This is a genomic window from Allorhodopirellula heiligendammensis (genome assembly GCF_007860105.1).
Classification (GTDB): Bacteria; Planctomycetota; Planctomycetia; order Pirellulales; family Pirellulaceae; genus Rhodopirellula; species Rhodopirellula heiligendammensis.
Genome location: NZ_SJPU01000002.1, coordinates 22,837 through 80,507, shown reverse-complemented (window position 1 = coordinate 80,507; position 57,671 = coordinate 22,837). Strand labels below are relative to the sequence as shown.

General features: G+C 56.8%; 37 protein-coding genes and 1 pseudogene (1 of these 38 running past the window's edge). 27 read left to right on the top strand and 11 right to left on the bottom strand.

Translation table 11 applies throughout. The annotated features are described in order from the left end of the window. From dnaB to Poly21_RS10660, 8 genes are all read left to right on the top strand, one after another. Positions 1–155, top strand: partial view of a replicative DNA helicase gene (dnaB, locus tag Poly21_RS10695; protein ID WP_146408595.1) — the final stretch only. Its footprint begins 1,297 nt before the window's first position; the window shows 155 of its 1,452 coding nt (coding positions 1,298–1,452); its start codon lies beyond the left edge, outside the window; its stop codon occupies positions 153–155. A gap of 304 nt (positions 156–459) precedes the next feature. Then, positions 460–1,305, top strand: coding sequence for a hypothetical protein (locus tag Poly21_RS10690; RefSeq protein ID WP_146407062.1), 846 nt, complete (start codon positions 460–462; stop codon positions 1,303–1,305). A 27-nt stretch (positions 1,306–1,332) separates the two neighbouring features. Then, positions 1,333–2,733, top strand: a complete 1,401-nt coding sequence (locus Poly21_RS10685) for an MBOAT family O-acyltransferase (protein WP_146407061.1) — start codon at positions 1,333–1,335, stop codon at positions 2,731–2,733. A gap of 9 nt (positions 2,734–2,742) precedes the next feature. After that, complete coding sequence (locus tag Poly21_RS10680; protein ID WP_146407060.1) at positions 2,743–4,338, top strand: sugar porter family MFS transporter; 1,596 nt, start codon at positions 2,743–2,745, stop codon at positions 4,336–4,338. A 1-nt stretch (position 4,339) separates the two neighbouring features. Continuing rightward, positions 4,340–5,953: a serine/threonine-protein kinase gene (locus Poly21_RS10675; RefSeq protein ID WP_146407059.1), complete on the top strand. Its 1,614-nt coding sequence runs from the start codon at positions 4,340–4,342 to the stop codon at positions 5,951–5,953. 220 nt (positions 5,954–6,173) lie between these two features. Continuing rightward, positions 6,174–8,210 (top strand): sulfatase-like hydrolase/transferase, encoded by a 2,037-nt coding sequence (locus tag Poly21_RS10670; RefSeq protein WP_146407058.1) that lies wholly within the window; start codon positions 6,174–6,176, stop codon positions 8,208–8,210. A gap of 174 nt (positions 8,211–8,384) precedes the next feature. Continuing rightward, complete coding sequence (locus tag Poly21_RS10665; protein WP_302118599.1) at positions 8,385–9,683, top strand: sulfatase family protein; 1,299 nt, start codon at positions 8,385–8,387, stop codon at positions 9,681–9,683. 151 nt (positions 9,684–9,834) lie between these two features. After that, positions 9,835–10,293, top strand: a complete 459-nt coding sequence (locus Poly21_RS10660) for a ferritin-like domain-containing protein (RefSeq protein ID WP_146407057.1) — start codon at positions 9,835–9,837, stop codon at positions 10,291–10,293. A 188-nt stretch (positions 10,294–10,481) separates the two neighbouring features. Here the strand turns inward: Poly21_RS10660 and Poly21_RS10655 are convergent, their stop codons facing one another. Continuing rightward, the gene (locus Poly21_RS10655; RefSeq protein WP_146407056.1) at positions 10,482–11,498 is read right to left on the bottom strand and encodes a dihydrodipicolinate synthase family protein; all 1,017 of its coding nucleotides are present in this window, start codon (positions 11,496–11,498) and stop codon (positions 10,482–10,484) included. A gap of 301 nt (positions 11,499–11,799) precedes the next feature. Further along, positions 11,800–12,822 (bottom strand): class II fructose-bisphosphate aldolase, encoded by a 1,023-nt coding sequence (gene fba / locus Poly21_RS10650; RefSeq protein WP_146407055.1) that lies wholly within the window; start codon positions 12,820–12,822, stop codon positions 11,800–11,802. A gap of 482 nt (positions 12,823–13,304) precedes the next feature. Between fba and Poly21_RS10645 the strand changes: the two genes are divergently transcribed. Then, the gene (locus tag Poly21_RS10645) at positions 13,305–14,438 is read left to right on the top strand and encodes a polysaccharide biosynthesis/export family protein (RefSeq protein ID WP_302118596.1); all 1,134 of its coding nucleotides are present in this window, start codon (positions 13,305–13,307) and stop codon (positions 14,436–14,438) included. A 98-nt stretch (positions 14,439–14,536) separates the two neighbouring features. Here Poly21_RS10645 and Poly21_RS10640 read toward each other — a convergent pair whose 3' ends face one another. The 3 genes from Poly21_RS10640 to Poly21_RS10630 all read right to left on the bottom strand — a co-directional run bounded on the left by Poly21_RS10640 (position 14,537) and on the right by Poly21_RS10630 (position 20,320). After that, positions 14,537–16,126 (bottom strand): class I SAM-dependent methyltransferase, encoded by a 1,590-nt coding sequence (locus tag Poly21_RS10640; RefSeq protein ID WP_146407054.1) that lies wholly within the window; start codon positions 16,124–16,126, stop codon positions 14,537–14,539. 142 nt (positions 16,127–16,268) lie between these two features. After that, a complete protein-coding gene (locus tag Poly21_RS10635; protein ID WP_146407053.1) occupies positions 16,269–18,860 on the bottom strand; it encodes an ATP-dependent Clp protease ATP-binding subunit in 2,592 nt (863 codons plus the stop codon). Between the two features lie 188 nt (positions 18,861–19,048). After that, positions 19,049–20,320, bottom strand: coding sequence for a hypothetical protein (locus tag Poly21_RS10630; RefSeq protein WP_146407052.1), 1,272 nt, complete (start codon positions 20,318–20,320; stop codon positions 19,049–19,051). A gap of 662 nt (positions 20,321–20,982) precedes the next feature. Here Poly21_RS10630 and Poly21_RS10625 point away from each other — a divergent pair. From Poly21_RS10625 to Poly21_RS10550, 16 genes are all read left to right on the top strand, one after another. Next, positions 20,983–21,780, top strand: a complete 798-nt coding sequence (locus Poly21_RS10625; RefSeq protein WP_146407051.1) for a methylamine utilization protein — start codon at positions 20,983–20,985, stop codon at positions 21,778–21,780. A 378-nt stretch (positions 21,781–22,158) separates the two neighbouring features. After that, on the top strand, positions 22,159–24,756 hold the full coding sequence (locus Poly21_RS10620) for a DUF1588 domain-containing protein (protein ID WP_302118593.1): 2,598 nt from the start codon (positions 22,159–22,161) through the stop codon (positions 24,754–24,756). Between the two features lie 14 nt (positions 24,757–24,770). Continuing rightward, on the top strand, positions 24,771–26,207 hold the full coding sequence (locus Poly21_RS10615) for a DUF1552 domain-containing protein (protein ID WP_436967507.1): 1,437 nt from the start codon (positions 24,771–24,773) through the stop codon (positions 26,205–26,207). Between the two features lie 164 nt (positions 26,208–26,371). Then, complete coding sequence (gene zwf / locus Poly21_RS10610) at positions 26,372–27,826, top strand: glucose-6-phosphate dehydrogenase (RefSeq protein WP_146407050.1); 1,455 nt, start codon at positions 26,372–26,374, stop codon at positions 27,824–27,826. Between the two features lie 9 nt (positions 27,827–27,835). Continuing rightward, positions 27,836–28,819, top strand: coding sequence for a putative 2-dehydropantoate 2-reductase (locus tag Poly21_RS10605; RefSeq protein ID WP_146407049.1), 984 nt, complete (start codon positions 27,836–27,838; stop codon positions 28,817–28,819). Between the two features lie 61 nt (positions 28,820–28,880). Continuing rightward, a complete protein-coding gene (locus Poly21_RS10600; RefSeq protein WP_146407048.1) occupies positions 28,881–30,968 on the top strand; it encodes a glucuronate isomerase in 2,088 nt (695 codons plus the stop codon). Positions 30,969–31,111: 143 nt separating this feature from the next. Next, entirely contained in the window at positions 31,112–31,945 is an 834-nt protein-coding gene (locus Poly21_RS10595; protein ID WP_146407047.1) for a hypothetical protein, read from the top strand. 49 nt (positions 31,946–31,994) lie between these two features. After that, a complete protein-coding gene (locus Poly21_RS10590) occupies positions 31,995–32,618 on the top strand; it encodes a DUF2238 domain-containing protein (RefSeq protein WP_146407046.1) in 624 nt (207 codons plus the stop codon). 367 nt (positions 32,619–32,985) lie between these two features. Then, positions 32,986–34,011: an aldo/keto reductase gene (locus tag Poly21_RS10585; RefSeq protein ID WP_146407045.1), complete on the top strand. Its 1,026-nt coding sequence runs from the start codon at positions 32,986–32,988 to the stop codon at positions 34,009–34,011. Positions 34,012–34,050: 39 nt separating this feature from the next. Beyond that, complete coding sequence (gene pyrG / locus Poly21_RS10580; RefSeq protein WP_146407044.1) at positions 34,051–35,700, top strand: CTP synthase; 1,650 nt, start codon at positions 34,051–34,053, stop codon at positions 35,698–35,700. Position 35,701: 1 nt separating this feature from the next. Beyond that, positions 35,702–36,223: a DUF1844 domain-containing protein gene (locus tag Poly21_RS10575; protein ID WP_146407043.1), complete on the top strand. Its 522-nt coding sequence runs from the start codon at positions 35,702–35,704 to the stop codon at positions 36,221–36,223. A gap of 280 nt (positions 36,224–36,503) precedes the next feature. Beyond that, positions 36,504–39,860: a tetratricopeptide repeat protein gene (locus tag Poly21_RS10570; RefSeq protein WP_146407042.1), complete on the top strand. Its 3,357-nt coding sequence runs from the start codon at positions 36,504–36,506 to the stop codon at positions 39,858–39,860. 77 nt (positions 39,861–39,937) lie between these two features. Continuing rightward, positions 39,938–40,963 carry a MotA/TolQ/ExbB proton channel family protein gene (locus Poly21_RS10565; protein WP_146407041.1) on the top strand — a complete coding sequence of 342 codons (1,026 nt, stop codon included), beginning with the start codon at positions 39,938–39,940 and terminating at the stop codon, positions 40,961–40,963. Positions 40,964–40,974: 11 nt separating this feature from the next. Then, positions 40,975–41,397 carry an ExbD/TolR family protein gene (locus tag Poly21_RS10560; RefSeq protein WP_146407040.1) on the top strand — a complete coding sequence of 141 codons (423 nt, stop codon included), beginning with the start codon at positions 40,975–40,977 and terminating at the stop codon, positions 41,395–41,397. 222 nt (positions 41,398–41,619) lie between these two features. Then, a complete protein-coding gene (locus Poly21_RS10555) occupies positions 41,620–44,313 on the top strand; it encodes a prenyltransferase/squalene oxidase repeat-containing protein (RefSeq protein WP_302119741.1) in 2,694 nt (897 codons plus the stop codon). Further along, positions 44,310–44,564: a hypothetical protein gene (locus tag Poly21_RS10550; protein ID WP_146407038.1), complete on the top strand. Its 255-nt coding sequence runs from the start codon at positions 44,310–44,312 to the stop codon at positions 44,562–44,564. Before Poly21_RS10555 ends, Poly21_RS10550 begins: the two co-directional genes overlap by 4 nt. Before the next feature lie 323 nt (positions 44,565–44,887). On the opposite strand, the gene nrfD is transcribed toward Poly21_RS10550, so the two are convergent. The 5 genes and pseudogenes from nrfD to Poly21_RS10525 all read right to left on the bottom strand — a co-directional run bounded on the left by nrfD (position 44,888) and on the right by Poly21_RS10525 (position 51,719). After that, a complete protein-coding gene (nrfD, locus tag Poly21_RS27405; RefSeq protein ID WP_302119738.1) occupies positions 44,888–45,568 on the bottom strand; it encodes an NrfD/PsrC family molybdoenzyme membrane anchor subunit in 681 nt (226 codons plus the stop codon). A gap of 76 nt (positions 45,569–45,644) precedes the next feature. Then, positions 45,645–45,755 (bottom strand): annotated as a pseudogene (locus tag Poly21_RS27400) (hypothetical protein); the annotation flags it as partial. 248 nt (positions 45,756–46,003) lie between these two features. Further along, complete coding sequence (locus Poly21_RS10540) at positions 46,004–46,582, bottom strand: 4Fe-4S dicluster domain-containing protein (protein ID WP_302118583.1); 579 nt, start codon at positions 46,580–46,582, stop codon at positions 46,004–46,006. Between the two features lie 473 nt (positions 46,583–47,055). Then, positions 47,056–48,534, bottom strand: coding sequence for a DUF389 domain-containing protein (locus Poly21_RS10530; RefSeq protein WP_146407037.1), 1,479 nt, complete (start codon positions 48,532–48,534; stop codon positions 47,056–47,058). Between the two features lie 17 nt (positions 48,535–48,551). After that, positions 48,552–51,719: a vitamin B12-dependent ribonucleotide reductase gene (locus Poly21_RS10525; RefSeq protein WP_146407036.1), complete on the bottom strand. Its 3,168-nt coding sequence runs from the start codon at positions 51,717–51,719 to the stop codon at positions 48,552–48,554. 755 nt (positions 51,720–52,474) lie between these two features. Between Poly21_RS10525 and Poly21_RS10520 the strand changes: the two genes are divergently transcribed. After that, a complete protein-coding gene (locus tag Poly21_RS10520; RefSeq protein ID WP_302118580.1) occupies positions 52,475–56,161 on the top strand; it encodes a DUF7133 domain-containing protein in 3,687 nt (1,228 codons plus the stop codon). A gap of 33 nt (positions 56,162–56,194) precedes the next feature. On the opposite strand, the gene Poly21_RS10510 is transcribed toward Poly21_RS10520, so the two are convergent. Continuing rightward, entirely contained in the window at positions 56,195–57,163 is a 969-nt protein-coding gene (locus tag Poly21_RS10510; protein WP_146407035.1) for a UDP-glucuronic acid decarboxylase family protein, read from the bottom strand. 283 nt (positions 57,164–57,446) lie between these two features. Between Poly21_RS10510 and Poly21_RS27395 the strand changes: the two genes are divergently transcribed. Further along, positions 57,447–57,671 (top strand): hypothetical protein (locus Poly21_RS27395; protein WP_302118576.1); only part of this gene is annotated, 225 nt, incomplete at its 3' end.

The following is a 57,671-nucleotide window of genomic DNA, read 5'->3' as shown; positions in this document are numbered from 1 at the left end:
AGGCGGAAATTATCATCGCCAAGCAGCGGAACGGTCCGGTCGGCGATGTGGATTTGACGTGGGAAGCCGATTTCACTCGATTCACCAACCGAGCGGCTGATCACCATAGCGAGTTCGATGACTATCGTGAGTTCACGTCACCGGGCGGATTCTGAATTGATCGAAGTGCCCTGAGCCCCATGGTGCCCTGAGCCCCATGGTGATGGGATTCCGTGCCCTGCAGGCAAACACTTCCGATGTGGGCGTCCCAGCCAGGAGTTCGTCTTGTGCTGTTTTTATAGGGAATGCGGGGGGAGTTGCTGAGTATTTTCCGGCTAGTGAAAGTGGGCGGTTTGGGTGGTTGTTGCCTTTGTTTCGCTTTGCTTTAGTCCTAGCGATCGTGCGTCGTCGATACACCCATGGGGAGCGAAATCGTTCGCTCGAAGAGTTTTCAATGACCACGACCCAGAGACTAAAATCGTGACAACCCGCAGACTCAAAGAGTTGTTTCTCCCGCTTCGTTCGTTTGCCTTCATGAGCATCACGGCAGCGACCATCGGCGGCATCCAAACGAGTCCCTGTTCCGCCCAAGGCGTTTGGGCTGAGTCGGACTGTGGGGTAGAGGCGGTTTGTGGTTCGGAGGTTTCCTGTGGCGCAGAGATTAGCTGTGGCGCAGAGATTAGCTGTGGTGTCGAGCCGGGCTGCGGTGTTGAGGTTTCATGTGGTTGTGAAGGCCCATGCCAGCACACGCCCACCTGTGGATGTGAGTCGTCGGGCTGTGGCGAGATGCTGGGGCCTGAGCAAGGGCTGTTGGCTAACGCTCGCTTGCCTCATGGAAAGCTGATGCACGGTACATTCCATGCTGTCGCAGGCAAGCTCAAGAAGATAGTGACGCTCAGCTCACATGGTCGGCATTCGTCGCGAACGAGTTGTGGATGTTCCAGCTGTCAGCATTTGTCATCCGTCCAGGTCGTCGCGTCGCAGACGCACCACTGCACCGATTGCCAACCTCGTCTGGCGCCGAGCATTCCGACTGTTTCCGAGGAGATGACGATGCCCTCGGATGCCCGCACATCGCTTGACGAGAAATGGGCGACCCCACCATCGAATTCGGACCAGCAACCCGCTGACGATTCGAGCCAACCTGGCGCGACCTTCGATCGTTTAAGCGATCCGTTTGAAGACGACTCAGCGAGTTACAAGTCAGCGGAGAAAGCTGCGATTCAGCAAGCCACATACGCCAATGAGGTCCCTGCTTCGTCGCCGAAACGTGGCCAAGCTGCACCGGATCACGACAGTGATTATGCTGAGTACTTTCGCAAGTAAGGATCGCGCAGTTCTGAAAGTACAGCGTTGAATTTCGCCCAAGCTGAATTCGTCATCTTCCTGCTCGTCGTCCTGGCGGGAACGTGGGTGGCCGGTGAGCGGCGGCGACTGCGAAACGGATTCCTGTTAGCGGCGAGCTATTACTTCTACGCTTATTGGGACTATCGTTTTTGCGGGCTCCTACTGATTTCGACGCTTGTCGATTTTTTTGTCGCCGCTCGCATGCACCGTTGCCAGTCACCGCGACATCGGCTCGGATGGTTGGTAGTTAGTCTCAGCGTCAACCTGGGGATCCTGGGGTTTTTCAAGTACGCGAACTTCTTTATCGAGTCCGCCCGTCCACTCGTCGAGGCGTTGGGACTGCATGCGTCGACGCTCAACGTGATCCTGCCGGTCGGCATTTCATTTTACACGTTTCAGACGCTTAGCTATACGATTGACGTCTACCGGGGCAAACTCCGGCCGCACTCCAGTTTGCTGGATTTTGCTCTTTACGTCGCCTTCTTTCCGCAACTGGTCGCCGGACCGATCGTCCGCGCCAGTAGTCTGTTGCCCCAACTGGCCCATGTGCCGAAGTACCGTCCGCGACGCGTGTACGCGGGATGTCAGCAGTTGCTGCGGGGGGCGGTCAAGAAAATTGTCATCGCGGACAGGCTGGCCGAGTCGGTCGATGTAGTGTTCTCAGGCGTAGAGTTATACAGCAGCGTGACCGTCTGGATCGCCGTGATCGCGTACGCCGGTCAGATCTACTACGACTTTTCCGGCTACAGCGACATGGCGATCGGTGTCGCGAAACTGCTTGGCTATCGCTTTCCTGTCAATTTTCGCCATCCCTACTTGGCGACGTCGATGACGGAGTTTTGGCATCGCTGGCACATTACCTTGTCGACGTGGCTGCGTGATTACCTCTACATTCCGCTGGGTGGATCACGCGGTTCGTCAACCGCTACCAAACGCAATCTGATGATCACGATGGGCTTGGGCGGGTTGTGGCATGGTGCTGCGGTCACCTATGTGTTGTGGGGGATATGGCATGGCGTGGCGCTCGTCGTCGAGCGGTCTCACGTGAAGATTTGGCGGTCCGTGGCGCCGGCGCTGCGTTGGATTGCGGTGATGTTGGTCGTATTGATGGGGTGGGTGCTGTTTCGGAGTCCCGACTGGGCAACGAGTTTGGAAGTGTACGAACGGTTGTGGATGCCGTTTTTGACAGCTGAGACGTCGCCACGCATTCTATGGCTACCACCCCTGACGCTGCTGATGATAGGCATCATGGTGGTGGAGCATACGGTCTGGACCACGCGGCTGCGCCGATGCATGCGATTACCCGCCAATGCCTGGTATAGCCCCGTGGCCACGGCCATCATGATCTGGATGTTGTTATTATATGCACCACGTGATTTCCGCCCGTTTGTCTATTTCCAATTTTAAGTGATTGCCATGCCGAGTCGACTATTTCTGTGGGCCCTAACTTCGGCATTGGCGGGTTTCCTGTTCGGATTTGATACCGTGGTCATCTCCGGTGCAGAGAAAACGATTCAGTCGGTATGGTCGCTCGGCCATGCACAGCATGGGCTGGCGATGAGCATGGCGCTGTGGGGAACGGTATTGGGTTCCTTGGTCGGAGGTTGGCCGACCGATCGTTTCGGCCGCAAGGCGACTTTGCTCTGGATCGGTATCCTGTACTTGGTGTCAGCGATTTGGTCTGGCTTGGCGACCGATGTCTATTCATTCATGATCGCCCGCTTTATTGGCGGCGTGGGCGTAGGAATCTCGACCGTAGCGGCGCCCCTGTACATTTCGGAGATCGCGCCACCTGAACGTCGAGGGCGACTGGCGGGAATGTTTCAGTTCAACATTGTTTTTGGCATTCTGGTAGCCTACGCCTCCAACGCATTGCTTGCAGGTCTTGGGGAGAACGCGTGGCGTTGGATGCTCGGCGTCGAAGCGATCCCCGCACTCATCTATTCTCTGATGTGCATTGGATTGCCCGAAAGCCCGCGGTGGTTGATTTCTGAACGTGGCGATATCGACGAAGCCACACGCGTGTTACAACTCGCCAACCCAGAGATGTCCGCAGACGAAGTCAGCCGACTGGTTGATCAAATTCGCGACTCGTCAGTGGAGCACTCTTCCTCCGAGCCATTTTGGACGTGGCGAATGCGAGTGCCGATCATGTTGGCTTTCTTGGTCGCGTTTTTTAACCAGCTTTCTGGCATCAATGCCATTTTGTATTTTGCACCGAGAATCTTTGAAATGACGGGGCTCGGACAAGAAGCCGCTCTATTGCAATCGATCGGGATCGGTGTGGTCAATTTGCTATTCACCTTTGTCGGGCTTTATTTGATCGATCGACTCGGTCGTCGCACATTGTTGTATGTCGGATCGTTTGGGTATATCGCTTCGTTGGGATTGTGTGCCTGGGTGTTTCTCTCGTATGCACCGCAGTTTCAAGTCGCTAATTCAGCGATTGCGGTGAAGAGTTCGATTGAAACACTGCAGAAAGCCGAAGCGTTGCCTGTTCGCAATGATCTCGATATTGCCAAGTTTTCAGCTCAGGTAGACGATGCGAAAAACTCCTTGGTGTTGGCGTCGAACTCACCGGACTATGCGGGCGAGGCAGTGAAGTTTCTCCCCACCGATAATAGTGATGCGGTGTTGGCCACCGCTGACAACGCGATGGTTCGAGCGAGCGAGGAATCAGGGTTCGGGGGCAGAATGGTGATGTTGTGCATCTTCGCATTCATCGCCGCGCACGCGGTCGGCCAAGGTGCGGTGATTTGGGTATTGATTTCGGAGGTGTTTCCAAACCGACATCGCGCCGCCGGTCAGTCGCTCGGCAGTTTTACGCACTGGATTTTTGCAGCCCTGATCACCTTGGCGTTTCCCTGGTTCATTGGCAACTTCGCACCCTCATTCGTGTTCGGCTTTTTCTGCTTCATGATGGTGCTGCAGTTGATTTGGGTCGCAACGATGGTGCCCGAGACGAAAGGCGTGCCTTTGGAAGAGATGGAAGCGCGTTTGACCGGTGCGTGACATGGCGAATCGAGAGGACAAATCGCCGCACGATCATGAACAGCGTTTAGCCACTGTCTTAGCGGAAATGACGGACCGAGTCTGCAGTGGTGGAATTGCGGATCTGGACGAGGCATGTAAACAGTATCCCGATTTGGCGGCTGACCTACGCGAAATCTGGGGTGCTGTGTTGGTGACCGATACTGCCGGAGCCGCCCGCGACCAGATGCCGAGGCAGCGTCTGCCAATGAAGATGGGAGACTATGAGTTGCTCGAAGAGATCGGCCGGGGCGGGATGGGCGTCGTGTTCCGGGCGTATCAGCAATCACTTGATCGCGAGGTCGCGGTCAAAATGATCTTGCGTGATCGCTTGGCCAGTGAGGCTGACCTGCAGAGATTTCTCGCCGAAGCGACCGCCATGGCATCGTTGCAACATCCAGGAATTGTGCCTGTCTATGAAGTTGGCGACAGCGAGGGGCGTCCATTCTTCAGTATGAAACTGATTGTCGGTCAAACGCTATCTCAAAAGGTTGCTTCGGGACCGATGAACGTGAGGGCAGCCTGTGAGATGCTCATCGCAGTGGCTGAGGCGGTGGGCGCGGCACACGCCGACGGGATTCTGCATCGTGATATCAAACCGAGCAATATTCTATTTGCGTCCGACGGACGCCCCATGCTGACCGATTTTGGGCTCGCGAAGCCGATCGGCGGCGAGGCTGCGTTCACCCGCAGCGGATTGCTCGTGGGGACGCCAGCCTACATGTCTCCAGAACAGGCCAGTGGCCGCCGCCAAGACGTGGGCGTCGCCAGCGATGTGTATTCCCTCGGCGGTGTGCTCTACTACGCACTCACAGGTCGCGCTCCATTTGTGGCCGAAACACCGATGGAGCTTGTCATGTTGGTGATCGAGCAGGACCCGCCGCCAGTGCGCACGCTGCGTCCCGGACTCGATCGTGATCTCGAGATGATCGTGACCCGCAGTCTGCAAAAGCCAGCGGACCTGCGGTACGCGAATACCGCCGATTTGACTGCCGATCTACGCGCCTATTTGGCGGACGAACGCGTCGCGGCGCGGAGCGGTCATTTCAATCAAGTCGTTGCGAGAGTGTTTCGCGAAACGCATCATGCGGCTGTACTTGAAAATTGGGGGCTACTGTGGATGTGGCATTCGCTCGTGTTGCTAATTGCCAGTTTATTGACGTGGCAAATGGCCGTTCATGGCGTTCAACAGCGTGAGTTCTACGTCGGCGTGTGGGTGCTCGGTCTGGGAGGGTGGGCGGCCGTGTTCTGGAAACTGCGACAGCGGATGGGACCGGTCACGTTCATCGAGCGACAGATCGCTCACGTCTGGGGTGCCAGCATGATTGCGATTGCCATGTTGTTTCCATTGGAATGGTGGCTGGGGTTGGATGTGTTGAAACTGGCGCCTTTACTCGGCGTAATCAGTGCGATGGTGTTCATCATCAAAGCAGGAATGCTTAGTGGCGCATTTTATTTTCAGGCCATTGCCCTCTTGATCGGCGCGGTCGCCATGGCGCTATTTCCGCGCTACTCTCATCTGATATTCGGCGTGATTGCGGCGTCATGTTTCTTCTTCCCTGGTCTCAAGTACTACCGCCGACGGGCGACGTCGTGAGGCCGGCAGTCAGTGCGTCACACCTGTCGCCGCTGCTGGCCCGATGATGCGGTCCGGTTGCAGGCACCGCAACGGGGGCGGCGAGCGGCTATCGATCGTCAAAAAAACGCATCTCGCACCCAATTGAGGTTGCCGCTCGTTTACAATGGCTCGGCAGATGAGAGAATGATCGTCTCTCATGCCACGTTGACACTCCGCTTGCTTTGACAGAAGAGCTCATATGCCTCCCCGACTTACATTCTCATTCGCACTGCTTTGTCTACTACTTGGATCGACGCTAGCGGTCGGCGCCGATGCCCCGCCCCAACCACCGAACGTCATCTTCGTACTCTGTGACGACATGGGTTACGGCGATTATGGGGTGTTTTTCCAGAACATGCGTAAGGAGAACGCAGACCGCGCGGAGCCTTGGCATCTGACGCCGAAACTCGACCAAATGGCAGTGGAAGGGGTGCAGTTGCGGCAGCACTATTGTCCCGCTCCAGTCTGCGCCCCCTCCCGCGCGTCACTCTTACTGGGCGTGCATCAAGGCCATAGCAATGTGCGAGACAATCAATTCGACAAAATGCTCGAAAATAATCACACCTTGGGCACCGTCATGCGAGGTGCTGGGTACGCCACCGCTGCGATCGGCAAGTGGGGGCTGCAAGGCGGGTCAGCTGGCAATAATAAATCGAAACAGAATAAACCGGGGCCGCAGGATTGGCCTGGCTACCCGACTAAGCGAGGTTTTGACGACTTCTTTGGCTACGTCCGACATCGCGACGGACATGCCCACTATCCCAAGGAAGATGGCAAAGAGGTGTGGGCTAATGACGAGGAGGTGTCGGCCGATTTAGCTGGCTGTTACACCGCCGACCTGTTCACCGCTCGCGCGAAGAAATGGATTGTCGATCAACACAGCGACAATCCAACGAAACCGTTTTTTCTGTATCTGGCATTCGATACACCCCATGCGAAATTGCAGCTTCCTGCCGCGCCATTTCCTGCCGGTGGTGGTGTCGACGGCGGTCTGCAGTGGACGGGTGAAGCAGGGCGGATGATCAATACGGCCGACGGTGAGCCCGATTCTTACATGCATCCTGACTACGCCAACCAAACCTGGGACCACGATGATGATGAGTCAACCGCCGAGCAGCCTTGGCCAGACGTTTACAAACGTTACGCAGCCGATGTTCGACGAATTGATGACTGTTTGGGCGACCTACTGAAAACACTCGCTGATCTCGGCATCGACGACAATACGCTGGTCGTGTTCACAACTGATAACGGTCCAAGTCGTGAGTCCTATCTTCCCGAGAATTACGAACCCACCTTTTTCAGTTCGTTTGGGCCATTTGACGGGATCAAACGAGATACATGGGAAGGTGGAATTCGTGTCGGCGCAGTGGTGCGTTGGCCAGGCGGTGCTAAACCGGACCGAATTAGCGAATTGCCCAGTCAATCTCATGACTGGCTCCCCACGTTTGCCGAGCTCGCTGGCGTGGCGCCTCCCGCGCACTGCGATGGGACATCCATTGTCCCGATGTTGACCGAGCAAGGCGAACAGCAAACACCGCAGGTCTACGTCGAGTATTTTAATGGCCAGAAGTCACCTGGATATCAAGAATTCGAAGCCTCTCGTCGGGGTGGAGTTCGCAAGCAGATGCAGGCGATTCGCGACAGCGACTGGGTCGGTGTGCGGTATAACGTCCAATCTCACGCAGATCCATTCGAAATCTACAATGTCGTCGACGATCCTAAGCAGACTAAAAATCTTGCTGATCAGCTCCCAGACGTGCAGCAGCGAATGCACGACGCGGTCCTGCGACTGCGGCGGCCCAATGCATCCGCACCACGGCCCTATGATGATGAATTGATTCCGGCAATCGCAGACTCGGATGCCCAGCCAGGTGTGAAGTGGAGCACCTACGCTGCCAATACGCCTTGGTTGGCGAGGTTGGACGATCTCAGTCCCGAGGCGAGCGGTGACGCGGGAACCATTGACGAGTGTCCAGAGATTGCGTCTTCACAATCGCAACTCATCACGGGAATGTTCGATATTTCGGCTGATGGAAAGTACACCTTCACGCTGCCACCCGGGGTCACCGCTGTTCTGCGTCTGCACGACGCGACGGTGCTTGATGCGGGGTTTGCTCCCTCGGATGACGAGACCACGGGCACGATTATGTTAGCCAAGGGCAAGCATCCGTTCCGGCTCTATTGGCGTGGTTCCACCCGTGTTCCCAAGTTGACGCTGAGCGGTCCTAAGCAATAGATCGCAAGTAGCTGGGGACCATTGTCCCCAGCGAACGGTTTTGCGATGGTTCATCGCAAAAACTTTTGGACGAGACGATGCTCCCGTCCACATGCCGCGCTTCGGACGAGACGATGGTCCCGTCCTACCAGACGCCCTGTCCCACCCACCTTTTTCAATCAAGATCTGCCCACCATGAAGTGTATTGTCAATCTTGCCGTCGTCCTGATGACGATTTTCGCTATTTCGCCGACGCAGGCCGATGACTCGGCTGCACCGAACGTGGTCCTGATCATCTCAGACGATCAAGGATTTACGGACTACGGGTTCATGGGCAGCGAAATCGCGCGGACACCGAATCTCGATCGTATAGCAGCTGAGAGTCTTCTCTACACTCGTGGTTACGTAATGCCAGTGTGCTCGCCGTCCCTGGCCAGCTTGCTCACCGGACGGCTGCCGCATGTCCATGGAATCACGGGTAACGATTTGAGTGCCGAGAGTATCAAAGCTGTGCGTGCCAAAGGCAAGCTTGATCGGGATCCGCTCTCGCAACGCCTGCTGGCTAATTCGCCAATCCTGCCAAAGACATTGGGTGAAGCTGGGTATCAGACGTTTCAAACCGGCAAGCTTTGGAATGTGACTGCCGAGGAAATTGGCTTCTCGCAAGGCATGACCAACACAGAGGGGCGTCATGGGGGTGCAGGTCTGTCGATTGGCAGGGAATCAATGCAGCCGATCTACGATTTCATTGAAGACTCCCAGGCCAAGGAAAAGCCGTTTTTTGTGTGGTACGCCCCGCTGCTGCCTCACCAGCCGCACAACCCACCCCAAAAGTTGCTCGCCCATTATCAAAACCAGGGGCTGAGTCCCGATGCCGCCAAGTATTTCGCGATGGTGGAATGGTTTGATCAGACCTGTGGTGAACTCGATGACTATTTGACTGACAACAATCTGGCTGACAATACGGTCGTAATCTACTTGGCTGATAACGGTTGGGATGCAAATCGGAACGGCAGAGCCAAGCTTTCGCCATTCGAAAAGGGGATTCGCACTCCGATCTTCGTACGCTGGCCGGGAAAGGTGCAACCGCAGCGTGATGACGAGACGCTCGCATCGATTCTCGACATCATGCCGACGATTTTCTCAGCCTGCGGATTGGACGTGCCGGCTGACCTTTCAGGCATCAACCTCGTCGACCGCGAAGCGATGCAGGCGAGAAAGTCCATCTTTGTCGAAGGATACACCCACGACATCGCCGATTTGGCTCATCCGGAAAAGAGTCTCGTTACCCAGGTTGTTATCAACGGGTGGGACAAACTGCTGATTCCTGGCGCCAGACGGCCTGACAAAGAATACACTTCAGCGCCAGCGAGTATTGAGCTCTTTGATCTGAAAGCGGACCCGTTGGAAAAACGGAATCTTGTGTCGGAGCGGCCCGAGGTCGTGGCTCGATTAACGCAGTTGCAAAATGCGGAATGGGATGCTGCCAAATAGGCGTGGCGGCGTCGCAGCGAGTTTGAAGTTGCCGGAGCTGAGGGTGACTGGTTGCCCTCAGCCCTGATCACGCCCTTCCCCAGGTGGGCAGTTTGTGGGATGATGAGACTTCCTCAAGCCACCCACACCACCCCAAAAAGGGATTATCCTCATGGCCAGTGAAGCCCTGATTGACTGCCTCAACGAAATTCTCAAGCACGAGTGGACTGGTGTCGCTCAGTATTCTCAAGCCTCATTTATTCTCGAAGGCGTATGGCGAGAAGTTTACGCATCGAAGTTTGAGGGTGATGCAAAAGAGTCGTTTGGCCACGCTAACCTGATCGGCAATAAAATTGTTGCGTTGGGCGGCGTTCCCGTGGCGACCCGGAACGAAATCAAACAGAGCAAGGACCTCCGCGAAGTCCTGGAGTTCAGCTTGGCATTCGAAGCCAAAGCAGTCGAGATGTACACGAAGGCCCTCGAACTCGCTGAGTCCAATCGTGCCCTGGTAGTCTTCCTCGAAGACATCTTGCTACAGGAGCAAGAAGGCGTGGACGAGTATACCAAACTGTTGCGTGACACCCCAGCCGCTCAAGCGACGACGAGTGATTCTGCTCGTAAGTCGGGTTAAGGGAGAACTGAATCCCAAAGAAATGGAAGCTCTGTGCCGGGGACGTAACGGGCTATCGATTTAAAGCGAGGCAGCCGAACTCGTCCCCCGCCAGCGTTTGGGGCGGTGTTTGCACATTGGAACCGGGGACCTTCGTCCCCGGCAGAGTGTTGCCGTCTCTAGGATTCAATTCAAATCTGCACACACTCTTATTTCGTCGTACCCAATCGTTGCAGCACTTGGTGAACGACGGACTCAATTGACTGCGTCGAGACCGCGTCGCGTGGTGATGATTTCTCGAGTTTCTGAAGGATCGCTCTAATCTTTGCATCGATTTGGGGTTGGGCATCGGCAACTTTTTTGCGGCGTGCGTTGCTGTAGGGAACTCGCCCATCACCCAGATCCCAGCCGCGAGAGTGGGCGCCAGCTCGGAAGCCGTCGGGGAATTCTCCCAGCCCAATCATGCAGTCAAATAGTGCCAACAAGTCATATTGCAGATCCATCGCGCGGTCAATTTGGCCCGTGTGTACGCTTCGGTAGATCGAACGGGTCAGCTCGGGTACGACACCGCTCGAGGCATTGGTGCCGCCGTCGATGCCGGCAATTAGCATCGGCGCGAGTGATGGGTCCCAACCGGTTAGGAACGAAAAGTCGTCTCGCTGCGGCCGAATCGCTGCCATCATTCGCAGCATGTTCGGTAGGTCGCCCGAGCTGTCCTTGATCCCAACGATGCGGGGTTGTTCCAGCGCCAATCGTGTCGCTGTTTCAACATCGATTGGTGAGGCAAACATCGGGATGTTGTACAGTGTCACGTCGACGTCGACGCTGCCAGCAATCTGGGTGAAGTAGGCATGGACCGCGTCGCTGCTGAGCCGGTAGTAGAACGGAGCTACAATCGCCACCGCCCTGACGCCCATCTCACCGTAGGCTTGGCAAGCGGCAATCGTTTCGTCGACGTTTGCTTCGGCTGCGCCGGCGAGGACGGGCACCCGCCCCGCGGTTTGATCAACAACAATTTGCACGATCCGACGACGTTCTAGTGGCGAGAAGCGAACAAACTCCCCTGTGCTACCATTGGGATACAGGCCGTCAACACCGCGTTCGATCAACCAGTCGACATACCCGCGCAGCCGATCTTCGTCGACGCGTCCCGCATCGTCTACGGGCGTGATATTCGGTGTCAGGATGCCAGTGATCCGGTGGGGATGGTCAGCAGGAGGAAGCATCGCAGCGATTCAAAGAAGGAGCGGTCGAACGGGGTGATCGGAATAGCGGTTTCCCCACCAAGATAATCACGTTCGCCCCGATCTGCATCCAATAAACCTGGGTTTCGCCGGCGAGAACTTACGCCACAGCATCCCAGGCGTTGAACTCGCATCGCCCGGCAAAGATCGGGTGAGTGTTGCCGATGATTTCCCGTTCACCCAGTGTCCTGCATGTCCCCACGCCTTGGTTGTCAGGCCGTTGCTGTACAACCGCAGGCGACGTCAATAGAAGGCTTTCGCCACCTTGAACCGGGGTCACTACTCAGGCAGTGGCGCCGAGGGACTTGCGGAGCTTGGAGGCGTTGCCGGCTTGACCGAACGCTGTCATGCGGGCAACACAGACGTCCTTCATTGCCGTGCGGGCGGGCTTCAGGTAAGCGCGAGGATCAAACGCACCTGGATCTTCGGCGAATACCTTGCGAATCGCACCGGTGATTGCCATCCGGCAATCGGTATCGACGTTGATCTTACGCACGCCGCTCTTGATCCCACGCTGGATTTCTTCGACCGGTACGCCATAGGTTTGCTTCATCTTGCCACCATACTCGTTGATGATGTCCTGCAGCTCTTGGGGCACGCTGCTGCTGCCGTGCATGACGAGGTGCGTGTTGGGCAACTTGGCATGGATTTCTTCAATGCGGCTCATCGCCAAAACTTCACCGGTTGGTTTTTTGGTGAACTTATAGGCTCCGTGGCTGGTGCCGATGGCGACGGCGAGCGCGTCCACGCCGGTTTCTTCGACAAACCGCTTCGCTTCATCGGGATCGGTCAGCAATTGATCGTGGGTCAGTTCACCAACCGCACCATGGCCATCTTCTTGTTCGCCTTCGCCACTTTCGAGCGAGCCGAGGCAACCGAGTTCGCCTTCGACGCTGACGCCACGAGCGTGGGCGGCGCGGACGACTTCAGCGGTAACGCGGACATTGTAATCGTAGTCGGCCGGAGTTTTGCCATCGGCTTCGAGCGATCCGTCCATCATGACGCTGGTGAAGCCATTGTCGATCGCTGAAAGGCAGGTTTCAGGGCTGTTGCCGTGGTCCTGGTGCATGACGATCGGAATGTGCGGATACAATTCCGTGGCGGCGATCATGAGGTGACGTAGGTAGTTGTCTTGGGTGTACGATCGAGCACCGCGTGAGGCTTGAATGATGACCGGGGAGTCGGTCTCCTCAGCAGCTTCCATGATCGATTGGATCTGCTCCATGTTGTTGACGTTGAAGGCGGCGACGCCGTAGTTATTTTCAGCAGCGTGATCGAGAACGACGCGAAGGGGGACGAGTGCCATGGTGGATAGTTCCTCAAGCAAAGTGGGGATGACGGTGGGGTGAAACGATCCGCCGCGCGAGTGCCCCAGTGGAACAAATAGCCGCGAATTCAGCGGCAATTATCGCGTTCGACACCGGATTCGCAAGGGGCGCACTAGCCCCGCCATCTGGCACCGTAATCACCGCCCCAGTCGCCGTTTGTGGGGCTTTATGCTCCCCTGGGCACTGCATGGGAAGCATTCTTTCATCGTGAGCCACCAGGCATCGGAATCTGGCACCCTGGCCTCGAGCGAGCAAATTGGTGAGCAGCTCGGCGAGTAAATTTAGCGAGTGGGGTGGGCCGAGATGAGATCACGGACCGGACGAAAGTCCCCACCTACGATTCGGGATCGGGTCGTCAGGATTGTATCGATTGCGATAGCGTCCGGCGATTCTCAAGTTGCGAGCCGCCACTGGATCCGATTGTAGTTGTGGAAAGGATTCCACTCAAAAGGATGATTCGATGGATCGAAATTCGACTGGGCCGTTCGTGGCGTGGCTGGGAATGGGGCTCGTGCTGCTTGGTTGCACCAGCGGATGCAGTGCGCTCGGCCTGTCGTGCACGTCCGGCAGCCCCCTGACCAAAGAGGCAGAAGCGGTCCTCGAGCAGTCTCGAATCCCCCATGGGATCGCACGCGAGAACGCCAAGACGGTGCTCCCGCCGCACCGCCTGCAGCCCGGTGATACGGTCTTAATCGAGCCGGTCAGCCTCGACCGCGACCTGCGTTTGCCTGCCGACCAAACGGTTTTGGCCGATGGCACGATCGACTTAGGACCGTACGGTCGCATCGTTCTCGCGGGCCAGGATCTCGAGCAAGCCGAAGCCTTGATCGAACAACAAATTGACTTTCAAACTCGCGAGCAGTTGGAGACGTGTCGGCAGGCTGGGTGCGAACCAAAGAAATCCCGCGGGGGTATCGCCGAGACGTCCAGAGACTGCGACTCGATCGCGATTAATGTGCGATTGCTCGAACCAGTGCATCGCTACTACGTGCTCGGCGAGGTCAATGCGCCGGGCGCCTATCCGCTGTCTGGATTCGAGACCGTGCTCGATGCCATCGTTGCCGCAGGCGGACTTAATAGCAGCGCCAACCCCTGTCAGATCCTGTTGTCGCGTCCGTCGGAACCCTGCGAATGTCGGGTGACGCTGCCAGTCTGCTATCGAGAAATTGTTCAGCTGGGAAATACTGCGTCGAACTACCAACTGCGCCCCGGTGATCGTATCTTCGTGGCGTCGCGGTCCTGCTTCGATGAGATGATGTTTTGGCGTGCTCGCCAAGGCTGTCCGCGATGCGAAGCTTGCAATCGTGCGTGCCCGCACCCCGAGTTCTCGCCTGCAATCGACATGTCTCCGGTAGCTAACACCATGATCTCGCCGGGCAGCACCGGGTGGCTGAAGCTATCTAACGCACCGGCGAGTCCGGACTCCATGCTCGAGCCCGCATCGAACTCCGATTCGCCGACGCAGCAGTCGCCACGGCGGGAGACATTGGGTGACTACCTCAGTCCCGCCGAAGAGAATTCGGTGGGGGGAGCCGCGAGCGACATCGATGGTGAGTTGGACTTTGAACCCCTGGAAACGCCCGCACGACAGTAGCGGGTGCCAAGACGTCATCGATGTCTTGCTATTCGGCGTCTTTGCGTGTCAGGACTACGGCGCGTGTCAGGACGACGGCAGCGTCCAATTTGTTTGTGCTACCCCATTAAAAATCCCATTTCAGCAAGGTTTCTCAGGTTTGCTGGCACTTTTTCGGCCACGAGGCTGCGTAGCAAATCGGGGTCGGTAACAGCGGCACCTTCGTGCTGCAGCGAGACGCCATCGCGCGAGACGAAACGAAGCATGCCGTCGATAATGGCGTAATGGTCGTTGAAGCCGTCGCAGAGGCTGATCATCTCCCTCGTGGCCGCGTCCAATCGGATCGCCTGGTGTAGCTGAGATGTGACCACCGGGCCCCGGGCTGCCTGCCACCGGGCCAATGGACTGGATTTTGGCTGGGCCGAGACAATGTGTGTCAGCGGCAGAGGGCCGGTAGCGAACCGCACCATGCTCACCTGAGCGAGCTGCATCAATTCTTCCCTGAGAAGGGTCCGGGTCGCGTTGGAGTCTTCGCAGTTCGGTATCGTTGTGAGCACGTGCTGCCAAATCTGGCTGAATGATTTCGATGTCGGGCGGATCTGAGACAGATGCAATATCGCGGCCTTGGTGGTGGCACTGCGGAGGGTTGCGCTGGCTCCGTCGGGGTTGGTGATCCGCATCTCACCGTCGGGTGGTGTGTTGGGCAGTGGTTGGCCCGCCTCGTCGAAGCAGCTGACTTCCGTCGATAGAAATAAATCGGTAATCGAATCGGAGTCAGGTGATTCACCAATCGGTGCACTTGAGTCAGCCCGGCAGATCAGCGATTGTCGAAACGTACGATTGCATAGAAAGTCGATTGTCTGTTCGCGCTCGACCATCGGCATGGCGGTGAGTCGGCGCTGTATCCCTGGGCTTTGTGAGGGCACGAACGCAAAGCTTGACTCACAGATAAATCTCAGGCTCGCAGTGCTGATCTCGTTGATAAACTGACTGAAATAGCGTGGCTCGTTGACCGCTTCGAACTGTTCATGAAAGAGATATGACTCATCGGACTGGCAGAGCCCTTGGAACTGCTCTCGCAGCAGTTTTCCGTAACCGGAGGATTCAGGCACCGATTCGGCGAGATCCGCGACGAACCGTTTGGCCTCGCGAATCATTTGCAGCGGCTCACCTGGATGGTTTGCCGCATGAAACTGGATCAGTTCTCGCACCATGCCTTTGGCGTGCCAGCCCGGCAGCGTGTTGTAGCTGATCAAAGCCACTCCGTGCGGCGATAGGTGGTCGTCGCAGATGCGCAGTACGTGCTGGCGAACACTTTCTGGTACCCAGGAATAAACACCATGAACGAGGATATAGTCGTACGTGAGATCACGACTCGATCCCATCGCCTCCCCTGGGAACTCGCTCAGATCGCCCTGTCTCAGTTGGATATTTTTAAATCCAAGTTGAGCAATGGTGGCTTGTCCGGCCGCAATGTGCCCGGGGCTAAGATCGACGCCTGAGAACTGCGAATCGGGAAAGAGCGACGCCAGGGAGATGAGGTTTCCACCTTGGCCGCAGCCCAGTTCGAGCACGCGGCACTGCTCACGGTGCGGGCTCGGCGGAACCGCCCCAAACAACTGCGCCATCGCCGCGATGCTGTCGGGGTTGGTGCGGGGGTGAACGAAGTCGGGGTAGGGAACGGTTTCGTAGGATTCGGGAGAGTTCATTTTACCTGTTTCGTGAAGGAATAAAAAAAGCGTCTGATTGCTCAGACGCTTTTCGTAGGTTTTATGGGATCAAACCATGGTCGCTGTCATCGCCAGAGAGTGAGCTTCACATTCTGGCGAACGCAGGTGTTCGTCGTACTCCCTAGGATGGATCATCCGCCGCTGCGTCGCCTTCCTTCTCGGTGGCTCCGGCCGCTGCACCGACGGCTTCCTCGGGTTCGGAAGCTGGTGGTAGGCCACGACTTTCACCCTCGAAGTTAAGCCGGGTAACCTTGCCGGAATCGTCGCGATGGACGGTGATCACGATCGTGTCTTTCCCTTCGAAGGTGCCGCGTAGCAACTCTTCGCCCAGCGGATCTTCAATCCGTTGTTCGAGAGCACGACGTAGTGGTCGAGCACCATAATCCAGGTTGCTGCCTTTCTTGATCAAGAACTCCTTGGCGTCGTCGGTCAGATCGAGCGCTAAGCCGCGATCGAGCAATCGCTCGCGGACCTTCTGCAGTTCGAAATCGATGATGCCTTTCAGGTCGGTCGTGGTCAGGTGGCGGAAAATGATCGTGTCATCGAGGCGGTTCAGGAATTCAGGGCGGAACACACGCTCGATCGAGTCCATCACTCGAGCTTTCATCGAATCGTAGCTCGCGTCACCATCTGGTTTTGCAAAGCCGAACGCAGCCTCGTTCTTGATCGCCTCAGCACCTGCATTGGTAGTCATGATCAAGATCGTATTGCGGAAATCAACGTTGCGTCCGAACGAATCGGTCAACCGGCCTTCTTCCATGACCTGCAACAACATGTTGAACACGTCGGGGTGTGCTTTCTCGATTTCGTCGAAGAGCACGACGGCGTAAGGACGACGACGGATCTTCTCGGTGAGCTGTCCGCCCTCTTCGTAGCCGACGAATCCGGGAGGTGCGCCGATCAAACGACTGACGTTGTGTTTCTCCATGTACTCCGACATGTCGATATGCACGAGTGCATCGGGATCGCCGAACATGTATTCCGCGAGTGCCTTGGCGAGCAATGTTTTACCGACACCGGTGGGGCCAGCGAAGATGAATGAGCCGGTTGGCCGTTTCGGATCTTTTAGTCCACTACGGCTACGGCGAACTGCTTTCGCAATTGCCGTAACGGCTTGCTCTTGACTGACCACACGCTCGTGAAGTTCGTCCTCCATCTTGAGCAGTCGCATCGAGTCTTCTGTCGACAGGCGGGTCAAGGGGATGCCCGTCATCTTGCTAACGACTTCGGCAATCACTTCCTCGTCGACAACGCCATCGGTCTGCTGGCTCTTCTCACGCCACTCCTGGGTGATCTTGTCCTTCTTCTTACGAAGTTTCTCGGCTTGATCACGCAGATTAGCGGCCTTCTCAAAGTCTTGGTTGGCGACAGCGTCCTCTTTGTCCTTGTTGAGGGTTTCGACTTGCTCGTCGATTTCCTTCAAATCTGGTGGACGAGTCATCGACCGCAATCTTACTCGTGCTCCGGACTCATCGATCACGTCGATGGCCTTGTCTGGCAAGCAGCGGGCGGTGATGTACCGCTCGCTCATTTCCACTGCGGCGACGATGGCATCATCGGTGAACTGAACGCGGTGATGTTCCTCGTACCGCTCACGCAATCCTTTGAGGATTTCAATGGTTTCGGCTTTGCCAGTCGGTTCAACCATGATCTCCTGGAAACGACGTGCCAGCGCGTTGTCCTTCTCGATGTACTTGCGGTACTCGTCGAGGGTGGTCGCACCAATGCACTGGATTTCACCCCGGGCAAGTGCCGGTTTGAGTACGTTGGCAGCGTCGATCGCGCCCTCGGCGCCGCCGGCGCCGACCAGGGTGTGTAACTCGTCGATAAAGAGAATCGTGTTCTTGACGCGACGCACTTCGGTCATGACGGCCTTGATGCGTTCTTCGAACTGACCCCGGTACTTGGTGCCAGCGACCATCATTGCCAAGTCGAGCACGACAATGCGTTTCTCGCTGAGGATCTCGGGCACTTCGCCGTTGATGACGCGCTGCGCGAATCCTTCGATGATCGCTGTTTTGCCAACGCCGGCTTCACCGAGTAGCACCGGGTTGTTTTTCGTACGGCGGCAGAGGATCTGGATCGCTCGTTCGATTTCTCGTTCGCGTCCGATGACGGGATCGAGTTCGCCTTTGCGTGCCAGTTCTGTCAGATCGCGACCGAAACTATCCAGGGCCGGTGTCTTGCTCTTGCCACTCTTGCCGCTGCTGCTCGATCCGCCCTCGCTGCCTTCGCCCGACCGACCGCCTCGTTCACCGACTTCGGCGCCTTCGAGGCCGTGGCCGAGCAGATTCAGCACTTCCTCGCGGACATCTTCGAGCTTCAAGCCCAAATTCATGAGCACCTGCGCGGCAACGCCTTCCTGCTCCCGTAGCAGCCCGAGCAAAATGTGCTCGGTGCCAACGTAGCTATGGTTGAGATTGCGAGCTTCTTCCATCGAGTACTCGATGACCTTCTTAGCGCGCGGGGTTTGCGGCAATTTGCCGACGGTCACCATTTCGGGACCGCTTTGCACAAGCTTTTCGACTTCGAGACGAATTTTTCGCAAATCGACATCGAGGTTTTTCAGCACGTTGGCGGCGACGCCGCTGCCCTCTTTGACCAACCCCAGCAAAATATGCTCAGTGCCGATATATTCGTGATTGAAACGCTGAGCCTCTTGGTTAGCCAACTGCATGACTTTCCGGGCCCGGTCTGTAAACCGTTCGTACATGTTTTTCGTCCTTAAATCAAAAACTTCAAATCTGGTTCCGAACCCCTCACGGCAGCAGGACATTTCCCTGCTTCGGTAAATACCGCTGACTGTCAAATTGGCGAATCGTTCGCAGCACGGTCAGCAATAACGCAAACCGTACGCCACAACGCACACTCTAGCGTCGAATCCGCGTCCATCCTACCGCTTTACGTAACATTGGGGGATAGGAGTTCAGGATTCGGTGGCAGGAGTTCTGCTACGGCCGCCACGCCGAGCAAATCGCCGTGATTGAAACAGAATTCTTCCAATTCTTTGGCAATCTTCGCATCACCAGCGGTGATCGCCCGCTCCGCCATGACGATCATTTCGGGCAAGACGCGGCCAACAGGGACGTCTTCGGGAAATAATTCCATCGCCGCCCGCAATGCTTCGCCCGGTCGCCCGATCCGGTCGAGCAAGTCGATGTAGGTCTCGATCGCGCCAGTGCCGTGTACGGTCGCGTCGACGGTGCGCGCTTTGTGTTCAAACAATCGGGTTGCGGCGTCGACATTTTTGCCCTGCATCGCTGACAGAAACGCGATGTGAGCGGGGTAAAAATCGACGAAAGGTTCCGTTCCCGGGTACTGGAAATCCGCTGGCAGCCGTCGGCCATATTGGCATAGCTCGAGGGCCTTTTCGATCAGCTCGGGGGTGTCCAGTACAGTCGAAAATCGGACTACCGATGATAGGTGGGTGGTGTCGAGGTGGTAGCCACCCGCCCCCTGGATCCACTTGTATTTTGTGATGAGTTCAGCGAGCGACAGGCTTTCGTGGTCCGCCTTCATTTTTTCTTGCGAGACACCGTGGTCACCTGCGCGTTGCAAAAAATCATCCCGCACTCGTTCGGTGAGTTCGTCGTAGAGATGCGTTAGCAAACACGCCGCAGCGATTTTTCGATCTCCGCGTGGTCGCTCGGCAATCACGCTGTCGTAAAGAGTAATCGAGTTGCAGGTTCCTTGGCGAGCGATAGCAGCCTGATAGCCGCGCTGCAAATCCACCCCCTCATGCACTAGCACGTGCAGCATTTCATCGTAATTGTCATCATCGATCTCCACCTTGGATAGCAATCGTCGCACCAGGGCAGGGTCGCCAATTGGCCGCAGATACATCCAGCCCTCACCGATTTTGCCGCTTTCAATCAACATCGCGCCAGCTTGACGGCAGGCATCGAGCAGTCCCGCCTCGAGCCCTCTTTGGATCTCGGCATCTTCGTCGGGCGACATTGAAAGCGACTCGTCCGGGGCGGCGATCATCGGCAGCCCGAATTTCAGTCGGCTTTTCATTTTCAAAGCCTCGAACAGCTCGACAGGTCTGCGGGCACGTCGGTAGTAAGCAATCACCACGTCAATTCGGGCGGCGGGGTCACGTGCCAAACGACCCAGCATTTCGGGGTCGAGGTCGGATTGGTGCGAAGTGGCGGCGGGTGAAGCTGCAGTCATGATCTTAGGCAAGCTTTGGAGTGCGGGGGGGCGGGGAGTGCGGGTTGGGCTGGCGGGGGAGGGCTACTGTGACTTCGATCCTGGATGCCGGCATCCACACGCTGAGTGCCGGTGCGAAATCGCGAGCCAATAATCATTTACGTTGCCGCTCTGGCCAGCCGTGGTGAAAAAATTGGCACCCGGGATGCCCCGTCCATGCTACACGAATTGACATTTCCACCGAAGGATGACCCACCGAAAAGGCAGCCCGTGAAATGAAAGGATGACTCGGTGAAAGTGACATGACTAACGGAACAATGAGGAAACGCATTGGACATCTCGGCACCAAAGGTATACAATTAGGGTCGTTGGTGGCCCTCAGTGGTCGCCCGCCCCGCCCTCCCAAGCAGGGGTTACTGTCAATTTTCGCGCCTCGGGCGGGTGAATGAGGCAGGTCTCCTGCCCCGCCACAGAGTTTTCGCCCCTACGAAGATGGGTGAATTATTGTATCGGTTACGATCACCGCGGTTTTGCTCGCCGATTCGTGTCTGACAACCTGTCCCTTACGGAATTTTGCGGTCTTTCGCTGGTGTAGGCATACCCTCCGTGGTCGCTTGACTCGCTTGATCTTTGGTTCCCACTCCTTCCCCCAATCAAATTAGCAACTGGAGAATCCCCCCGAGATGAAAATTCAATTCCCTATCCGGCGTGCCGCCACGCTCGCCCTTACCGCTGGCGTTGCGGTCGTCGGTTTGATCAGCACCGCAGCCGCTCAAGACGCGACGCTCAAGATGCGATTTGTGTACGACGGAACGCCACCGCCAGTTGGAAACGTTGTGCCCAACAAGGATCTTGAGTTCTGCGGAAAGCACGACATCCCGAATGAAAAACTGATCGTCAACCCCGACGATAAGGGGATCAAGAACGTGATTGTGCAGGTGTATACCCGCTCCAGCGGCAAGGATTTGCCGAAGACGACCCACACCCCGCAAACCCACGTTCTGGTCAACAAGGACTGCCGCTTCGAGCCTCACATTGTCGTCGCTCAGACGGGCGATACGCTCGCGATCACCAACCCCGATCCCGTCGGGCACAACGCGAACGTGAATTTCATTCGCAACACGCCGCAAAACCCGATGATCCCTTCGGGCCAGAAAAAAGAAATTGTACTGGAAGAAGAAGAGCCCGCAGCGATTCCAGTGGACTGCAATATTCATCCGTGGATGAAAGCGTACATCGTCGTGTTGGAGCATCCGTTTGTTGACGTTAGCAACGACAGTGGCGAGATTGAAATTCAGGGTCTGCCCGCCGGCAAGGAAATCGAATTCGTTGTGCGGTACGAAGGTGGCAAGCTCGACGAGGTCAAAGTGGATGGCAAGCTCACCGAATGGAAACGCCATCGTTTTGAAGTCGATCTCAAGTCGGGTGTCAATGACATGGGCGATATTCTCGTCCCTGCCAGCGCCGTTTCGGCAGACTGAAGTTAGTGGCGAGAGCCCGCCGACGGGTTGTGGATTGAGTGAGCCGGCACGCGTCAGTGTCCGAGATCGGAACGCTACCGGATGGCTTTCGGGCCCTGGGCTCATCCTGGCTATCGGCAAAGTTGATGAAATCAACAACCCGCCAAGGCTTTCGGCTTGAATGCCGCAGTATTAAGTGTATAGACTTCCAGGCGTCAATCGGCGCTGGTTAAATTATCAGCGAGTTCTGCGACTCGCACGAAAACCTCGCATCTGGCGGAACATTTCGTCGTTGCGAGTGTTCAAGATGACAGCCTTCATGGGTTGGTCGTCCAATCTCAACCGACAAGCCCCGCATCGGTTGACTCCCGCCTAACCCTCCCTCCCTTCGCCCTCCCTATGATCGTTTTCGAGCATTCACGTTGTGACGCTCATCGCTTCGCACTGCCTGCAGGGCTGCTGCGTTGTTCAGCGATGTTCGTTGCCGCCCTTGGGCTGTTGCCACCACCGGCATTGCATGCAAGTGACGCCAGTGCGGCCGACAATCCATCGCCTACCGCGATTGCGGCGGACGCATGGGAGACAACCGGTTGGCCGCTGATGCAAGCGTATTGCGTTGACTGCCACAATGCAGACTACGCCGAAGCGGAGGTCGATTTGTCGCTCTTGGAGACGCTCGCAGGCGTGCAGGCCAATAGTGAGTTGGCGATTCACGCCGTCAGTATGATTGAATTTGCGGCGATGCCACCTGATGATTCGGATTTACCCGATGCGGAAGAGCGACGTCAACTTGGCGACCAACTCGATGCGTTGGTCTATCACGCCGCCTGTGATCTGCGCCCACGTCCCGGTCATACGACTGCTCGACGTCTGAATCGCCCAGAATACAACAATTCGATACGCGACCTGTTCGGCATCGACTTTCAGCCCGCGGACTCATTTCCGTCCGACGAAGTCGGGGGTGGATTTGATAACAATGCTGACGTGTTGTCTCTGTCGACCATGTTGATGGACAAATACTTGACAGCGGCCGAGGACATCACATCGAAGATCATTGTCGATCCAGACACGCTGCCGCAGGTCAACGCGACCTTTGCGGGCGATACGCTGTATATTCTTGGCGAGACCAGAACAGGCTCCTTTGGTCAGCGTTCGATCACTGCTGACGGCATGGCCTGGTTCGAGGTCGATATTCCCGTCCGTGGCGAGTACACGATTGATGTGATGGCGTCGGCGCAGCGAGATGGATTGGCTCGCGTCATCTCGGCGATGCACGCAGCTGATGGCACTCTACTCGCGATTTTCGAGCATGACCATCGCGACAGTGGTGGTGATGACGATCGTGAATCGACTCGGATGACACTCGACGCCGGTACGCATCGGTTTTTCTTTCGAACAGCACTCCAGCCAGCGAGCGAGCGCGAGCAGCTCAAAGATGATCCCGATTGGCAAATCGGAAAATCGGTGTTCGAACCGATTGTAAATATCGATGATGCGGAGTTGGAGAAGACGCGGCTTCCCAAAGGCACCGCCCTTCCGCACGACGGGCGGATCGATACGGAGCAGTTTCCGATGCGATACAACCGCTTTTTAGTCAACGGTCCGAGTTCGTCGACACGTGAGGATTTGCCGCCCGGGCAACGGAAGTTGTTGGCAAAAATCCCCGAGCGTCGTGGTGATCAGTATCGCAACGTGGGATCGGCGGCGAAGGATTCGTTGCGCCCACTGCTGCGCCACGCTTTCCGGTGCGAAGTTGGTGACGAAGATGTCGCTCCTTATGTCAGCCTGGTCGAGCGAATGTGTGATCGCGGCGATTCTTACTACGACGCAATGCGGGTCGCGATCTCCGCTGTCTTGGTGTCTCCACGATTCCTGTTTCGAGTTGAAGTCCCTGAAGATGAGAAGACGCGAGAACTTGCCAAGGCGGGGAATTCGGTGCCGCTGACGTCGACTCAGCTCGCCTCGCGACTGTCGTTCTTTTTATGGAGCAGTCTGCCAGACAAAGAACTACTGGATGCCGCGAAACGCAATGAACTGGTGAATTCAGGAAAGCGGGCCGCACAGGTTCGGCGAATGTTGGCAGACCGGAAGTCCGAGTCGCTGGGTACTCAGTTCGCTCGCCAATGGTTCGCTCTGGGAAATCTTGAGTCACGCGATTTAGATGAGTTTGCCGCCAGCAGCACGGGCGAATTGGATACTTCGGGAACGCTGACACCAGAGATGCTGTCGGCGGAGACCGAGCAATTGTTCTTGCATCTGCTGCGTGAGAACCGACCCATTGGCGAATTGTTGACCTCCGAAACAACCTATGTGGGCCCGGAGTTGGCGAATTGGTACGGCGTGGACTTTCCTGCTGAGAAAGCAGAAAATGGCTATGCAGCCGTCAATGTTGGCGATCGCGGCCGCAAAGGCTTGCTGGGGCATGCCGGGATACTACTGATCACGAGCTATCCAACTCGCAATTCGCCGGTGCTGCGTGGAAAATGGATTCTGGAGAATATTTTGGGCACGCCGCCACCGGATCCGCCACCAGGGGTGCCCACATTAGAGGAGACCAAAACGGCATCGGCGAACGCGTCGTTGCGAGAACAACTGGAGTTGCACCGAGCCGATCCAGGATGTGCGTCGTGCCATCGTGTAATGGATCAACTCGGATTCGGCCTGGAGGATTACGACCATGTCGGTCGGATGCGGGCCGCGGACGATCCAGCCAGACGCGACGCTACCGGTGAGTTGCCGGGCGGTCGTTCCTTTGCGGGTGCTGCCGAGTTGACGACCTTGCTTGCTCAAACCGAGCAAGAACGGTTAGCAGAAACTGCGGTGCGCCGCATGTTATCATTTGCAATTGGTCGCGAATTGCGACCGAGCGATCGATGTTTTGTTGACGCCATTTTGGCGGAGACTCGAGACGAAAACTACCGGGTGCGTGACCTGCTCGAGCAAGTCATTCTCAGCCCACCGTTCCTAAACCATCAAGCGGAGTTACCATCGCCATGACAACGAACAAATCGATGATGTCGACCAACAACATCCCGGCGTGTCCGCAAGGTTCTCACCGCTTGCCTCGGCGGACGTTGCTCCGCGCCGCAGGCATGTCGCTCGGTCTGCCCTTGCTCGAGTCGATGACTCCGGCAGCTGGCAGTGCTTTCGCGTCAGCGAGCCAGGATACTGGATCGGCGCCGGTACGGATGGCTTGTATTTTCGTGCCCAACGGCGTGATCCAGCCCAAGTGGCGACCGACCGTCAACGGCTACACGCGAGGCAAGGATGGGCAGCTCGAAGCTGATGGTAAGTCCGGTAATGTGGATTCGCGTGATTGGGAGATCAGTGACTCGCTTCGACCGCTCTCGGCCATGAAGTCCCAGATCAATCTGATCGAGAACTTGGCGCTTGACAACGGCCGAGCGGGCAAGGACGGGGCGGGTGATCACGCACGAGGCGGATCGACTTTCTTGACGGCGGCACGTCCGGTGAAAACCAGTAGCGCGATCCGTTTGGGAATTTCCGTCGACCAAGTCGCCGCCACAGCACTGGCAGGAAAGACCACGCTGCCCTCACTCGAACTCGGACTCCAAGGCAGCCGCAACGCCGGTAGTTGTGATTCAGGTTATAGCTGCGCCTATTCCTCGAACATTTCATGGAAAAATGAAACCCAGCCGATGCCCAAGGAGACAATCCCACGGCTGGCGTTCGAGAGGATGTTTGGCAGCGGTGACGCAGCAGCTCAGCGAGAGCGGCGGGAAATGCGACGCAGCATTCTCGATATCGTACGGGGTGATGCCGACAAATTAATGCGGCAGGTTGGCGAGACGGACAAGCGGAAGCTCGACGAGTATTTCTCGAGTGTTCGGGAAATTGAATTGCGAATCGAACGCACCGAAGAGGAAGATCGTGCTTCGTTGCCCGATCTTCAGGTGCCCTATGGTCGAGTCTCCGCGTTCCGCGAACATGCGCGTCTGATGTTTGACTTGATGGTGGTTGGTTTTCAAACCGACACGACGCGCGTCGCTACGCTGATGCTCGATACCGCTGGGGGGAATCGCACCTACAGTGAAATAGGTGTCAATGACGCCCACCACGGGATGAGCCATCACCGCAACAAGGAAGATATCGTCGCAAAGATCCAGAAAGTCGACCATTATCTGATTGAGCAGTTCGCGTACTTCGTGGAAAAACTCAATGCCACCAGCGATGCGCACGGCACGTTGTTGGATCAATCGATGGTGCTCTACGGCAGTGGTTTGGGAGATGGAAATCGCCATACCCACCACGACTTGCCAATCGTGCTGGCCGGGGGCGCTGGCGGTCAGATTCAGACCGGGCGGGTCATCCGATACGAGCAAGAGCAACCGATGGCGAACCTATTTCTATCGATGCTCGACTGCATGGGCACGCCCGCCGAGGCGGTTGGCGATAGCACCGGATTGCTCAACGGGCTCAAGGCGTAGCCAAGCGGCACTGTCGGTCTGAGCTGATGTGCGTTGGTCTCTCGCGACGGCCTGAGCCGTCGGTCCACACTGGGGGGCCTCGCACGCGATGCCAATGATTCGTAGAGTATCGAGTGGTTCACGTTCGCGTTCACTCGTTCCCCTGCTTTGGCAACTCGGTTTCCATGTCCAACACGATTGTAATCTTTGGTGCTAGTGGCGATTTAACCAGTCGCAAGTTAATCCCGGCACTTTATCAACTTCACGCCAAGGGCCGGTTGCCTGAACAGACGCGAATTGTCGGGGTTTCCCGTAGCGAGTTCGAGCACGAGGAGTGGCGTAAAGCACTCCGTGAAACGACCGCCAAGTTTGCTGGAAAAGTGTTCGACAGCTCACAGTGGGATACATTCGCGCCGAATATCTACTATCAGGCCGGTGATATTCAGGACTCTGCGTCGTTCGAGAAGCTGGCGTCTTTCCTGCATGAAATCGAGGAGGGCCAATCCACCGGACGAGTCTATTACCTGTCGACAATGCCGCAGTTGTACAAAACGGCGATCGAACAGCTCGGGGCCGCCGGACTCGCCTGCGAGGATAACGGTACCCGACGCGTCATCATTGAGAAGCCGTTTGGCACCGACCTGAAGACCGCGAAAGTACTCAATCAGTCGATCCATAACGTCTTCGACGAAGACCAGATTTACCGGATCGATCACTACCTGGGCAAGGAAACGGTCCAAAATATCTTTGCGCTGCGATTCGCCAACAGCATTTTTGAACCACTGTGGAATCGCAATTATGTCGATCACATTCAGATCACCGTAGCTGAGGAAGTCGTGATCGGGCGGCGCGCCGGGTACTACGACACCAGCGGCATTTTACGCGACATGTTTCAGAATCACCTCTTGCAGTTGATGATGATCACGGCGATGGAGCCACCCGCACGGTTTGACGCCAACATGGTCCGCGGAGAGAAGGTCAAGGTGCTACATGCCGTTCGGAAAATGTCCGGCGGTGATTTCGCTGCCCAAACGGTACGCGGGCAGTACGCCGGTTATCTCCAGGAAGAAGGCGTGCCAGCGGATAGCCAGACGGCGACCTTTGCCGCGTTGAAGCTGTACTGCGACAATTGGCGTTGGCAGGGGGTTCCTTTTTATCTCCGTTCAGGTAAAGGCATGTCATGCCGCACCACACAGATCGTCATTCAGTTCAAAGATGTGCCTCACATGCTCTTTGGCGACAAACGTCGCAACACCCTCGGCAATCGCTTGGTGATCCAAGTGCAACCCGCTGAGGGAATTCAATTGCACTTTGAGACCAAGGTCCCTGATGCCGGTATGAAGACTCGCACGAGTCATTTGGACTTCAATTTCCAAGACTCGATAGGCGGTAGCGCTATGCCGGATGCCTACCAGCGGTTGCTGCTCGACGCTGTGCAAGGCGATGCGAGTTTGTTTTCGCGGGGCGATGAGGTCGAGCTGGCGTGGGGCATTATCGATCCGATTCTTGAGGCCTGGAACAGTCCCGCCGCGCCACCTCTGCTCGTTTACGAAACCGGATTGTGGGGGCCCCCTGAAGCGAACGAGTGGATGTTGGCACAGAAGCGAGAGTGGTTTGATGTCTGCCCCGTATTGCAGTAGGTTCCTTGCATGAGATACGCGATCCTCGGAAGCGGGGCTGTGGGCGGACTGTATGGAGGGAGGCTTGCCCAGGCCGGACATGATGTGCATTTTCTATTGCACTCGGATTACGATCAGGTTGCCGAGCGTGGTTTGCGAATCGACTCGGTGCGTGGTGACTTTGTCGTGACCGCTCCGAACATCTATCGGGATGCTGCGGACATGCCGCCGTGCGACGTTGTCATCGTGGCATTGAAGTCCACGAACAATCATTTGCTCGCAGGGTTATTACCGCAACTTATCGGCGAGCACGGCGTCGTCCTGTCGTTACAGAATGGCCTTGACGTGGAGGCAGCGGCAATTGCTGCGGCGCCCGGTCACGGTGTGCTAGGTGGTTGCTGTTTTTTATGCAGCAACAAGGTCGGCCCCGGACACATCCGGCATCTGGATTACGGGCGGATCGTCTTTGGTCTCTACCAGGAAGGAGCGGAGGGCACGGATTGGACGCTGGAGCGCGGGGAGCAGATCCTCGCTGATATGGTGGGTGCCGGGATTGATGCTCAGTGGACCGACGATCTCGCTGCAGCTAGGTGGCGAAAGCTCATGTGGAACATCCCCTTCAATGGCCTGTCAGTGGTCCTCGATGCGGCGACCGACGAAATAATGGCCTCCCCCGCGGCGCGCAGTCTTGCCGAGACAATGATCCAAGAAGTTTTTCAGGGGGCGGCCAGCTGCGGTGTTTCAATTGATGAGTCGGCCATCGCGACGACCATGAAGCACACCGAGACGATGGTACCCTATGACAGCAGTATGCGGCTGGATTTCCTTCACGGGCGGGCGATGGAAGTCGACGCGATCTTCGGCAGCCCGCTCCGCGCGGTTACTCAGGAGCTCTCCCGGAAAAGGAAAACGGGTGAAAATTCGGTGCATCCCATGCCTTCGGTCGCGATGTTGCACCAACAGTTGCAATTTTTGGATTCGCGGCCCCGTCAAACGTCGAATCCAGCGTCCTGAGTAGTTATCTTAGCAGGGGTCGTTCTATCTGAAAAAACACCCCGCGTGATCGAAAACTGACATGTCTGACGCCTTCAGCCAACCCGGATCTGCTCGAACCGATATTTATAGCGAATTGGCGGCGCTGCGACTGACCGACCCTCACACGCACATCAATCCGCATGCCCCAGCATCAACGACGCTGGCCGACCTGCTGGGCTATCACTATTACACGGAGCTGGCGCACTCTGCTGGCATGCCCAAGTCACAGATCGAAGGCGGCTCGATCGGCCCCAAGGAACTGGTCGAGCGTCTCGTCGGACGGCTCTCACCGCTGGAGAACACGGTTCAGTACAGTTGGCTGATCGAAATCTGCAAGACGTTTTTTGGGTTCGATGACGATCGATTGCACGCGCGCAATTGGGAATCGCTGTACGATCGCAGCGAGTCAATGATGTCATCGGCCCAGTGGCCCGACATGGTGCTCGATCAATCGAATATCGAAGCTGTGTTCCTTACAAACGATTTCGATGACGATCTGGAAGGGTTTGACACCGATCGTTACATCCCCTGTTTGCGCACCGACGATCTTGTCTTCAATCTCGCCGATCGGAATGTTCGCGAGCGTTTGGCAGCGTGCACCGACCTTGAACTCGACGGGTCATTGGAGAGCCTGCGGGCGAGCCTCAGAGCCTTGTTTGTGCATTTCGTGAGTCGTGGGGCACGGGCCTGTGCGATTTCACTGCCGCCAACATTCACACCTACCGCCGTACCGGATGGCCGCGCAAAAACGGCGCTCGACGCCGTGCTGCGAGGCGGACTGAGTGCCAGTGCCAGCCATCGCGAGGCGTTGTCCCGCCGGGTATTCTGGACGCTTGCGGAGTTGTGTGACGAGTTTCAACTGCCCTTTGATTTGATGATTGGCGTCAATCGCAAAGTCTACGCTGGTGGCGTGTTCCAGGGTCAGGATCTCTTTGATTCGCGCGTGTCATTGATTCAGTATCGCGAACTCTTCAACGCATTCGCCGACGTTAAGTTTCCGGTCTCCGTACTCGCGAGTGTGACCAACCAGGAGCTCGTCAGTTACGCGTGGATCTTCCCCAATGTGATTCCCAATGGACACTGGTGGTACAGCAATACACCTTCGACGATCACCCACGACCTCGCTGCGCGGCTCGAAGCGGTCCCGCAGAGCAAGTTGATTGGGTACTACAGCGATGCCTACAAACTCGAGTTTGTATGGCCAAAATTCAATATGTATCGCAAAGTTCTCGCCGGTGTCTTGGCCGACCAGTTCGTGCGCGACCGCGGTTGGAGTGTCGAACGTGCCGTCGAACTCGGTCGCACCGTGTTGAAAGGCAACACCGAAGAGATATTCCCAAAGCGGGCTGCTGAACAAGCCAATTTCGCTGAATCAAAATCGAATCCTGCAACTCCGGAGGTGATGAATCCAATCGTTGTACCGGAGAGTGACGTGCTGTTTGACTCAGACGTGGAAGACGATGTCATCACGCTGGACGACGATGATTGGGATGCCGCCGACGATGTCGAGGATTCGGCCCCGACCGTGGTTGAAGATACCGTGAGGAGTTCCTCGGAGAGCGACCTGTTAGATACTGAGAACCAGCGTTCCGAAACATTCGAAAATGGAGAGGGTTTTGGCAGCGAAGCAGAGCGACGCGAATTAACTGAGGGAGGGGCGACAGTGGAACCAGATACTTCCGTGTCGATCGATCCGCTTCCGATGGACGATGAAATCGACGAACTCGATCTCGACGATGTTGAACTCGTCGATCCGTCTGAGGAGCCCGTGCACGATGCTGCCTCGATCGCATCGGCGCTCGACGAGATTGCGCTCGATGTGGGGGATCTGATGTCCGATGACGAGGCTGAAGACGCTGCGGACGACGCGTCGTATGTACCTCATATCGAACAGCTTCGCGGTGAAACCTCATTCTCGCCCGATGACGAATCGTTGCAACTCAAGCCCGATCCGCTAACGGGTGAGTATCGGTTCAAGTCAGACTCCACCATCACCAACGAAAGTAATGAAAACGTCGATTCAGTCACAGCTCAGGACGCTAAGTCGCACGACCTTGAGCCTGATGATTTTCAACTTGATTGGCTCGAAGACGACGACCAAGCAGACCAGAAAAAACACGAGGGATAGGAGCGGATTTTGATGGTGTTTCGCATCTCCATGCCAACTCTTGCGGTATGATGGGAGTGAACTCGCCGCGAGTTCTTCCTTCATTCTTCATGGTGATCTCGAGTGTTAGCCTCGACGATAAATCTTCAACGCCAGGAAATACAATGACTCAGATTGCAAATTGCGTCCGTACTTTCCAGGTCATTGCAAAGGTGATATTGATCCTGATGTGCTGTCAGTGCCTTGTTGCGGCGCAGACTGTTGACACGTCGAGGGACCCGGACATTTCAGCTATCCGCAATCGTTTTCAACAGTCGGCGGGCGAATTTGCGTTTGAGATTTCTAATTCCGGCGAAAAGCTGCAGTTGCTAGACCGGCCCGTCTCGAATTGGAGCAATCCGGAGCGCAAGACACCCGCGGGAGCTTTGTTCGTGTGGACGCTCAACGGGCGGCCTGAAATGGTGATGTCTACGTACCCCACGGACGCGGTCGGCAATTTCGAGCACGAATTTCAGTCATTGTCGGTCAACGAGTTGGTCGGGACGCTAAATGGGCGCCTGATTTGGGAGCCGCGAGGTGATGCGATTCAGTGGCAGCAGGTGTCCGATAAGATTCCGGTGGGAAAAACCCCCTCGATGCGGCTGGTTCAGATGCGACGGATCGCTGGGCTCTACACTGCGTCTCTCAAGTTTGGCGACCAGCCCAACAAGTTGCTGAGACTGCAAACCACTCCGCTGTACCGATTCGATATCGAAAAGCTCCCCCATGGTGTCCTCGATGGCGCGATGTTCGCTTTTGTTCAGGGTACCGATCCCGAAGTGATCATGCTGGTCGAAGCGAGGAAGAACGCCGACGGTGAAGAGCTTTGGTTTGTGAGCTTTGCCCGCATGACGGTGGTCACCGCGCAGGTTGAGTATCAGTCGAATGTTGTGTGGGAAGTCCAGTGGGGGCGGACGGGATTTGACTCTCACTACAACGTTTTCAGATCAGCAAACTGAGTGGAGCGATCACTTCGCAGCTGGACCGTGCAGAGCGACTGTTGATTTCATGATTCAGCGAATTGTATTGATTGTTTTGACGGCACTCGCGGTGCCGCTCTCGTTTGTTTTCGCACCCTATCCACGTGAGCTGGTCCTGCAGCACATCCCGACGGTAGTCGGTGTGGCAATGTTGTTCGTGGCGGTACTGAAGTACCGACCCTCGTCCGTTTCGTTCTACTGCAGCCTGGCGTTTCTGTGGCTGCACATCATCGGTGCGAGGTGGATTTATTCTTACGTGCCGTACGATGAACTCGCCCGCATGATCACCGGACACACGCTCTCAGAAGCGTTTGGCTGGCAACGTAATCACTATGATCGTTTAGTCCACTTTGCGTCCGGTGCATTGGGGCTCCCGATTCTGTCAGAGTCTTTGCAATTGTTTTGTGGTCTTCGTTCGCTCCCGGCAGCCCTGCTCGCGATGTCGGGTGTATTGGCGATCGGTGCAGTCTACGAAATCTTGGAGTGGCAGATCTCAATGATGTTCTCGCCAGCGATGGCTGAGTCTTACAATGGACAGCAGGGCGACATGTGGGACGCACAGAAAGATCTGGCTCTCGCGTGGCTAGGAGCAATTCTCTGCGTGCCATTAATCGCTCGCTGGACGCCGGCGAGAGCAGTCGCAGAAGTGTGATTGTTGGGGCGGTCGCCTCGACAAACGTTCGTTCATTTTCAAGTTGTTCATGCTCGCAACTCTGAGCCGCGGCGAGGTTGTAGGGTGGTAGTCTGCGTTCGTAGCTTGGGGCCATTGTCTCGAGCGCGGAACGGGGTGACAGTTGACCGAATTGGTGTCTCGGACGGGACGATGGTCCCATCCGACGGTCCAGCGACAAAGGGGTGGTGTAATGCCACCCAGAGGTGATCTATGCGGGAGAGCTCCACGTTGGGGTATGCCCGTGATCTTATTGCAGTGAAAACACAGAGGACTGTGCCAGCCTCTCGGCAACCGTTAATTTAATGGTTGCACTCACGTCCCGTCCAATTTCACTCGCTCAAATGCCATGTCTGCCGCTCCACTGAAAAATTTGCTCCCCCAGAAAAAGCTTGGTCGCGATGGGTTTCCGGTCTCGGTGATTGGTTTTGGTGGCTGGGCCCTTGGTGGACAGTGGGGCGTGCAGGATGACTCCCAGTCAGTTGCGGCGTTGGAAAAGGCGATCGAATCAGGCGTGAATTTCATTGATACCGCTCCTGGATACGGGGATGGACGCAGCGAAAACGTGATCGCCACGATGTTGGCGAATCTTCCGCCGGCGGTACGCGAGACGATTCACGTGGCAACTAAAACGCCACCGAGTGCTGGCCCGTGGCCACCGAGCCCCTATTGTCGGTGGCAGGATCGCTATTCGGCTGCGTACATTCGTGCCAACGTCGAGGAGCGGCTGCGCAATCTCCGGACGGATTGTCTCGACCTGTTGCAATTACATACTTGGACGCGGGCGTGGAATGACGACCCTCAACCGCTGCTCGTGCTGCAGAAATTACGGGAAGAAGGCAAAATTCGCAAAATTGGGATTTGTACGCCTGAACAGGACCAGAATTGTGTCGTCCAGCTCATGCGCGACGGGCTGGTCGATGTCGTGCAGGTAATTTTCAATTTGTTTGAGCAGGAGCCTGCGGCGCAGCTCTTGCCTGTCGCAGCGGAAACGGGCACAGGCGTGATCGTACGGGTGTCGCTCGATGAGGGCGGATTAACGGGGAAATATGGGGCCGATCATCAGTTCCCTGCGGACGATTTCCGCAGCACCTATTTCGGCGGCGATCGGATGCAGCGAACCGCTGCACGAGTGAAGGAAATTGCCGCAGATCTCGAAGAATTCGAACTAGCCGAGGATTATTCGCTGCCGGCGGCCGCGATCAAGTTTTCCGGTTCCCATGAAGCCGTCAGTACGGTCATTGTGGGGATGCGCGACCCGCAGCAGGTTATTGCCAATGTGGCCTCGGCGGGGTTGCCTAATTTCACACCGCAGGCTTTGCAACGGTTGCGACGGCACCAGTGGTTGCGAGGTGTGTGGTATGGAGGACAATGAGACTTTCGCGTTTCCCGTTGTCCGGTATCATCACTTCCCATGACCAAACACATCTTCGTTACCGGCGGCGTCGTCAGTTCTCTCGGCAAGGGGCTGACCAGCGCCTCAATCGGCATGTTGCTCGAGCGCCGGGGACTTCGCGTCCGCATGCAAAAGCTCGATCCTTACATTAATGTCGACCCGGGCACGATGAGCCCTTACCAACACGGTGAGGTGTACGTGCTCGATGACGGATCGGAGACCGACCTCGACCTGGGCCATTACGAGCGATTCACATCGGGAAAACTCGATCGTGATTGCAACTACACCACCGGTCAGATTTATCTTTCGGTGATTGAGAAAGAACGCAAGGGCCAATTTCTCGGAAAGACCGTCCAGGTCATCCCACACATCACGAACGAGATCAAACGCGTTATCAAACGGATGGGCGGCGATGATGTCGACGTCGTGATCACGGAGATAGGGGGCACCGTTGGCGATATCGAGAGTCTGCCATTCCTCGAAGCGATCCGCCAATTCTCGCTCGACGTCGGTCGTGAGAACTGCTTGTACATGCACCTGACCTTGGTGCCGTACCTCAAAGCCGCCGATGAGTTGAAGACCAAGCCCACCCAGCACTCGGTCGGTCAACTCCGCGAGATTGGAATCCAGCCGGACATTCTCGTCTGCCGCTGCGAGCGGAGCATCAGCCGCGACGACCGTGAGAAAATTGCGTTGTTCTGTAACGTTAAGACGGAGGCCGTGATCGAGGAGAAGGACAAGGATTTTTCGATCTACGAGGTGCCGATTTCGTTGGTCGATAACAAGATGGATGAACTGGTCGTGCAGAAACTCGGCCTGACGGCCGGTAATCTTGATATCACCCCGTGGACCGATCTCTTGCACCGGCTGCGTAACCCGCGTCACGAACTCGCGATCGCGGTCGTGGGTAAATATGCCGAACACAAAGACGCCTATAAGTCGATTTACGAATCAATCGATCACGCTGGGATGCAGCATGACGCTCAGATTCGCATTGGCCGCATCCAGAGCAGCGATATCGAACGGGAGGGGGCTGAACGCTTGCTGTCCGGATACCACGGTATCTTGGTGCCCGGCGGTTTCGGTGAACGCGGTGTTGAGGGCAAGGTTCAGGCAATTCAATTTGCTCGTGAACGTGGCGTGCCCTTCTTCGGTATCTGTCTCGGTATGCAGCTGGCCGTGATCGAGTACGCACGCAACGTCATGGGGCATGCCGGTGCTCACTCGTCGGAGTTTGATAAAGATACGGCATATCCGGTAATCTGTTTGCTCGATGAACAACAGAACGTGACCCAGCTCGGCGGCACGATGAGGCTCGGTAGCCAGCCCGCCCGACTCACTCCAGGATCGCATGCTCATGCCGCCTATGGAGTCGAAGCGATTGCCGAGCGACATCGTCATCGATATGAGTTCAACAATAAATACCGCGAAGCGTTCGAAGCGGCGGGCATGCAGTTCTCAGGTAAAAGCCCGGATGGCGGATTGATTGAGATTGTGGAAGTCCCTACCCATCCCTGGTTCGTCGCGGCCCAGTTCCACCCCGAATTCAAGAGTAAACCATTGGCTGCTCATCCGCTGTTTGCGGACTTCGTCGCCGCTGCGATTCATCGGCGTCAGAAGCGAGTGGCCGACGAAGTCGAAGTTCATGCAGCCGAGGTAACACGTTAAGATGACAGACACCCCCCACGAGCACGAAAAAGAACCGGAAGACCAAGCAGCGCCCAAAATTATCGTGGATTCCGATTGGAAGGAGCAGGTCGCCAAGGAGAAGGCGGCCGCTGCCGCAGCAGATAGTTCCGCGAACCAGGCTCAGGAATCCGATGGAGCGGTTTTAGAGGCGGCGGTTTCGGACGCCGACGGCTCGGGTGCGAGCGTTCAGAATACGGACGAACCGGCGTCGGTGGTTGGTGATACTGCCAAGAGTGGCGCGCCGGAGCAGCGAACACTGCCGGCACCGAGTTTTGAGATTTTGGTCTCAATGCTATTTACCCAGGCGATTAGTGCACTCGGCCAGATGCCTAATCCAATCGACGGCAAAACGACCGTGGACAAACCGATGGCTAAACACAGCATCGACATGCTCGAAATGCTTGAAACGAAGACCAAGGGCAATCTGAGTGACGACGAGTCCAAGATGCTCCGGGAAACCTTGCACGCCTTGCGGATGGCCTTTGTAGGTGTCCGAGGTTAACAATCGCAACTGACATGCCGACCAGCGGCAATGAAGGCTGCTGAGGGACCTACCCCGCCTAACACCCACATGTCGGATGACGCTTTGGGCACGACGGAGATGTGTCGGTGATCGAGCGAGGTGCACAGCACCGGCACATGGCTCAAGACGAAAGTGACGACCCCTGCGGGGGTAATGAGTTTTTGCGACGGAGCTCGTCACGAGTTTCGGCAGCGCTTGAAAAGTGGACAAGTATTTAGCCCCGATGGGGCGATCCTAACCTTGTATGAGCTAGTGACGCATGAACCCCAATCGATCGCGAACGCTCGTCATCGTGACGCCTATCGTTTTGATTCTCGCCATGTGGCAGGCATCCTTCACAGCGGTTGCTCAGGAACAGAGCGATGCGGCTGCCAAGTTTGATTCAGCCGCGCTGGCGATATACGCAGACGCCGCCAATTTTCAGACCAACGGCGCACTCGACCTGGCGATTGAAAGTTGGAGAGAGTTTCTCAAAAAGTTTCCCCAGGACAAACTCGCCCCCAAGGCGGCTCATTATCTCGGTGTTTGCTATATGAGCACCGATCCACCGGATCTCGCCAAAGCTGCTGCGGCGTTTGGAATTGCGCTGAAAACGCAGACCTACGAATTGCGCGAAGAGAGTTTGGCCAATCGCGGTTGGTGCCTATACGCCGCAGCGACCAAAGGGGACCAACCTGACAAGTCACTGCTGCAAGAATCGCTAAAAACGTACCAGCAATTATTGAAGGAGTTCCCGGAGTCGCAGTACCGCGACCGGGCGTACTTTTACAGTGGTGAATCTGCATATACGCTCGGCGAACTAAAATCCGCGATTGAGTACTACAGTAAGCTTTTGCAGATGTCGGGTGGGGAGAAATCGCCTCTGCGGTGTGACGCCTTGTACGCGCGTGGGATCGCGCAGGAAGAAAGTGACGACGTCGCTGCGGCGGCAAAGTCCTACGAGCAACTCTTGCAGGCATGCGTCGAATCGGACCTCGTCGTCGATGTGCAGTTGCGTCTGGCCGATCTCGAGATCGTTAGCCAGCACTACGACGATGCGATCAAACTCTTGCAACAGGTAATCGATGAATCCACGGGGCTGGCCACTGCTGACGATCGCGCGTTAGCGATTTTCCGGCAAGCGTTTTGCTATGCGAAACTTAGTAAGCCTCTCGAAGCGGCAGAACGGTACGAGCAGTTGCTTGGCAAGTATCCCGATTCGCGGTTTGTCGCGGCGTCACGTTTAGCTGCCGCCCAGTCACTCTACCAAGCGGGTGAGACGCAAAGGTCCGCCGATGCATTCCGGATCGTGCTCGCTGGTGAGCGTCTCGACGATGCCACCGAGGCGGCCCATTGGCTTGCTCGAATCGATATTGCTAAGGCCGCGGGGGCACCACAGAATTCGCCGGAGATGAAAGCTGCGGCCGAGTCTGCCTACCGCGTCGCGGCACGTCAGTTGGAGACTGGCGCTGAGGGTCAGTATGCGGCCGCACTGCAGCTCGATGCTGCCGAAGCACTCTCGTTTCAGAAGGATCGTCTCAGTGACGCTGTCGCTGGCTTTGAGGCGGTCGCTGCTCAATACCCTGATTCTCATCTTGCTCCGCGAGCGATCTATTTAGCGGCCTACACCGCCCTGCAACTCGGACGCCACGATCAGGCCGAACGTCTCGCCAACGACTTCTCAAAACGGTACGCTGGAAACTCACTCGCACCGGACGCTGCCTTCATCGGTGCCGAAGCGAAACTGCTCGCGGGTAGATCGGCTGAGGCAGCGAAAGACTATCAGCGGCTGCTTGCGGATTCAGCCAATCGCGATCATCCGCAACGAGTTCAGTGGATCTTGCGGGCGGCAACAGCGCTGCAGGCCGCCGATCAGCCTGGCGTAGCAGCGAGCGTGATCGCTGCAGAACTGAGCTCCATCGAGAAGCCGAGCGACCTCGCGCAAGCGTACCTGTCGGTGGGACGGGCGCAGTTGAAGACAGGTGATGCAGCGGCGGCAGCGAAATCTTTTCAGGCCAGTCGAGCGGCAGATCCTAAGAATGCCGATGTTGCCGAAGCCTTGCTGTTAGCGGGGCAAGCCAACCTGCAGGCTGGCGACCAGGATGCGGCCGCGAAACTTTGGCGGGAGCTGGTCAACACATCTCCCCAGTCAAAAACTGCCGACCAAGCACGCTACAAACTCGGACAACTCGCTAGTGACGACGGTAATTATGCCGCGGCAATCGAACAGTTTGAACCGGTGATTCAATCGGGACGCGATCCCGCACTGCGACCCTTTGCGCTCTACGGGAAAGGATGGGCGCAGATGTCGTTGCAGGATTACGCCAGCGCGGCGGAGACGCTCAGCGAGGTCATCAGTGAGTTTCCGCAACATCCGATTCTCGACGATGCTTTATTGGCACGCGGGATCAGCTTGCGAAACTTGAACCAGTATGAGGGGGCCGCCAGCGATCTGACGCAGTTCCTGGCAACTCAGCCCACCGGCACCCGGCTCGGCCATGCCTTGTACGAACTAGCACTTGTTCGTCAAAAACAGAATCAGCCTGCGCAGTCCGCGGCAAGACTGAATGAATTGGTGCAACAGGTGCCCGACTACGCTGGCATGGACAAGGTGCTCTACGAACTGGGGTGGTCCCTCAAGGAGGCCGGCCAGACGGACGCAGCGATCAAGCAATTTCAATCCTTGATTGCGGATTACCCGGAAAACGACATGGTTCAAGAGGCGGCCTATTTTGTCGGCCAGAACCAGTACCAGAGCGAACGCTGGGCCGAGGCGGCAAAATCTTTCGAGATTGCAGCGGCCGCTGGGGCCGAGAATGATGACGGCGACGAGGGACTGCTGGAAAAGTCGCTCTATCGCTTGGGGTGGTCACGTTTCAAAAATGGTGACTATGCGGGCGCCGAAGCAGCCTTCGGACGACAGTACCGCGACGTGCCTGCTGGCCCACTGAGTCTCGACGCGATGATGATGATCGGCGAATCAAGGTTCAAGCAAAACCAATTCGAGACGGCGCTGAAGGCATACAACAAAGCACGTGAAAAAATCGTTGCCGATAACGATTCCGCCAAAACCATTCGCGATGACGCAGAGCGGCAAGTTCGCGAGCTGACGCTGCTCCACGGTGGTCAGAGTGCGGCACAGCTCAAACAATGGTCGTCGGCGATCGAGTGGTATGACGAACTTCGCCAACGCTTTCCTGCTACTACCTATCTCCCCCAGGTTTTCTATGAGTCCGGGTTTGCCTATCAACAAGCAGGCGATGAGGAGCGCGCCTTGCGGTTGTACGAACAAGTGGCGGAGAGTTACCGCAACGAGTTGGCCGCGCGGGCGAGATTCATGATGGGGGAGATTTACTTCGCTCAAAAGCAATACTCCAAAGCGATTCCGGAGTTCCAACGAGTGATGTATGGATTTGGTGCAGAGCAGGCCACCAACGATATCAAGAACTGGCAGGCGAAGAGCGGGTTTGAGGCCGGCCGATGCGCTGAATCTCTAGTCGACGTCGCCAAGACAGAGTCGGCCCGAGCGAAGGCACGCGGATTTGCAGAGCGGTTTTACCAGTACGTGGTTGACCGGCACGGCGACCACGAGTTAGCGCAAAAGGCACAGGAACGGTTGCAGTCGATTCAGGGCTAACCCATTCGACAATTCGGTAGGTCGGTTGCTAAGATTGAATCTTCCCATGAACCCGCGTCGAAACTGAAAGTTCTGGAATGCGTTTCTTTTCGCTCGATCACAATTCTGCACAGCGATTTCGCATCAGCCGACGCTGGGGGCACGTGCTGACGCTAGCATTGACGGGATGGTTGGTCGCGGCGTCATCGTTTCCGGCATTCAACCTTTCACCGGTTGCCGCTCAGACGACGGATAGCGATCAAGACATGGGCATCGTTGACGCCGCTGATATTGAATCGGTTATGAGCGATGCTCCTCAACCGTCGGTAGGCGACAGTAGCGAAGGCCCATCGGGGATTGATCTGTATTCGTTGATCACTCGGGGAGGTTGGTTCATGGCGCCAATTGGGTTAATGAGCATGCTCGTCGTCACGCTCACTGTCGAAAGAACGCTGTCGTTGCGGACCAGTAAGATTGTTCCCAAGCGATTGACGCGGCAGCTTGCCGAGTTGTCGGCGACACCAGATCAATTCTCACCCACGCACGCATGGGAGCTCTGTCATCAGTACCGCTCGCCAGCGGCTCGTGTGATTACGGCGATGCTGATGCGGACGGGGCAACCGCTTGGTGAGATCGAGCGGACAGCAAGTGAAACCATTCAACGTGAAGCGAATCGATATGCTGCTCCCGTCCGTTGGCTCACTCTCGCTGCTGCGGCAACGCCTTTGATGGGTTTGCTCGGTACGGTGTGGGGCATGATCGTCGCGTTTCACGAATCGAGCACATTGACTGCGGATCGCAGCCGCAGCGAGCAGTTGTCGGAAGGGATTTATACGGCGTTGGTGACCACCCTGGCTGGATTGATCGTCGCGATACCGGCTGCCATCTTTGCCCAGTATCTGGAGAATCGAATTGCGAAGCTCTTCTACCGCATCGAGGAACTCGCCTTTGGTGTCGCCCCCGGGCTCACGAGATTCGTCGGCCGATCGCGAGTGGACTACAACGGGCTCTTGCGACCGATCGAAAGCACGCCACCTCCGGTTAGCACCCATTCGCCGCAGCAATCGAAGTTGCGCCCGAAAGGCAATACGCCCACCCCGCCTCCAGTTACCTCACCATCTTAAGGTAACCATTGATGGCCATTGAACTTAAAAAGTCAAACATTGCTGGCACGCTCAGCCTGACACCGTTGATCGATGTGGTGTTCCTACTGCTAATTTTCTTTCTCGTCACGAGTGAATTTGAAGACGAAGAACGGCGGCTCGATATTGTCTTGCCGTCGGCGACCAGCGCCGTGCCCATGACGAGCAAACCACGCGAGATCGTCGTGGACCTCGACAGCGAAGGGACGATTTACTTGCGTGGAGAAGTGACGTCGCTAGACAATTTTGAAGCTTTGCTCAAGAAGGCGGTTGCGAGCAATCCAACGAGCCAAACGGTTGTGATCCGCGCTGACCAAGCGACCAGTTTCCAGCCCGTGGTCAACGTCATGGATGTCTGCAATCGGACCGGCGTGAGTGATTACTCCGTTACCACGAAAGACCTTCCCCGCAGTTAAGAACGTAATAGGGTGTCTGACACCGTAATTGACTGACACCGTAATTGACCCGACGAACCGATCCTTTTCTCACTGACTGCTCGAGAGGTTTCTACCTCTGCGTGAACACGTATTAAAAACGCTGTGCCTTCCAACGATCCCGCGCCGCACTACCCCGACTCATTGTCGCCGCAGAGTCCTGTCTTCTTGATCGATGAGGATGAGGACGAAGTCAGCGAGCCGATGTGGCCGTTGGATATTGGCATGATGGCGTTAGCGGGACTCGTGCTCTACATCGTGTGGAAATATCTCTCGTTTGAGGACCCACGAGTGTTCCATAATCGCTGGACGTATCTGATCGCGGTGCCCGTGATCACGATTGTCCTGTCGATTGGTCTACACTTTGTCGCGTCTCAGTTCGTCAAAAAATCGATCCAAGTCGGGTTCCTCTTCAGTACGATTGTGCACCTGTTGCTATTGATCTTGGCCGTTCAGTTGGTGATCTTTCCGCATTATTTCCCGGAGGCATTTGCGGGAGTGAAACCGGAGCGTTCCCCGATACGCAAGACCGTACCGGAGTACTTGTTTAAAACGCCTGAGGAGACTGAGGCGGTCACCCCTGATTGGTCGCAGCCAGTCGATGCCGAGACCACCTCGCGAGTTATTCCACGCGAGGAGCGTCAATTGCCGCCGCTGGCTCGCTCGTCGCCCCAATTGGAAATGCCGCGTCCGAGCGAGCAACCCCAGCCGACACCGCAAGAGTTTTTAATGCCGCGGCCTGAACCTGCAGCTTCGAAACCGAAACCCGCCGACGCACCTTCAAAACTTGCCCGCCAACGCGTTCAACGGGAGACGCTTGCTGTCCCCACCGAAGCGTCGCCTCAGGCGCCGACAGTTGAGACGGCGCCGCAACCGCGCGACGATGCCGTGAGTGCTGAGAAAGCAACCGTGATGAGTCGAACGGAGCGAGACCAGTCCAGCTCAGCGGTTGCGATGGCGGCAGCCGCCCCGGACCTGCCACAGATTGATTCGCTACCCTCGCCCACCCCTGCGATCCGTCCACTTGCCGAGGCGACGCCGCAAGTGGGAACTTCAGGATTTGCACGCGAACGCAGCCAACGTAGGCAACCCGCACCGACTCCTCCGGCTGGATCGGCTCCGGCCCCGCCGACCGTTTCCATCGCCCGGCTCGACGTGGGCGCCGAACGGATGGTGGCGCCGATTGATACACCAATTCGGCGACGCAGCGATGCGGTCGGTGCTCAACTATCGGCCGCCGCATCGGATTCCTCCGCTCCAGCGGCGATCACTCAGCGAGAAGATGCGGGAGGCAATCTACCGCAGCGCAGCGAAATGGCGTCCATGGCTGGATTGCCTGAACCCTCTGCTGCGATGCAAGAATTTAGCCGGCCCCGCTCGACCCGTCGTCGCGGCCCGTCGGGGCAGGGGCAAGCCGCAGCGGATGCTCCGAATGTCGGTGCGATCGCGAAAATGCTCGCCGACGCCCAGGCTCAGACGGGCGACGCCGGTGAGAGAACTGGCGACGCTGCCGAACGCGTCATGAGCAACACGCCGCAGCCTCGTTCCGCGCAGGGCGAATCCGATGGGTTGCCAAACCTGTCCGCCTCGTCCGAGCCTGTTTTTGACATTTTGGCGCCCGACGGCAAGGTAGGCCTGGCGAATAAACTTGCTGAGATTTCCGGCATATTGCCATCGGACGAACCCAGTGAAATGGCATCGATGGACCTGACGAGGGAGCGGCGTGAACGCCGTGACGTAGGTGGCCCAGTGACCCCGGCAGGCACCGCGATCGCCGCTGTTGAGGAATTCAGCCGCCGGGTCCAACGCACCCAAGGTGGCGCTGCGCCAGCGCCCGCAGGCATGGTCGGTCCGGAAACCGAACAGGCAATCGAACTGGGACTCGCTTACCTTGCCTCGATGCAGCGGGAGGATGGTAGCTGGTCGCTGCAGGGACACGGCGAAGAGGTGGTCTTACGAAGTGATACCGCTGCCACCGGGATGTGCTTGCTGGCCTTTCAGGGGGCCGGTTACACCCATCGTCAACATCAGTACGCCGCGGTCGTCGCCAAGGGACTGAAGTTTTTGCTCAAGAATCAAAAATCCAATGGCGATCTGTATCGGCTCGAAGATCCTGTCAGCAATCAGAACGTGGCGCTCTATTCGCACGGAATCGCTTCCCTGGCGCTTTGCGAAGCCTATGGGATGACGCAGGATCGTGAACTGAAGGAACCCGCCCAGAGATGCATTCACTACATCGCAGGCACTCAACACCGGCGTCGCGGCGGATGGCGATACACGCCCCAGGTGAGCAGCGATACCTCCGTGACCGGCTGGATGATGATGGCCGTCAAAAGTGGTGAGCTGTCCGGATTGAATGTACCGCCTGAGGTTTACGAAGGAATGGATCGATGGCTGAGTCTTGCCAAACTCAGTCCCGCCCACCTCGATCGCTATGTCTACAATCCCTTCGCGCCCAACACGCCACAGCAAGCCCACGGCCGACTGCCGACTCCAACAATGACGTCTGTAGGCATCTTGATGAGAATGTACTCCGGATGGAGCCGTGAGATTCCGGAGATGCAGTCGGCAGCAGACTATATCTTGGAATACCCCCCGCGAATTGGCACCCGTCAAGAACCACTGCGAGACACCTATTACTGGTACTACGCCACCCAGGTGATGTTCCATATGGGCGGCGATTATTGGGAGAAATGGAGCGGGTTTCTAACGCCCGTCTTGATCGATAGTCAGATCAAACGCGGTCCTCAAGCGGGCAGTTGGGATCCTGAGTTTCCCGTTCCCGACCGCTGGTCACCCCACGGCGGCCGGCTGTATGTTTCCGCCATGAACCTGCTCAATCTCGAAGTCTACTACCGGCACCTGCCGATCTATGACAAAACGGCTGGCGACAGATGACACGTCGTCGTGGATACCGGAAGCTATTTGTCTTCTCGGCGGTACTCGCTGTAATTTGGCTCATCGCATTGCCTTGGTTGACCGCGCTTCCGCACACGCGTCGCTACCTCGAGCGACTTGACGCCGAAGGGATTGACCCCGCCGCGATGTACTACACCGAGCTACCACCGCATCTGTTTGCGGACGCTCTTCAACCCAAGCAACATCCATCGCCAGATACTCGAAAGTCAAACGCGACCGGTTTACCATGAGCAATGGACCGAGGGAGTTATCCATCACCTCGGATGGACCGCGCCAGTAGCCAGACGTCACCATTGCTCACATGCGAGCCCCAAAGCGGATCGCCAAGTTTGCCGATCTTCGTGAACGCTCCGTTCCGAGGTCACCCAACGATCGGCAAGTCGTTCGTTTTCTGAAGAACGTTCCCCAATGCTGAGAATCGAGTTATCGCTGCAAGTGCCCGCGAATGTTCATTGCCGCATCGCCACAATTTTCAGTGATCCACTCCCGCGATTCTGAACGAACTCCAGTCACCACGAGGCGCGCCTCCGTCAGACGAATCAGTTGTACGGAGTCAATGGGAAGAATGATCCGAAATCGGTTGTCGCAGCGTTGGCAGCGCGGCCTTGATAGCGATAGTGAAAACCATTAGGCCGAACGCCCAAATACCGACGGTGACTTTCCACTCGAGTTGACTGGGGGCGTATTCAACGATCTCGTGCAAAGTGCTAGGGATGAATCCCGGAATGATTAGGCCCATCCCCTTTTCAATCCAGGCACCGACGAACGCCATCAAACACGCTGCGACCAACATGGGACGGCGATTGAGTGCCAATAGTCCTGGCCACAGGAACAACACTGCCGCGAAGAGGTTCAGCACGATCGCGGTCCACGTCCATGGAACGAGCCCCGTTTTGCCATGCAGCCCGAAGTACGCGTATTTCGCGGCACTGACGTGAGCACTGCCGGTGTAGAACTCAGTGAAAAGTTCCGAGATTACCATCAAGAGGTTGATCAAGATCGTGACGCGGACAATTTTGGTCAGCGTCGCGATAGGTTGGTCGAGCCCCGTGATCCCCGACAAGCGTTTGATAATGACCATCGAAACAATGATGAACGCGGGCCCTGAAACAAATGCGGACGTAAGGAACCGCGGTGCCAACAGCGCTGTGTTCCAGAATGGGCGACCGCCCAATCCGCAGTAGAGAAACGCCGTGACCGTGTGAATCGAGATCGCCCACACGATTGAGATCATCACAAATGGCACGTACCAGACGGGGTTGGGGGTGCGTCCCAAGGTCGGCGACGACAAACATCAAGCACATCACGATCGCCGCGATCGCGAGCAATTCACCAACGATGACGACATCGTGCATCTTCTGATCGTGATACAGATAGGCCGGAATCACCATCATCACGCCGCCTGCGGCCAGCCCCACCATGAACGTAAAGTTGGCGATGTATAAACCCCAGCTGACCTGGTCGGTCATGTTCGTGCCCAGCATGCCGCCGGCGACTTGATTGGCCCAGGCATTGGCACCGACTAGGAAGATTGCGGTCAACATCGTCATCCAGGCATAAAACCCGAATGAGCCCTCGGTGGCCAGCCACAGCGAACGCCCAAGGAATCTGGGATAGCTCGAAATGTGTGACTCATTGGCGGGAATACTACTCATCGTTAGCCAGATTTTTAATCGAAGTAGTAGAAAAATGCCGGCTTGGTGCCAAGTTCCTCTTTCAGGATGTAGGCGCGTTTATTTTCGAGAATCCACCGGATGTTCGAGTCCGGATCTAGGATATTGCCAAACACGCGGGCTCCCGTCGGGCACGCTTCAAGGCAGGCTGGTAGTCTTCCCCGCCGCGTTCGATGCAAGCAGTACGTGCATTTTTCGACAACTCCGACGGGGCGCACGCGGTTACTGAGATAACTCTGGTCAGGATTGATTTCGTCGGCAGGAATTTCAGGTTCCTTCCAGTTGAACCGCCGGGCATGATAGGGGCAGGCCGCTTCGCAGTACCGGCAACCGATGCACCAGTTGTAGTCAACGACGACGATACCATCCTCCTCTTTCCAGGTCGCCTTGACCGGGCAGACGTCGACGCACGGTGGCTCGTCACACTGCTGGCACTGCACCGGTAAATAGAACTTGTCGTCTTTCGGTACTAAGCCCGTGTAAGTTGTAGTCGCTTGTTCCATGTCCATGGTGCCCCTGCGATCATCCCGCATCCGGTCGAGAATACGACCGACGCTGCGTGCTATGCGTGCCATGGCAGTGGTGTCGAAATGGCGGGATTGCGGGCGAGTGTCATGTCGCATCAGTATTTGGCCAACTGTACCCAGTGTCATGCACCGTCGGCAGCTCTCGATCAAGGCGTGAGCGTCGAGTCGGTACCGATGCTACCGCCACTCGATGTGGTGCCCCAAAAATAAGTCTGCCGATGAAGTGGGCGCCGCCTCCGAGGCGGCGCAGCCCCAGAATGACGTCGATGAGGAATCGTGAACGCGTTCCCGCGTCTCCCCAGGCAACGGATGTGAGCGCTCAATGGAACCGGTTCAAGCGGTTGTCGCTGGCTGCTGTTCGCATCCCCTTTCGAGCGCTCCAGTATCTCTTTGGTGGCGCGAGGGAGTCACCGAGCCGGCGTGCATTTTTACAAGGGCGGTTACGGAAACTACTGCCGCCGACGCGTGTCGGCTGACTCGATGAGTAACCTGCCACCTGAGTAATGACATGCGGCGAACAGCTAGAGAAACAGTCGCTCGAGATGCAGCATCCACACGAATACCATGAGCACCACTGTTAACAACAATACAGTCGTTCGCGTGGCCCACTTGTTGTCCTTTACCTTGGCCACCCCGCCTTCGGTGCGTCCAGAAGCGGATGAGACGACACGCAGGCCTCTTGCGTAGAGGACAAACGACGTGCCGATCATGATGGTCAACACGTTCACGCTCACCAGTAGTAACGGTCCGAACACTGGCCAACCGTGATCGGTTACCTCCCAGACTCCGAAGGCGGCTTGCAGCCCTGCCGTTGCGATTGGCGGGACGAGTGCCGCCGCGATGGCGGCCCCGGCGAGGGCAGATGAAAGGTGGCTGCGCGTCCGCGCGTAAGAAGCGGCCATGCCCCCGACTAACCCCACGCAAAAATCCAGGGGTGAAGGATTGCAGCGACTCCACATCTCCGCCGTCACCACCGGGGTCTGCACAGCGCGAACCAGCAATCCAAACAGAAAGCTCGAGAAAAATCCACCGGCAAAACCAATTCCAATGGTCAGGCAAGAAGTTTGGAACAGCGGTCGGTTGCCCTGGGCGAGTGATAGGCCCGCGCCCATGATTGGGGTCATCAGGGGGGCGATCAGCATCGCACCAATGATCACGGCAGCGGAGTTTTGCAACAAGCCAAACGCCGCCAGCATCGCCGCCGCTGAAATCAGACCAAGAAATTCCCAGTTCGGCTGAGAGCCTTCCGAGAGTGACTGTGCGAGCTCGAGACGCGCGTCACGATCCATCGGTTCAGCGACATGACTGGCCCAATAACGAACTTGCGTTAACAGGGATCGATCCCACCCCTGTTTGGCATGGACCAACGCAATGGACGCTTTCGATGACTGGTGGAGTAAAGCCCTCGCTACGCCGTACTGCGATTGATGGGAGGGGGATTCAGGAAATGGAATCCATATCAGATCCCCTTCATCGCACCGCTGTTGCTCCAGCCGCAGAGCTTGCTCGACGTCCGCGTCGGGTGGTCCCCCGTCTTGTTGCAACCAATCATGGTCGAGTTGCAACATTGGCGAGATACCAAGTAATCGACGCGATACGGTGGTCGTCATGGCGTGCAACGGATCGTCGAGCGAGAATATGTGATCTTCACGCTCGGGAGGCGGCGCCTTGACGCTCAACCATACCGTTTCCACACCGCACCGCTCGAACACGGCTGCTTGCAGTCGGTCGTCGTCGACATCGTCCACCATGACTAACAGCCGACACTTCGTGGTATCCATCTTGGCCACCACGGCGTCGACGTCCGCAGCCACTCGATCGACAGTGACCGATTCGTTTCCCTGTTGCATGGCGGATTCGACCTGCCGCGCCAACGCACGGTGCTCCACTCCCAGTACAACTGCATTGGGAACACAGTTCAGGACGCTGGCAAATCGGTGCAACCAGGGCAACCCGTCGGCCAGCTGACGTTGCGAGCCGACGAGTAAGGTGACGTTCAATTCAGTGGTTTCAAAGTTTAGCTGCAGCCCATTGAATTGCCGCAATTGTGGCAGAGGTAGCAGTTGCCGTTGCGGACCGTGATGCTGCCACAGTTATCGCAGCTCGGTGCATCGGTTTGGAACCTGGAAAACTGGTCGGCCTGACCGCCCAAGTGAACTTCGGCGGATCCATTGGTGGGAGCCACACTCACCTGCGATCCGTTACTGCCGCCCATGGTGGCCATCAGGATCGCACGTTCCGCAATCGCGACCGCCGCGCTGGCGTCATTCTTCAGGTCACGCATCACCGAATTGGTTTCCTGCTTGATCGCCGATTTAGCTACCACAGGAGCAGCGACACCATTCTCCACCTTCGCTCCACTTAACAAGTCACTGCCTGTGGCCAGCTCAGGACCGTTACCCGGCGATGCTTGAGCGACATGATCGTGCCCTGACATGAACGTGATCCCCAGCCAACGGGCGATGTAATCGACCACACTCTTGGCGATTCGAATGTCTTTGTTGGTCGTATGCCCCATCGGCTCAAAGCGAGTGTGACTGAACTTGTTCACAATCACATCGAGCGGTACGCCGTACTGCAACGCAATCGACAGGGCGGTGCCAAAGCTGTCCATGATCCCGCCGATTGTCGAACCTTCTTTCGCCATCGTGATGAAAATCTCGCCAGGCCGACCGTCTGGGTACAAACCAACGCAGAGGTAACCTTCGTGGCCCGCGATGGAGAATTTGTGCGTCAGGCTTTGACGGGTGTCGGGCAAGCGTTCACGGCTCGGTTTGTAGACGATCTTTTCAACCGTCTTCGTTTCAATGCGAACTTCGCCGTTTGTCTTCGAGTCGCTCTGTTTGGTATTGAGCGGTTGGGATTGCTTACTGCCATCGCGATAGATCGCAATCGCCTTGAGCCCCAATTCCCAACCCCAGAAATAGGCGTCGGCGATGTCTTGCGGCGTCACGTCGGTGGGCATGTTGACGGTCTTGGAAATCGCTCCCGACAAGAACGGTTGCGCCGCTGCCATCATCGTGACGTGCGCTCGCCAATTGATGCTGCGGATCCCGCCGGCTGGTTTGAACGCACAATCGAATACGCTGAGGTGCTCGTCCTTCAGACCAGGTGCACCTTCGATCGTGTCATTCTCGTCAACGTACTTCAAGATTTCGTCGATGGCAATTTGATCGTAGCCGAGCGTTTTGAGACCCAGCTTGACCGTTTGATTCACGATTTTGAGCATCCCGCCGCCGGCGAGTTGTTTGTACTTCACCAGCGCGATATCCGGCTCGATGCCGGTCGTGTCGCAATCCATCATGAAACTGATCGTGCCGGTAGGGGCCAACACGGTAGCCTGTGCGTTACGGAAGCCGTATTTCTTACCGATCTCGGTGACCTCGTCCCACAGTTCCGTGGCGGCGACCTTCAGTTCTGGTGGTCCATCATCGTTGATCTCGTCGCAGGCGTCTCGGTGCATTTGCATGACCCGATTCATGGGTTCTTCGTTCCCCGTGTAGCCTTCGAACGAGCCCACGACTGCTGCCATTTCGGCGCTGGTGCGATTGGCTTCGCCGTGCAGTAGCGCGGTTAATGATCCGCACAATCCCCGGGCGGCATCGCTGTCGTAGGCCAGTCCCGATGTCATGATGACGCTGCCGAGGTTCGAATAACCGAGGCCCAGTGGGCGATACAGGTGACTGTTCCGAGCGATTGGTTCAGTTGGGTAGCTAGCGTGATCAACTAGAATTTCCTGGGCGATGAAGAACGTCCGTGCGGCGGCGCGGAATCGCTCGACGTTGAAACTGCCGTCCTTGCCAACGAACTTCATCAAGTTGATGCTCGACAGATTGCAGGCTGTATCATCGAGAAACATGTACTCGCTGCAGGGGTTGGATGCGTTGATCGCACCGCTGTTGGGGCAGGTGTGCCATTTGTTAATCGTCGTGTCGTATTGCACACCCGGGTCACCGCAATGCCAGGCGCACTCGGCCATTTTGTTGAGCAGTTCCTTGGCATCATACTGCGGGGCCGCTTGAGTCGGCTTATCGGTGACCCAGCGAGTCTGCCACTGTTCCCCCTTGCGGACACTCTCCATGAACTCGTCGGTCAATCGCACCGACAGGTTCGCGTTCTGGAAGCACACGCTGCTATAGGCTTCGCCGTTGAAGTTCGATTCGTAACCTTCACGGATCAATGCGTGGGCCTTCTTCTCCTCAGCCCATTTGCATTCGATGAACTCGAGGATATCCGCATGCCAGACTTTGAGCGATTGCATCTTGGCAGCCCGGCGGGTCTTGCCGCCCGATTTCACCACGCCTGCGATGGAGTCGTACACTCGCATGAACGACAGCGGGCCCGAAGGCGTGCCACCCCCAGAAAGTTTCTCGCGTTGGCTGCGGATGGTCGAAAGGTCCGTTCCCGTTCCGCTGCCGAACTTGAACAGCATCGCTTCACTGCACGCCAACCGCATGATGTCTTCCATGTTGTCATCGACGCTTTGGATGAAACAGGCCGAGCCCTGTGGGAACTCGTAGGGGTTTTCCGGTTGGTCGGTCGTTTGTCGCGTGGCGTCCCAATGCCAATTGCATTTCGATCCGCTCACCCCGTACTGCGTATGCAGGCCAACGTTGAACCATACCGGGCTATTGAATGCACCGTGCTGATGCAGGCACAACCAGGTCAGATCGCGATAAAAACGCTCCCCGTCCTCGGGCGTATCGAAGTATCCATCGGCCAAACCCCAATCCGAAATCGTACGGGTCACTCGGTGCACGAGTTGACGCACGCTACGTTCTCGCTCGCCCTGCGTGTTGGGATCGCCGTAGAAATACTTGGAGACGACGACGTTGGTGGCCAACTGGCTCCAGCTCGATGGAATCTCGCAGTCGTTCTGCTCGAACAACGCCTTGCCGCTCTCATCTTTGATCGTCGCACTGCGCAAGTCCCACTGGGTCGTTGCGAAGGGAGTTCGCCCATCTTCAGGACAAAACTCGGCCTCGAACTTCAACCCGGTTCGCTCGCCCCGCGGTGCCGCATTGAACTTGGTACGGGCGTACTCCACGCCATGTTGCGAATCGACCTTCTCAAGCGCCGGGTCGTTGTGGGGCGTGTTGTTCGCACCCTGTGCGTGCTTTTTCGCCTCGGTGGTTTGGTGGTTGCGAGCGGCTGGATCAGTTTGGGTCGGCAAAACAGTGGACATGGTGGGGTCACAGGCTCCGGAAAGAAGGCATCCTTGCGGCAAACATCCTTGCGATTTCTTTCAGCAGAATCGAATGTTGCAGCGGACGGAGAAAAAAACGATTCATTAGACAAGCGTCGAAATCATTCAGCCGACGCACACGACATAGCTTCTCATTTCCCCTGCATTAGGGGGGCACGCCATTGGTGCCGGCGGCTTAGCAGAATAGGCGAATTCGATACATTCGCATTTGCTAGCACTACCGGTAGTGGCTTCCATGCCCTCGAGGCACTACATGTGGACGACGAGGAGAATGTTATGCATTTCCTAAGCTGTGTCAATCAAAACTTTTGAAGTGACTTAACTCATGCTTGGCGTAGAACTTACGCCGTAGTCCCTCCGGTGCTCTGACTGGCTCGAGTGCCCTGTGTGTCGTCGTAAAGTACTGTCCCACGATGACTTACAAGATCCCTGGCAGGGGTGAAACCGCCCCGTGGAAAACTTGTCCGGAATCGCTTTTTTGGGATTCTTTCGCCAAACCGCTACAGCCAATGACAATCGGCTTGGCAAGCTGGTTCGGATAGGTGGAGATTTGGGGGGCACCAGCTTGGCCCGAGGCTGGGCGAAGCGGCGGACACTTGGGTGCGTCAAACCACCCCATACTCAACTCGGATTGATTGATTACAGTTGAGCTCGCCCCTGGTCCTCCTCGAAAACCGCCGGTTTGAGATGGAGGCATTCTGATCCGCTGTCACCATCGACCCTTGATTGCCCGCATGACGAGAACTTTCACGATGGCCCTGTTTGCCACCCGGTTTGCCCAACTTGCCAGTCTTTCGCTGTTTCTGTGCACGGGCGGCCCGGCGATTGCCGCGGAGGAACCGGCTGCACGTCCTCTGCGTGCGTTATTGATTGCCGGTGGCTGTTGCCACGATTACGGCTCGCAGCAGTCCGTGATCGCCGAGGGGATCCAGGCTCGCGCGAATGTTCGCGTTGACGTCTACTGGACGGACAATTCAACGACGACTCCCGTCCTGCCGCTCTATCGCAAACTAAATTGGGCGGAGGATTACGACGTCATCATTCACGACGAGTGCGCAGCGGACATCAAAGACGAGGCGTTGGTGAACCGCATTGTGGCCATTCATCGAAAGGTCCCAGCGGTACATTTGCACTGCGCGATGCATAGTTTTCGCACCGGTACCGACGCATGGTTTTCACATCTCGGGCTTCAATCGAGTGGTCACGGCCCGCAAGAGCCCATCGACATTGAGTTTGTCGATCCCGATCATCCGATCACGGCGACCAGTCAAGATTGGACCACGATCGGCGAGGAATTGTACAACAACGTGAAAGTTCTCGGTGCCCATCCGTTGGCGATCGGCACGCAGCAGGTGGGCGGGAATCACCCGCGAACCGAACAGGCGATTGTCGCCTGGACCAATGATACGCAGGGGGCCCGGAGTTTCAGCACAACCATTGGACACAATACGGCAACGGTCGAAGATCCTCGATACCTCGAACTCGTCACGCGCGGGCTACTGTGGTCCTGTGGCAAGCTGAACGAGGAATATCTGCAGCCTTACCAAGGGGAAAACGACACGACGTTCATCAGCAAAGAAAAGTATCAGATTCCCGAAGCGACCGACCTCGGCAACATTCCAGCGGATGCGACATTGGTGAAGGTGACCGCTTCCACTACGCAAGCCGGGCACCCTGCGTATCATGCCATCGATGGCAAACGGGCAACGCGGTTCTGTGCCGATGGAGGAGGATTCCCGCAATGGCTGCAACTGGAATTTGAAGAGCCGCACAAGTTCGATCAGATTCAGATTGTGTGGGAGGATAAGGGTGCCGCTTACCAGTATCGCATGGAAGGCTCTGCAGATGGGAAAGAGTGGGCGACCCTGCTGGACTCCTCTGAGAACGACCGGTCTCGTCAATCGACTCAGTCGCTCGCGGGCGCCGATGCGTTGAAATTTCTGCGGATCGTTGGGTTAGGGGGGGCGACTGGTAAATGGTTCAGTGTTCGGGAAATCAAATTGACCGCTGGTGGGGTCGGGACGTTGTGGCCTGCTGACGTGCAGGCAAAGGCTGACAAGTTCGTGCCCATGGCCGCAGACCGCTATCAGACCCGAGGCAACGTGCCGCCGCGAATTGAAAAACTGACGCCGCAAGCCGAAGCGGCGATTCTGCGAGATGTCCGCGTCCCCGATGGCTTCACTGCCACCGTGTTTGCCTCACCGCCCGCAGTCAACTATCCCGTCTTTGTTGCCGCCGACGTCAATGGAACTCTGTATGTCAGTTCTGATGGTAACGGCTCGCTCGGCCGCAATCCTGAGCGGGGCCGAGTAATTCGGCTGCGAGATCTCGATGGGGACGGTCGCGCCGACGAAACGAAAGTATTTTGTGAGATCGATGCTCCCCGCGGACTGGTTTGGGATCACGATCGCTTGTACTTAATGCATCCGCCCAACCTGAGTGTGTTCTTCGATCATGATGGGGACGGTGTCGCCGATGAACAAAAAACGTTGGTGAAGGGGCTTGCCTTTGATTATGCCGATCGCCCCGCCGATCACACGACGAACGGTCTGAGTCTTGGTGCAGATGGTTGGCTGTATATCGCGGGCGGCGATTTTGGCTTTCTCGAAGCCGAGGGCAGTGACGGAAAGCAGCTCGTCCACCGGGGCGGGGGAGTGATCCGTGTTCGTCCCGACGGATCGGACCTCCAGATCTATTCCGAGGGTACGCGAAATATTCTTGAAGTCGCGATCAGCCCCGACATGGAAATGTTTGCGCGAGACAATACGAACGATGGCGGGGGTTGGGACGTGCGGTTGCACCATTTCACCGGGATGGAGAATCACGGCTACCCACGCCTCTACAAGAACTTCAACGATGAATGCGTCCAACCGCTGGCCGATTACGGTGGCGGTTCGGGCTGCGGGGCGGTGTACATTGATGAGCCAGGTTTCGGCAAGTGGAACCACGCCCCGTTCACAGCGGACTGGGGGACGGGATCACTTTATCGCCACACCGTCACGCGCGACGGGGCGACCTATCAAGAGTCGGCGCCGCCCGAGTCGTTTATCAAGCTGACCCGCCCCACGGATGCAGATGTCGATGGGAACAGCCGGGTGTACTGCGCCAGTTGGCGAGGTGCGACGTTCAATTGGGACGGTCCTGACGTGGGGTACATTGTTTGTGTCCGCCCCGACGACTTCACGCCGCCACCGATGCCCCAGTTCGCCTCCGCGAGTGATGACGAGCTGATTAGGGTGATGGATTCACCCAGTTACCGTCGCCGTATCGAGGCGCAGCGGGAGTTGATGCGACGCGGCAATCCAGCCTTCGAGCAGTTGCTGACCCGTGCCGTCGCAGGCCGATCCCCCGCACGCAATCTTTTACTACGCTTGCAAACCGATGCCACCGATCACGAGTGTGTGTCAGCAATAACGCATGAGGATCCTGTTGTTGTGCACACTGCGATCCGTTGCTTGGCCGCCCGCGGGGCTGCGTCGGTTTGTCTGGATGCGTTGGATGCCAGCAGCAGTCCCGCCGCACGCGATGGGTTGCTGCGGGCTCTCGCGATGATGCATACGCAGGAGGTTGTGGATGGTTTGATCGCGAAATTAACCGATGCCGACGACGAGTTGAGACTCGGCATCGTCTCGGCGTTGTGCAGATTGCACAGCCAGGAAGCTGTCTGGAAAGGTGACTCGTGGGGGACCCGACCCGACACTCGAGGGCCCTATTACGAGCCGGTTTCCTGGAGCGAGTCGGAGAAAATTGCTAACGTATTGCGGACTGTCTTGCCGGAGCTGGATCCTGTCGTTGCGGCCGATTTGGTCCGTCGGCACTATTACCTGGACAAGAGCATTTTTGATCCCGGCGAGACCATGGATGCCGAAGCCCAGCCGGCCGCGCCCGTCTGGTCACCCGAGGAGGTCGCTGTCCTCCAGGAGCTGATCCCGAAGGATGCGGTGAAGATCAATGAGATGAAAATCGACGACGCAGTCGCACAAGCGATAAGCATGCAGGGCAATGTGGAGCTGGGGCGGTACATGTTCACCAAGGCAAACTGCGTCGCCTGCCACACCGTTTCGGAGGACGAGGTGCAGAAAGGGCCGTTCCTCGGCAGCATTGCGAAAACCTATAAACGCCCAGATCTGGCCGTTGCAATTGTGCAGCCGAGCAAGACGATCGCGCAGGGATTCGTGACGAACACGATTCTCACGCTCGACGGTGACGTAATCACTGGATTCGTCACGAACGAGCGCAGTGAGCAGGTCACGCTCCGCGACCAGACCGGTAAAGAAACGACCATTGAGAAGGAGGAAATTGACTTTCGCAAGACGTCCGATATCTCAGTGATGCCCACCGGCGTACTCAACGAATTCACCGTTTACGAGTTTGCCTCCCTCCTGGATTACCTGGAGTCGCTGTCGCCAGCGGCGCAGTAACACGGTTTCAGAAAGCCTTCTTAGAAATACGTTCTAAGAATAGTTCGGTGTTGGTGGGCGATAGTCGCCCATGTTGATCGATTGAAACCACTCAATCGTGTGCTTCAGGCCGTCGTCGAGTTTCACGGTCGGCTGCCAGTCCAAGTGCCGTTTGGCCAGAGTGATATCCGGGCGGCGGCGGGTGGGATCGTCTTCGGGCAGAGGCGCGAGGACGAGCTTACTCGCCGATCCCAAAATCTCGATTACTTTCTCCGCCAATTCACGGATGGTGAACTCGTCTGGATTACCGATGTTGACCGGGCCAATGAAGTCATCTTGGTTCATCATTCGGATGATGGCCTCAACGAGGTCGTTACGGTAGCAGAACGATCGTGTCTGCGATCCGTCGCCGAACAAGGTGATGTCTTTTCCTGCGAGTGCCTGGCGGATGAAATTCGACACGACGCGCCCGTCGTAAGGATGCATTCGCGGTCCGTAGGTATTGAAAATCCGCACGATCCGAGTGTCGACACCGTTACTGCGGTGATAGTCCATGAACAGCGTCTCGGCGACACGTTTGCCTTCATCGTAGCAGGCCCGGATGCCAATTGGATTGACATTACCGCGGTAGGATTCGGTCTGCGGATGCTCTTCTGGATCGCCGTAGACTTCACTCGTGCTCGCCTGCAGAATCCGTGCACCGCAGCGTTTGGCAACCCCTAGCATGTTGATCGAGCCAAGCACGCTGGTTTTAATCGTCTTGATCGGATTGTACTGGTAGTGACCTGGTGCAGCGGGGCAGGCCAAGTTGTAAATCTTGTCGACTTCGAGATGAATGGGCAGCGTGATATCGTGGCGGATCAGTTCGAAATTCGGGCGACCGAGCAGGTGCGCAACGTTGGTTTTCTGACTGGTGAAGAAATTATCCAGACAGATGACGTCGTGGCCGTCCTCGACGAGTCGCTCACAGAGATGGGAACCGAGAAAACCGGCACCGCCAGTGACAAGAATACGGTCAATCATGGATCACTTTCGAGAATCGAGGAAGCCGAATATCGTCGCGAACTCGAACGATTTTGTCGAGCGGGCGGCCCATTGATTTCGGGTCGTGCTCTAACAGGCTAGAAGGGGCCACCCAATTTCGGCTAGTTCTGGATTCGAGTTCGTAACACTTAACAACCGAAAACTCGCGTATCCAAGCCGGAGTAAGTTTCCAACCCCCATCGGATCGTTCATTAATCTCGATCGGGCTCATCCGGCCGGCGCGCTGGCGAGCCCGACAGCGAAGGACCAAGTGAATGTGGTGGTGCAACACCGAAAAAGTCAGGCAATCGATGGCAAAAACCGAGGCCAAGAACTCCAGTCGATCGCGAAACCAAACCCGCCGAAGTTCGTAAGAGTTCTCCGTCAGCGGATCATCACCACAGGGGAAGGCACCTCGGACACATCTCTATATGCAATGGACCACTGGGGCTTCGGACGAATGCAAGACTTCACCACGAGCTCGACGGGGCATCGCATCAACTCCAGG

Excerpts from the sequence above, each read along its gene's own strand:
- Poly21_RS10680 (WP_146407060.1), top strand. The coding sequence starts at position 2,743 with ATGCCGAGTCGACTATTTCTGTGGGCCCTAACTTCGGCATTGGCGGGT.
- Poly21_RS10675 (WP_146407059.1), top strand. The coding sequence starts at position 4,340 with ATGGCGAATCGAGAGGACAAATCGCCGCACGATCATGAACAGCGTTTA.
- Poly21_RS10670 (WP_146407058.1), top strand. The coding sequence starts at position 6,174 with ATGCCTCCCCGACTTACATTCTCATTCGCACTGCTTTGTCTACTACTT.
- Poly21_RS10665 (WP_302118599.1), top strand. The coding sequence starts at position 8,385 with ATGAAGTGTATTGTCAATCTTGCCGTCGTCCTGATGACGATTTTCGCT.
- Poly21_RS10660 (WP_146407057.1), top strand. The coding sequence starts at position 9,835 with ATGGCCAGTGAAGCCCTGATTGACTGCCTCAACGAAATTCTCAAGCAC.
- Poly21_RS10655 (WP_146407056.1), bottom strand. The coding sequence starts at position 11,498 with ATGCTTCCTCCTGCTGACCATCCCCACCGGATCACTGGCATCCTGACA.
- fba (WP_146407055.1), bottom strand. The coding sequence starts at position 12,822 with ATGGCACTCGTCCCCCTTCGCGTCGTTCTCGATCACGCTGCTGAAAAT.
- Poly21_RS10645 (WP_302118596.1), top strand. The coding sequence starts at position 13,305 with ATGGATCGAAATTCGACTGGGCCGTTCGTGGCGTGGCTGGGAATGGGG.
- Poly21_RS10640 (WP_146407054.1), bottom strand. The coding sequence starts at position 16,126 with ATGAACTCTCCCGAATCCTACGAAACCGTTCCCTACCCCGACTTCGTT.
- Poly21_RS10635 (WP_146407053.1), bottom strand. The coding sequence starts at position 18,860 with ATGTACGAACGGTTTACAGACCGGGCCCGGAAAGTCATGCAGTTGGCT.
- Poly21_RS10630 (WP_146407052.1), bottom strand. The coding sequence starts at position 20,320 with ATGACTGCAGCTTCACCCGCCGCCACTTCGCACCAATCCGACCTCGAC.
- Poly21_RS10625 (WP_146407051.1), top strand. The coding sequence starts at position 20,983 with ATGAAAATTCAATTCCCTATCCGGCGTGCCGCCACGCTCGCCCTTACC.
- Poly21_RS10620 (WP_302118593.1), top strand. The coding sequence starts at position 22,159 with ATGATCGTTTTCGAGCATTCACGTTGTGACGCTCATCGCTTCGCACTG.
- Poly21_RS10615 (WP_436967507.1), top strand. The coding sequence starts at position 24,771 with ATGATGTCGACCAACAACATCCCGGCGTGTCCGCAAGGTTCTCACCGC.
- zwf (WP_146407050.1), top strand. The coding sequence starts at position 26,372 with ATGTCCAACACGATTGTAATCTTTGGTGCTAGTGGCGATTTAACCAGT.
- Poly21_RS10605 (WP_146407049.1), top strand. The coding sequence starts at position 27,836 with ATGAGATACGCGATCCTCGGAAGCGGGGCTGTGGGCGGACTGTATGGA.
- Poly21_RS10600 (WP_146407048.1), top strand. The coding sequence starts at position 28,881 with ATGTCTGACGCCTTCAGCCAACCCGGATCTGCTCGAACCGATATTTAT.
- Poly21_RS10595 (WP_146407047.1), top strand. The coding sequence starts at position 31,112 with ATGACTCAGATTGCAAATTGCGTCCGTACTTTCCAGGTCATTGCAAAG.
- Poly21_RS10590 (WP_146407046.1), top strand. The coding sequence starts at position 31,995 with ATGATTCAGCGAATTGTATTGATTGTTTTGACGGCACTCGCGGTGCCG.
- Poly21_RS10585 (WP_146407045.1), top strand. The coding sequence starts at position 32,986 with ATGTCTGCCGCTCCACTGAAAAATTTGCTCCCCCAGAAAAAGCTTGGT.
- pyrG (WP_146407044.1), top strand. The coding sequence starts at position 34,051 with ATGACCAAACACATCTTCGTTACCGGCGGCGTCGTCAGTTCTCTCGGC.
- Poly21_RS10575 (WP_146407043.1), top strand. The coding sequence starts at position 35,702 with ATGACAGACACCCCCCACGAGCACGAAAAAGAACCGGAAGACCAAGCA.
- Poly21_RS10570 (WP_146407042.1), top strand. The coding sequence starts at position 36,504 with ATGAACCCCAATCGATCGCGAACGCTCGTCATCGTGACGCCTATCGTT.
- Poly21_RS10565 (WP_146407041.1), top strand. The coding sequence starts at position 39,938 with ATGCGTTTCTTTTCGCTCGATCACAATTCTGCACAGCGATTTCGCATC.
- Poly21_RS10560 (WP_146407040.1), top strand. The coding sequence starts at position 40,975 with ATGGCCATTGAACTTAAAAAGTCAAACATTGCTGGCACGCTCAGCCTG.
- Poly21_RS10555 (WP_302119741.1), top strand. The coding sequence starts at position 41,620 with ATGTGGCCGTTGGATATTGGCATGATGGCGTTAGCGGGACTCGTGCTC.
- Poly21_RS10550 (WP_146407038.1), top strand. The coding sequence starts at position 44,310 with ATGACACGTCGTCGTGGATACCGGAAGCTATTTGTCTTCTCGGCGGTA.
- nrfD (WP_302119738.1), bottom strand. The coding sequence starts at position 45,568 with ATGATCTCAATCGTGTGGGCGATCTCGATTCACACGGTCACGGCGTTT.
- Poly21_RS10540 (WP_302118583.1), bottom strand. The coding sequence starts at position 46,582 with ATGGCACGCATAGCACGCAGCGTCGGTCGTATTCTCGACCGGATGCGG.
- Poly21_RS10525 (WP_146407036.1), bottom strand. The coding sequence starts at position 51,719 with ATGTCCACTGTTTTGCCGACCCAAACTGATCCAGCCGCTCGCAACCAC.
- Poly21_RS10520 (WP_302118580.1), top strand. The coding sequence starts at position 52,475 with ATGACGAGAACTTTCACGATGGCCCTGTTTGCCACCCGGTTTGCCCAA.
- Poly21_RS10510 (WP_146407035.1), bottom strand. The coding sequence starts at position 57,163 with ATGATTGACCGTATTCTTGTCACTGGCGGTGCCGGTTTTCTCGGTTCC.